This is a genomic window from Micromonospora sp. SL4-19 (assembly GCF_047921475.1).
GTDB lineage: Bacteria > Actinomycetota > Actinomycetes > Mycobacteriales > Micromonosporaceae > Micromonospora.
In genome coordinates this window covers 1-56,492 of the sequence record NZ_JBLROB010000026.1, presented here as the reverse complement: position 1 = coordinate 56,492, position 56,492 = coordinate 1, and the positions used below count along the sequence as shown (strand labels likewise).

The window sequence follows — 56,492 nt, the reverse complement described above, 5'->3', positions numbered from 1 at the left end:
GGCCTCGCCCGTGCCCTGGTCGCCAACGTCACGGGCGGCGGCACCGAGCAGGGCGGCTCCACGCTGACCATGCAGTACGTCCGCAACGTGCTCAAGACCGACCCCACCCGCACCGCCGAGGAGCGGCAGGCCGCCACCGACCAGACCATGGGGCGCAAGATCCAGGAGATCCGGTACGCGAACGCCCTGGAGAAGACCCTCAGCAAGGACGAGATCCTCAACCGCTACCTCAACATCGCGTACTTCGGCTCCGGGGCGTACGGCGTCGCCGCGGCCAGCCAGCGCTACTTCGGCAAAGCACCCGCCGACCTGACCCTGGCCGAGGCGGCCCTGCTCGCCGGCCTGGTCCAGTCGCCCGACGCGTACAGCCCGATCGGCGGGGACAAGGACAAGGCGCTCCAGCGCCGGGCGTACGTGCTCGACTCGATGGTCGAGACCGGCGCGATCACCGCGCAGCAGGCCGCCGCGGCCAAGGCGGAACCGCTCACCCTGCACGCGACCGCCCAGCCCAACGGCTGCACCGCGGTCACCCAGGGGCACGACGACTGGGGCTTCTTCTGCGACTACCTGCGGCAGTGGTGGCTGGCCCAGCCGGCCTTCGGCAACACCGTCAAGGAGCGTGAGCAGGCGCTGCGCCGGGGCGGCTACACGGTGGTCACCTCGCTGGACCCGAAGATCCAGGAGACCGCGCAGAAGCAGACCACCGCGATCTACGGCTACAGCAACAAGCGCGCCCTGCCGATCGCCGCGGTCGAGCCGGGCACCGGCCGGGTGCTCGCCATGGCGGTCAACCGGCACTACAGCCTGGCCGACAACCCGGCCGGGCAGGCCAACCGCCCGAACACCGTCAACCCGCTGATCTCCGGCGGGGCCAGCGTGCACGGCTACCAGGCCGGGTCGACGTTCAAGATGTTCACCATGCTCGCCGCGCTGGAGTCCGGCAGGCCACTGTCCACCGGCTTCGACGCCCCGGCCAAGCTGTCGACCCGCTACGCCTCGGACGCCGAGGGCAACTGCGGCGGCAAGTGGTGCCCGGCCAACGCCAACCCGCAGTGGATGGACGGCTACCGGATGATGTGGGACGGCTTCGGCCGCTCCGTGAACACCTACTTCGTCTGGCTGGCCGAGCAGGTCGGCCCGGAGAAGGCGGTGGAGATGGCGCAGCGGCTCGGCATCACCTTCCGGGCCGACTCCGACGCCGCCTTCGCCACGGACAACGCGGAGAACTGGGGCGCGTTCACCCTGGGCGTGGCGGCCACCACCCCGCTCGACCTGGCCAACGCGTACGCGACCGTGGCGGCCGAGGGGACGTACTGCACTCCGCTGCCGGTGGTCTCGGTGACCGCCGCCAACGGCGAGAAGGTCAACGTCGGCCAGCCGTCCTGCAAGAAGGTCCTTGACCCCGACGTGGCCCGGGCCGCGACCGACGCGGCCCGCTGCCCGGTCGGCCAGCAGTCGGCGTACGGGCAGTGCAACGGCGGCACAGCCACCTCGGTTGACCGGATCGTCGGCCGGCCGGTCGCCGGCAAGACCGGTAGCTCCGAGCAGAACGCCACCGAGACCTTCGTCGGGTTCACCCCGCAGGTGGCCGTCGCCGGCATCGCGGCCAACCCCGACGACTCGACCGACCTGGTCGGCTCGGCGGTGCAGGCCAGGGTGATCGACGCCGTCGCCCGGGTGATCAAGACGGCGGTGGACGGCAAGCCGGTGCAGGGCTTCACCGCGCCGAGTCCTGAGCTGGCCGGCGATCCGCAGCGCCCGCAGCCGCAGCAGACCCCGGACTGGCAGCAGCAGCAGCAACAACAGCAGCAGGACCAGGGCCTCCCGCCGAACCTCATGCGCTGGCTCCAGGGCCGCGGGCGCGGCTGACCGTCGCGACCCCGACCGGGCCCCCGCCGTCCTTCCTGGTGACGGCGGGGGCTTCAGTCCGACGGTTTCCGGCTGCCGTGGGCGCCGGGTGGGTCAGCGCGGGCCGACCCGGAACATGCCGGTCATCTCGTCGTGGACGGCGTAGCCGAAGCGGCGGTAGAGGCTGACCGACTGCCCGGCCGCGAACAGCCCGACGAAGGTACGGGACGAGGCCCGGCCGGCGATCCACTCCTCCAGCCGGCCGAGGATCGCCGCGCCCACCCCGCGCCGCTGCCGCTCGGGCACCACGGCGAGGTCCTGGAGGTAGTAGTAGATCGCGCCGTCGCCGACCAGCCGGCCGATGCCGATCACCCGGTCGCCCTCGACCGCCACCACCGCGTGCAGTGAGGCGGCCAGCGAGGCCGGGATCGCCGCCGGGTCGTACGCCTCGGTCCAGCCGACGGCGGTGGTGACGTCGACGAACTCCTCGACCGTGGGCAACCGGTCCACCAGGCGGTACTCCATGATCCGGAATCTATCCGGGCGTGCCCGTGGTCGGTGGAGAGAATTCCGCTCCCGGTGTCGGATCCCGTCCGGCGGCTCCGACCCACCGGTGAGCGCGCCCGCCGGGGCGCCACGAGCAGGAGGACACCATGCGCAAGCTCGTCTACTGGGTGCACCAGTCCGTCGACGGCTTCATCGAGGGGCCGAACGGTGAGTTCGACTGGCCGGCCATGGGGCCGGAGTTGTCCGCGTACTCCTTCGAGCTGGCCGACCGGGCCGACACCTTCCTCTACGGCCGCAAGGTCTGGGGCCTCATGTCCTACTACTGGCCCCGCGCCGAGGAGCTGTCCCAGCACCCGCACGACCTGAAGTTCGCCCCCGTCTGGCGGCGTACCTCGAAGGTCGTCATCTCGCGCAGCCTGGAGAGCGCCGAGTACGGCGCCCGGGTGATCGGCCGCGACCTGGCCGCCGAGGTCGCCGAGCTGAAGGCCCAGCCCGGCAAGGAGCTGCTGCTCACCGGGGGCTCGGGGGCGGCCGCGGCGCTCACCGACCTGGGCCTGATCGACGAGTACCAGGTGGTCGTGCACCCGGTGGTGCTGGGCGGTGGCACGCCGGTCTTCCCCGGCAAGGACCGACTCGACCTGCGCCTGGTGGAGACGCGGGGATTCGACGGCCGCTCGGTGCTGCTGCGCTACACGCGGGCGTGAGGTGGGTGGGGCGGCCCGGAGCGGGGGCCGCCGCCCACCACTCGGCGTGGCCGGGGCCATCGCCGGCCCGCCCGGTGCCCGGAACAGCGGAGCTGGCCAGGCAGAATCGTCGGGTGCCCGTCCACGAGATCACCGACCCCGACGACGACCGGATCGCCGACTACCGCGCGCTGACCGACGTCGAGCTGCGGACCCGCTGGGAACCTCCGCACGGCCTGTTCATCGCCGAGGGGGAGTTGGTGCTGCGGCGGGCACTGCGGGCCGGCTACCCGGCCCGGTCCTACCTGGTCGACGCCAAGCGGGTGGACCAGCTCGCCGACCTCGACACGGGTGACGCGCCGGTCTACGCGGCCACCCAGGAGGTGCTCCAGCGGGCCACCGGCTTCCACGTGCACCGGGGTGTGCTCGCCTCGTTCCGCCGCAAGCCACTGCCCTCCGCCGCCGAGGTGCTCGCCGACTCCCGCCGGGTGGTGATCCTGGAGGACGTCAACAACCACACCAACCTTGGCGCGGTTTTCCGGGGGGCCGCCGCGCTCGGCATCGACGCGGTGCTGCTGTCGCCGTCGTGCGCCGACCCGCTCTATCGACGCAGCGTGCGGGTCAGCATGGGGGAGGTGTTCGCGGTGCCGTACGCCAAGCTCGAGCGCTGGCCTGCGGGTTTGGACCAGGTGCGGGAAGCGGGCTTCACCGTGCTCGCCATGACGCCGGCTCCGGACGCCGTACCGATCCAGCGGTTGGCTCCGGCGCAGCGCGAGCGGGCGGCGTTGCTGCTGGGAGCCGAGGGCCCCGGCCTCACCGCGGCGGCCCAGTCCGCCAGCGACGTACGGGTGGTCATCCCGATGCGGCGCGGAGTGGACTCGTTGAACGTCGCCGCCGCTGCGGCGGTGGCGTTCTGGGAACTGGGTCGCGACGATCCGCCGTTCGGCAGCGGATAGCCGCCCGCACGTGTGTGGCCTGCTGACGCCCGTCCCGTCGAGCGTTCGGCTTGCATGACCATGCGCTCTGGTGAATAATCTTCCTCGTGTCCAAGGTTCTCACCTCCCTGCCCATCGGCGAACGTGTCGGCATCGCCTTCTCCGGCGGCCTCGACACCTCGGTCGCGGTCGCGTGGATGCGCGACAAGGGCGCCGTTCCCTGCGCCTACACCGCCGACATCGGCCAGTACGACGAGCCCGACATCGTCTCGGTGCCCGGTCGCGCGCTCAGCTACGGCGCCGAGGTCGCCCGCCTGGTCGACTGCCGCGCCGCCCTGGTCGAGGAGGGCCTGGCGGCGTTGACCTGCGGGGCGTTTCACATCCGCTCGGGCGGGCGGGCGTACTTCAACACCACCCCGCTGGGCCGGGCCGTGACCGGGACCCTGCTGGTGCGGGCGATGATCTCGGACGACGTCCAGATCTGGGGCGACGGCTCGACCTTCAAGGGCAACGACATCGAGCGGTTCTACCGGTACGGCCTGCTGGCCAACCCGCAGCTGCGCATCTACAAGCCGTGGCTCGACACCGACTTCGTCACCGAACTGGGCGGGCGTAAGGAGATGTCGGAGTGGCTGCTCGAACGCGGCCTGCCCTACCGGGACAGCACCGAGAAGGCATACTCCACCGACGCCAACATCTGGGGCGCCACGCACGAGGCGAAGACCCTCGAGCACCTCGACACCGGCATCGAGACGGTCAACCCGATCATGGGAGTCCGGTTCTGGGATCTGTCGGTGGAGATCCCGACCGAGGATGTCACGATCGGCTTCGACCAGGGCCGCCCGGTGACGATCAACGGCAAGGAGTTCGGCAGCCCCGTCGATCTGGTGCTGGAGGCCAACGCCATCGGCGGCCGGCACGGCCTGGGAATGTCGGACCAGATCGAGAACCGGATCATCGAGGCCAAGAGCCGGGGCATCTACGAGGCGCCCGGCATGGCGCTGCTGCATGCCGCGTACGAACGGCTGGTCAACGCCATCCACAACGAGGACACCCTGGCGAACTACCACAACGAGGGCCGCCGCCTCGGCCGGCTGATGTACGAGGGGCGCTGGCTGGACCCGCAGGCGCTGATGCTGCGCGAGTCGTTGCAGCGCTGGGTCGGCACGGCGGTCACGGGCGAGGTGACGCTGCGGCTGCGCCGGGGCGAGGACTACTCGATCCTGGACACCACCGGCCCGGCGTTCAGCTACCACCCCGACAAGCTGTCGATGGAGCGTACCGAGGACTCGGCGTTCGGCCCGTCGGACCGGATCGGCCAGCTCACCATGCGCAACCTGGACATCGCCGACTCGCGGGCGAAGCTGGAGCAGTACGCCACCCTTGGCATGGTCGGCGGCGCGACCCCCCAGCGGATGGTCGGCGCCGCACAGGCCGCCTCGACCGGGCTGATCGGTGCGATGCCACAGGGCGGCGCGGAAGCCATCGCCTCCCGGGGCGTCTCCTCCGGCGACGACGAGGCACTCGACCGCGCCGCGATGGAGTTCGGCGTCGACTGAGCGACGCCTCGGGAAGGGAGCCGCCGCCACCCGCGGTGGCAATGCTGGGAACTCGGCCGCGACGACCCGCTCTGATTCCGCCGGCAGGTTCTTCTAGATCGGCGGTGACGCACGGTAGCGTGTCGCCCGTGTTCCCTACCGTCCGTGAGGTGCTCGCCCTGGTGCCGGTACGCCACGGCGCCCCGCGCCTGGTGGCCGGTGACGCGGGCCTGGACCGGCCGGTCCGGTGGGTGCACGTGGCCGAGGTGCCGGACATCGCCACCCTCCTCGGCGGCGGCGAGCTGGTGCTCACCACCGGCATCGGACTGCCCGCCGACGACGCCGGGCTGCGCGCGTTCGTCGGCGAACTGGCCGACGTGGGGGTCTCCGGGCTGGTGGTCGAGCTGGGCCGCCGCTACATCAGTGGAGTGCCGCGGGTGATGGCGGCCGTCGCCGAACGGCGTGGGCTGCCCCTGGTCGAGTTGCGCCGGGCCACCCCCTTCGTGCGGATCACCGAGGCGGTGCACGCGCTGATCGTGGACGCCCAGCTCACCGAGCTGCGCGCCACCGAGGAGATCCACCAGCGGTTCACCGAGCTGTCCGTGGAGGGCGCCGGCGCCGCCGAGGTGGTGCGGCAGGCCGCCGAGCTGTCCGGGTGCCCCGTGGTGCTGGAGAACCTCTCCCGACAGGTGCTCGCCTACGACCCGGCGGGGCAGAGCGCCGAGCTGCTGCTCGACGGCTGGGAGCAGCACTCGCGGCGGATCCGTCCCGCCGGACGCACCGCGTACGACCCGGACAGCGGGTGGCTGGTGACCACCGTCGGCGCGCGCGGCCAGGACTGGGGGCGGTTGCTGCTGCGCTGGCCTGCCGGCGGAGAGCTGACCACCGGGCGGGCGCCGGCGGTCGACGACGTCGACTTCGACCCGGAGATTGCCCCCGCTGACGTCGCCCCCGCTGATTCGACGGCCGACGGCGACCGGGACGACCAGACGGCCTCCGGTCGGGCCGCCGGGGCGCACGCCACCGGCGTGGGCACCCTGCCCAGCCGGCTCACGATCCTGATCGAACGGGCTGCCTCCACCCTCGCCCTCGGCCGGCTGATCCGACGCGACGCCGAGGGGCTGGAACGCCAGATCCACCGCACCCTGCTCACCGCCCTGCTCGACCACTCCCGTCCGGTGGACGAGGTGGCGCTGCGGGCGAAGGCGCTCGGCGTGCCGCTGGACCGCCGGCACCTGGTCGGCGTGGTGGTCCGCTACCGGGCCGACGACCCGGCCGGGGAGAGCGCGGCCCCGGGCGTCGACGCCGGGCCGGAGGCCGGTCCGGCCCGGCTGCGCGACCTCGCCGAGGCGGTCGGCCAGGCGCTGCGGGAGGCCAAGCTCACCGGCCTGACCAGCGCCGTCGACGACCATGCCGTGGGGGCGCTGCTCGCGCTCGCCGATCCGGCCGCCGAGGAGAAGGCGCTCGCCGCGTTCGCCGCGGCGCTGCGTCGGGTACGCCTCGATGCCGCCCCGGCCCGCCCGCCGGCCCCTCGGTCCGCCTCCCGCCCGGTCGACGCGGCCACCCGTCCCGTCGTCGTCGCGCCGCGAGTTCCCGACGGCTCGACCCGTTCGGCCCTCTCCGGCGCGTCCAGGGCACCCGGCCCGGCGGCGGTGATCATCGCCGCCGGATCGGGGGTGGGCAGCCTGCGGGAGGCGGGCCGGTCGCTGGTCGAGGCGCGGCAGATCGCCGAGGCGGCCCGCCGGGATCGCCGGGACCTGGCGATCTTCCGGCTGCCGCACGTCGGGTTGGCCGGGCTGCTGCACCTGCTGCGGGACGAACCGCGGTTGCAGATCTTCGTCGAGCGGGAGCTCGGCGCGCTGCTGGCGTACGACGCCCGGCACCCCCGCGAGCAGTTGCTCGACACCCTGCGGGCGTATCTGGAGAACGGCCGGAACAAGTCCGCGGCGGCCGTCGCCGCGCACCTGTCCCGGCCGGCGTTCTACGAGCGGCTGGCCCGCATCGGCCGGATCCTCGACGTCGACCTCGACTCGGTGCAGGCCTGCCTCTCCCTGCACGTCGCCCTGCTGGCCCTCGACGCCGTCCGCACCCCCTGACCACGCCGCCCGGGCCCGCGGTGCGGCTCAGGTGAGGGCAGTGAGAGCCTTCGCGTAGGCGGGCGGGACGAAGTTCGGGCCGCCCGGGGTGAAGACGTCGGAGGTCGCGGCCGCCGACCAGGCGGTGTCCGGCAGGGCGTCCACCAGGGCGCGGACCACCGGGGCGTCGCGCCACTGCGGCTGCTGGGCGAGCAGGCTCAGCGCCACCACCGACTCCTCCACCTCGCCGACGCACTCGAACGGCTTGTGCCCGTCCACGCCGAGCAGCTCGCGATAGCCGGCGATCTGCGTGGTGTCGGCGAGCAGGTCGCCGCCGAAGATGCGGGTGATCCGCTCCCGGGACATGAACGGCGCCATGGCCAGGAAGACGAACCGGCACTTCGGGCAGTCCCGGCACCAGCGCTCGCTCGCGTCGCGCAGCTTGAACGCGGCGTTGCAGCTGGTCACCACCGCGTCGTACCGGTCGATCTCGGCGAAGAGCCGGGCGATGTGCAGCTCGGACAGCGACCGCAGCAACGAGAAGTACGGCTCGGTGAGCCCGGCGTGCTCCGCCAGGGCCGCCCGCAGCAGGCCCTCCGCCTCGACGCCCTTGGACCACTGGTGGTTGATCTCGTGCCCGTTCCAGACCAGGTTCGGGTCGGACGCCGAGCGCTCGTTGGACATCACCACCGGCCCGAGCCCGTGCAGCACGGCGGTCGCGACGGCGATCAGCGAGTTGATCGCGGTGACCGGGATGTGCCCGTTGAGCGCGCCGGCCGCGTTGAGGTCGAACAGCACCGGGTCGATCCGCCGCCGGGCGGCGAGGGGCACCAGGTCGGACGCCTCGTTGACCGAGACGATGACGTGGTTGGGGTTGACCGAGAAGGGCACCGGGTCGAAACCGGCCCGACGCAGCGCCTCCAGGCTGACGATGGAGTCCTTGCCCCCGCCGACGGCGGACAGCGGCCGGCGGTCCGAGTCGTCGTACACCCGGGGTGGGGCGACCTCGCCGGCCGGCACCTCCGGGCGCAGCTCCAGCACGTGCGGCAGCTGGTTGCGGTACGCGTACTCGGCGAGGCCCTTGGTGTAGACGGCGGTGACCAGCTCGACGGCGGCCGCGCCCAGCGGTGTCGGCAGCACCAGCCGGCGCGGTGCGGCGGCCTTGTAGTAGCTGACCCCCGCGACGACGTGCAGCAGCTCGAGGACCCGGGTAAGGGTGGCCGCGGTCTCGTCCGACACGGGCTGCGCCGGCAGGGGAAGGGTGATCGCCTCGGTGAACCGCTGCTCGCCGTCCGGGCCGGTCAGGGCGTAGTCGAACAACACCTCGCCGGTGGCGAAGTCGATCGAGTAGGACGGGAAGGTGAAGGCGTCCATCCGCCGGAGCTGCTCGTTGGGCACACGCCATAATAGGCCCTGGTTCGTCCGGCCGTGTCCGGCGTGCCGGACCGTGCGTCGACCGCCGTCGCCCACTCTGAGGAGAGCCTGTGCGCCTGTCTGATCTGCGCGGACGTCACGTCGCCGTGTGGGGGGCCGGCCGGGAGGGTCGGGCCGCGGTGATCGCGATCGCCGCGCACGGCCCGGCCGGTCTGGTCGCCGTGGACGACAGTGCCAACTTCCTCAGCCTGCCGTGGGAGGGGGCGGTCGCCGCTGCCGCGCCGCTGGTGACCGGCGAGGAGGGGTTCGCCCGGCTGGCCGCGGCCGAGGTGGTGGTCCGCTCGCCGGGGGTGCCGAGCACCCACCCCTGGATGGTCGAGCTGCGCCGGCGGGCCGTCCCGGTCACCCAGGGCAGCGCGCTCTGGATGGCCGACCACGCGGACCGGACGGTCGGGGTCACCGGCAGCAAGGGCAAGAGCACCACGTCGAGCCTGATCAGTCACCTGCTCGCCGCGATGGACCGGCCCAACGTCTTCGGCGGCAACATCGGCGTGCCGTTGCTCGACCTGCCCGAGGCCGAGCTGTACGTGCTGGAACTGTCCAGCTACCAGTGCGCCGACCTGACCGACTCGCCCCGGGTGGCCGTGGTCACCGCGCTCTTCCCCGAGCACCTCGACGCGCACGGCGGCGAGCGGGAGTACTACCGGGACAAGCTCAACCTGATCGCGCACGGCCCGCACACGGTGGTGGTCAACGGCGCCGATCCGCGGCTCGCCCTGGAACTGGGGGACCGGGCCGCGGTGCGGGCCGGCCTGCCGGACGCCACCCACGTCGCCTCCGGCCCGGACGGCACCCGCTGGTTCCACCTGCGGGACACCCCGCTGTTCCCGCGTGAGGTGCTGCCGCTGGTGGGCCGGCACAACGAGAGCAACCTGTGCGTCGCGCTCGCCGTGCTGGACGCGCTCGGCGTCGACGTGGTCGGCCGCAAGGACAGCCTCGCCGTGGCGGTCGCCGGGTTCCAGGGGCTCGCCCACCGGCTCACCGAGATCTCCGACCCGTCGGGGGTCACCTTCGTCGACGACACCCTGGCCACCAGCCCGTACGCGGCCATGCACGCGATCGACGCGTACGAGGGACGGCCGCTGACGGTGATCGTCGGGGGGACCGACCGGGGCCTGGACTACGCCCCGCTGCGCGACCACCTGGCCGATCGGGAGATCACCGTGATCGGCATCCCGGACAGCGGCCCCCGGATCGTCGAGGCGCTCGCCGGGCTGCCGGCGGTGCGGACCGAGGTCGCCGAGGATCTGGTCGCCGCGGTGGGACTGTCCCGCAAGCTCACCCCGGCCGGCGGGGTGGTGCTGCTCTCCCCGGCGGCCCCGAGCTACGGCCGGTTCCGCAACTTCGAGCACCGCTCGGAGGTCTTCGCGCAGGCGGTCGTCGACACCGCCCGCTGAGGTCCCGGCCGTCCACGGTCGCCTCGGCCCCGGGGTGGCCCCCGGCTCAGGCTTGCGGGGCGAGCCCGCGACGAGGCGATCAGGTCGGCTGACGGGACCGGAGGGTGACCGCCTGGAGGAGGGCGTCCCGGCACGCCTGGACGGCGGGGTGCCGGCTGCGGCTGCGGCGTACGACGGTGAAGACGCGGCGGGTGCGCTGGCTGCGGGGGAGTTGCCGCAGTGTGACGGTTGTGGGCTGTCCGCTCCAGACGAGGTCGGGCAGGAAAGCGGCGGCGTGCCCCTGCTCGACGAGGCGAAGGTGGAGCAGGAGGTCGGTGGTTTCGAAGCGTACGTCGGGTTCGAAACCGGCGGTGCGGCACAGGGTCATCGCCCAGTGTCGCGCGGCGGTGCCTTCGGGTTCCATCACCCACGGGTGGTCGGCGAGGGAGCGCAGCGCTGCCATGGGGCCGTGCGTGTCCGGGGCGCCGGCTGTTGTGGGCAGTGCGAGGTGCAGGGGGTCGTCGAGCAGGTCTGCCTGTTCGAGTTCGGCTGGCCGCAGGTTGGGGTTGCCGGGGTATTCCTCGGCCAGGACCAGGTCGAAGTCGCGGGCGTGCAGGGCGGGCAGGGCCTTTTCGGGTTCCATCTGCGTGACGTGTACGCGTAGCTGCGGGTGTTGGTCGCGCAGCAGGCCGAGTGCGGCCGGGACCAGGGCCAGGGCGGCGGTCTGGAACGAGGCGATGCGCAGTGTGCCGGTCAGATCGGCCAGGGAGGCGGCGATGTCCGTCTCCGCGCGCTCCAGGCGTTCGAGAACCGCTTCGGTGTGGGCGACGAGGATCTCGGCCTGCTCGGTCAGCCGCACCCGCCGGCCGACCGGTTCCAGCAGCCGGACGCCGACCTCCGCTTCCAACTGCGAGAGCTGCTGAGAGACGGAGGAAGGGGCGTAGGACAGGGCGCTGGCGACCGCAGCCAGTGTGCCGCGGTGCTTGAGCTCGCGCAGCAGGCGCAGTCGGTGCAGATCGAACAAGGCGGTCGCTCTCCTCGCCGTCGCGCCGCAACCTCTAATGGTCGGTTTTCCCGACGAGTATAGGTCGGAAACATCCGCTGGACCGATCATAGGAGGCCGTCGCACCCTGGAGCCGTGACCGAGAACGTCTCCTCTCCCGGGCTGATGCCATGGTTTGCGCCGCCCGGCGCCCGTGCCTGGAGGTGCCCGTCCGCACCCGCCGAGGTGCGGGCCTTCCACGCCGCCTTGCCCGACTACGCGCCCACCCCGCTGACCGAACTCCCGCCGCTGGCCGCGGAGCTGGGGGTCGGCCGGGTCTTCGTCAAGGACGAGTCGTGCCGCCTGGGGCTGCCCGCGTTCAAGGCGCTGGGATCGTCCTGGGCGGTACACCGCGTACTCTCCGAGCGGGCTGTGAGCGGCGACGAACCGGTCACCCTGGTGACTGCCACCGATGGCAACCACGGCCGGGCGGTGGCCCGCATGGCGCGCCTGCTCGGGCACCACGCTCACGCGTTCGTTCCGCAAGGTGTGCATCCCCAGGCCGTGGCGGCCATTGTCGCCGAGCAGGCCGAGGTGACCGAGGTCGCCGGGCCGTACGACGAGGCCGTACGTCTGGCGGCGGAGGCTGCTGCCGCGCCGGACGCGGTCCTGGTCCAGGACACCGCCTGGCCGGGCTACGAGCGGATCCCGGGTTGGATCGTCGAGGGCTACGCCACCCTCTGCGCGGAGATCGACGAGCAGTTGGCCGTTGAGGGGATCGTCGAGGGGCCGGACCTCGTCTCGGTGCCGGTGGGCGTGGGGTCGCTGGTCCAGGCCGTCATCACCCACTACCGCAGCCGCCCGTCCGGGCGGGCCCCGGCGCTGTTGTCGGTGGAGGCGCAGGCCGCGGCCTGCGTCCTGGCAAGCCTCACCGCTGGTGAACCGATGAGCGTCACCACGACCGACACCATCATGGCCGGGCTGAACTGCGGCACCCCGTCCAGCATCGCCTGGCCCTTCCTGCACAGCGGGCTGGACGCCGCTGTCGCCATCCCCGACGCCGACAGCGCCCGCGCGGCCGTCGACCTCGCCGCGCTCGGTGTCGACGCGGGTCCCTGCGGGGCCGCAGCGCTCGCCGGCCTTCGTGCGGTGCTCACCGGCCGGGACGCCGGACGACGCCGAACGGCACTGGGACTCGACCCGACCTCGGTGGTCGTGCTGTTGAGCACCGAGGGCCCGGACGCCAACCCGCACGCCACGACTCCACCGTCACGACAAGCGCCTGGAGGCCGACCATGACGAGCCCCGACAAGATCACCGTCAACGGCGAACGCCTGTGGCAGTCCCTGATGGACCTCGCCGAGATCGGCGCGTACGACGACGAGCGCACCGGCCTGCGCGGCGTCAACCGCCTCGCCCTCACCGACGCCGACGCGGCCGGCCGCCGCCAGGTCATCGCATGGATGGAACAGGCCGGCCTGACCGTCCGCATCGACCGGATGGGCAACATCTACGGCCGCCGCGCGGGCGCGGACCCCACCGCCGCCCCCGTCCTGACCGGCTCACACATCGACAGCGTCGCCACCGCCGGTGCCTTCGACGGCTGCCTCGGGGTGCTGGGCGGCCTCGAAGTCGTCCGCACCCTCAACGAACGCGGCATCACCACCCGCCGCCCCATCGAGGTCGGCATCTTCACCGAGGAGGAGGGCGTCCGCTTCGGCACCGACATGCTCGGCAGCGCCGTCGCCGCCGGCCGCCTGACCCTGGAGTACGCCCACGCCCGCACGGACCGCGACGGCCTCACCCTCGGCGGTGAACTCGCCCGCACCGGCTTCGACGGCCCCGTCGAGGTACGCCTCGACGCGCCGCACGCCTACGTCGAATGCCACATCGAACAAGGCCCCGTCCTCGCCGAGAACGACGTCGAGATCGGCGTCGTCACTGGGGTTCAGGGCATCTCCTGGCAGGAGATCACCATCCACGGGCGCGCCGCCCACGCCGGCACCACCCCCACCCACCTGCGCGCCGACGCCGGGCTCGCCGCTGCCCAGATCATCGTCCACCTGCGGTCCCTGGTCGACTCCGGCGACTACGGCGACCTGCGGGCCACTGTCGGCCACCTCATCGTCCACCCGGACCTGACCAACATCGTCCCGGCCCGCGCCGGGATGACCGTCGACCTGCGCAACCCCGACGACGCCCAGATGGCCCGCGCCGAAGCGGCGCTGGCCGCGTTCCTGCGCGACGTGGAGGGCAGCCAGCCGGGCCTGTCGCTGACCACCCGGCGGATGGCCAGAACCGCCTACGTCCCCTTCGACGACGGGGTGCAGAAGGTCATCGCGCAGGCCGCCGACGACCACGGCCTGGAGCACATCTCCCTGCTCTCCGGTGCCGGGCACGATGCCCAGGAAATCGCCGCGCTCTGCCCCACCGCCATGATCTTCGTCCGCGGCGAGTACGACGGCATCAGCCACAACCCCCGCGAGTACTCCACCCCCGAGGCCTGCGCCCACGGCGTCGACGTCCTGGCCACCACGCTCCTGCGCCTCGCCAACCAAGACTGACCACCGCCACCTGAGGACCAGGGAGGTTCCCATGCTCTCCGAGATTCCCCCGGCTCCAGCGGCCCCCGGCGCCCTGGACCCGATCGATGATCCCCGCCACCTGCTGGCCCGGCTGATCGCCATCGATTCCGTCAATCCGGACCTCGTTCCCGGTGGGGCCGGCGAGACCGCCATCGCCGACTTCTGCGGCGAGTGGCTGGCCGCCCGCGGCTTCGACGTGCACCGACTGGAAGAGCGCCCCGGCCGGCCGTCGATCGTCGCGATCGCCCGCGGCACCGGCGGCGGCCGGTCCCTCATGCTCAACGGCCACCTGGACACGGTCAGCATCGCCGACTACGACGGCGACCCGCTCGACCCGCAGATCCGCGACGGCAAGATGTTCGGCCGTGGCGCCTTCGACATGAAAGGCGGTATCGCGGCCATGATGGTCGCCGCCGCCCGCGCCGCCCGCAGCCCGCTGCGCGGCGATGTCATCCTCGCCTGCGTCGCCGACGAAGAACACGGCAGCTTCGGCACCGACGAAGTGCTGGAGTCCTTCACCGCCGACGCCGCAATCGTCACCGAGCCGAGCCAGCTCGAAGTCACCCTCGCCCACAAGGGCTTCGCCTGGTTCGACGTGGAGATCGAGGGCCGTGCCGCCCACGGTTCGCGGCCCGAACTCGGCATCGACGCCATCACCAGAGCCGGGCACTTCCTGGTCGCGTTGGAGGACCTGGGCCAGCGCCTCACGCGGGGGCCGGCGCACCCTCTGCTGGGCACCGGCACCGTCCACGCCTCCGTCATCCACGGCGGCCAGGAGCCCTCCACCTACCCGGCGCACTGCCGCATCACCCTTGAGCGCCGCACCGTCCCCGGCGAGAGCCCCGACAGCGTCGAGCGGGAACTGACCGCGGTGCTCGACCGGTTGGCCGCCACGGTCCCCGACTTCCGCTACCGGCTGACCCGCGGCCTGCACCGCGAGCCCTTCGAGGCCGATCCGGAGGCACCCGTCGTCCGCACCCTGACCCACCACGCGGAAAAGGCCCTCGGGCACCCGCCCGTGGTACGCGCCGAGCCCTTCTGGACCGACTGCGCCCTCCTGGACCGCGCCGGCATCCCCTGCCTGCTCTTCGGCGTCAGCGGCGCCGGTGCCCACGCAGCCACCGAGTACGTCGACCTCGTGTCGCTGGACCGCCTCACCGACATCCTCACCAGCACCATCGCGGACTTCTGTTCCTGAGCCGCTACCCACCGGCCCGCCGGGGCGGGTCTTACGGTCGGCTTCAGGTCCTGCCACCGGGCCACTCCCGGCGGTGCTTGCCTCAGCCGCGAGGGGCGGCGGGGGTCACGTCGGGACCATCCGGCACCGGGGGACACCGCACCAGCCGAAGATCGGGGATCCTGACGTGGAGGAGCGGGAGAGGACGGGGCTGTGAAGGTGGTATTGGCGGGTGGATCAGGTGCCCTGGGTCGGCGTATCGCGGCCGACCTGACCACCCGGGGCGACGAGGTGGTGGTGCTGACCCGGTCCGTGCGACCGGGTAGGCCGTACCGGCAGGTGTGCTGGGATGGCGCCACGGTGGATTCGTGGGCGGCTGAGTTGGCGGGCGCCGCAGTGGTGAACCTCGCCGGTGAGCTTGTCGACCGCCGGCCGACGACGGCCAACATCGAACTGCTGACCCGTTCCCGCGTCCAGCCCACTCGCGCCCTGGCCCGGGCGGCAGCGGGTCTGGATGAGCCGCCGACGGTCTGGGTCCAGGCGAGCACGCTGGCGATCTACGGGGACGGCGGCGATGCGGTCCTGGACGAGAGCGCTCCGGCGGCAGACGGCCCGGCGCAGATGGCCGGCGTCGCCCGTGCCTGGGAGCAGGCCGCGGCAGAGCAGCCGACCGGGCGGCAGGTCGTCCTCCGTACCGGTGTCGTCCTTGATCGTGGCACTCCCGCCCTGGACCGGCTGGCCGGTCTGACCCGCTGGGGTTTGGGCGGGCGAGTCGGCTCTGGGCGGCAGTGGGTGAGCTGGCTGCACATCGACGATCTGCTCGCCATCGTGCGTCGAGCCCTCGACGACGTGACCATGGTCGGCGTGGTGCATGCCACCAGCCCACACCCGGTTCGCAACGCTGAGCTGATGGCGGCCCTGCGCCAGGTGCTGCACCGTCCCCCACGCCGCCGACGCCGGTTCCGCTCGTGCGTCTGGGCGCGGTGCTGCTGCGTACCGATGCGGCGCTCGCCCTCACCGGCCGCCGCTGCGTCCCGTCGCGGCTGCTCGACGCGGGGTTCGCCTTCGCATATCCCCATCTGGTCCCGGCGCTGCGGAACCTGCTCGTCAACCGGCCGTAGCCGGCGCTGCTGTTCCTCGCGGTCCTGCGCGTCCAGGTCCTTGGTCGCCAGATTCTCGACGTCTGTCAGGGGGGTGCTCAAGAGGGTGCGAGCGCGGCGTGCAGGGCCCGCATCGACCGGATCGCCGACCGGATCTCCTGGAGGTAGCGGCCCGGGGTCAGCGTGGGTTCCGGCAGCCCGGCCAGCGCGGTGAGCGCGGGGTCGACCCCGACCGTGTCGATCCCGCAGCCGTAGGGCACCGCGAGGGTGCGCAGCGCGTCGCAGTGCTGGAACGGCACGTAGATCGGCGCGGTCACCATCAGCACCGGGTCGCCGGTACGCAGCCGGACGTGCTCGGCCCAGAACCGCTGGGTGTCGGCGGTGTGCGCCCGGCGCCGGTCCGGCTCGCTGGACGGGGCGGCGAGGACGCGTACCGGGGGCAGGCCGGCCGGACGGTAGGTGCGCGACGACCACGCCCGGTGCGGGTGGTCCGCGCCCTGGCCGGTCTCCTCGCTCGGTGTGGTCACCCCGAACGCGGCCCGTACGCCGGCGTCGAGGGCGTCCACCTCGGTCGTGCAGCCGTGCGCCCCGGCGTCGGTGAGCATCCGCGACTCGACCGGGGAGAGCTCCCGGCAGCTGCCCAGCACCGCCACTTCGCCGGAGATCCCGGCGACGGTGCGCAACAGGTGCGCCGCGTACGCGGTGCGCCGCAGGCAGGCGTGTGCCAGCCCGCCGAGCACCAGCAGGTGCGCGTACCGGGGCAGGGCCGGCGGGACGGGCCGGACCAGGCCCAGCGCCGCCGCCGCGTCGAGCACCAGCCGGACCGTGGCCGGGGCGAGCGCCGGCTCCCGGGCGTCGGGGCGTTCCCGCCCGGCGCGGAAGTCCCAGTGCCGGGCGGAGAAGTCGTCCAGTGCGGCCAGCACCGCCGGCAGGTCCCCGGCCGGCCAGTCACCGCCGAACAGCCCGACGAGGGCGCGCAGGGGCGGCGAGTCCACCCAGGCCTGGACCCCCGCCGCGATCTCCCCGTCGGTCGTCCCCGCCGCGCCGGCCGGCAACGCCACCTCCGTCGTCCGCACCCGGCGGATGCTACCGCCAGTCGATACGCGGACACCGGCCGTTGTGGATCGTGGCTACCCTGGTGGCACAACGGGACAGGGGGTCGCCATGTCAGGTGACGTGGTGCGTCGAGGCTCCAAGGGCCGGGCCGGCTCCGCGGGCGGCCTGGTCCGGCTGATCGCGCACACCGATCCGGTCGCGCTGATCGGCATCGCGCTCTCGATTTTCCTGTCCGTCACGCTGGACCTGACCAACGCGGCGACCGGGGTCGAGTCGCTGCTGGCCGGGTTGATGGGCATCACCATCTCGCTGGTGGTGGACTCGCTGGCCCGGGCCGAGCGCCGCTTCCACCTGCGGACGCTGCTGGACGGGCCGCCCTGGCTGGTGCGCACCACCCCGCAACTCGCCGGGGCGGTCCGCGAGGCGGCCGAGCGGCACGCCGGCACCCGGGTGGCCGCCGAAGCGCAGCGCCGCTACGAGGAGTTCCGCCTGGAGGCCGAGCAGCTCGCCGCCGGCCGGATCATCCGGCGCGGCGACGATGACGACGATCTGGTCGGCGCCACCCGGGACTGCACCCGCCAGCTGATCGGGCTGACCAACGTGATGCCCCGGGTCAGCGGGGAGCTGAGCTGGTGGCGGGGGGACGTCGGCCGGCGCTACTGGGAGGCGAACCTGGCCGCGCTGGCGCGCGGCATCCGGATCACCCGGATCTTTCTCTACGCGACGCTCACCGACGAACTGTCCGAACTGGTGCAGACGCAGCGCCGGGCGGGCGTTCGGGTTGGTCTGCTGCCGCTCGGCGCGGTCAGCCCGCACCTGCATGTCAACCTGGCAGTCTGGGACGGTTCGAGCTGCTGGGAGGCGAGGATGACCGCACACGGCGAGATCAGCGAGAACCAGTTCTCGGTCAACCGGTCGGACGTGGAGCGGCTCACCCGGATCTTCCGGCTCTGCGAAGACGTCGCCACCTTCCAGGACTGAGGGCGGACCATGACGTGGAGTGCGGTGCTGCTGGTGACCGTCGTGGTCTGGGCGGTCAGCGTGATCCGCTCGGTCCGGGTGCGGGCGTTCGTCTACAGCCTGCCGCTGCCGATGACCCTCGCCCTGGTCACCACCGGCCATCGGGTGGACGGCGCGCAACTGCTCGGGGTGGTTGGCCTCAACCTCTTCTTCGTCGCCGTCGCGGTCACCCACCGGCGGCTGCGCTGGCCGATCCTCCTCGCTGACGCGGCCGGGATCGCCGCGTACGTGGCGCTGAGCGCGGGTGTGTTGGCGGTTCCGGCGCCGTTCGAGGTGTCGCTGGTCGCCACCGTGGCGCTCTGGGCGGCGACCATGGCCGTGCTGGCCCTGCGGGCCCGCGCCGCCGCCCGCCGGGCGCCCGCCCCGGCCGGGCCACCCGGTTCGGACGGGGAGCCGGCGCCGGCCGCCGACGCGCGGCGGGACGGACTGGCCGCTCCCGTGAAACTGGTGGTGATCTTCGTCGGTGCGGTGCTGACCGGGCTGCTCGGCGAGTTGCTGCGCGGCATGGTGGTGACCTTCCCGTACTCCGGGGTGCTGGTCGCCGTGGAGGCGCGCCGCCAGTTGGCCGACTTCAGCCGGCACTTCGCCCGTAACAGCCTGGCTCTGGTCGGGTTCCTCACCGCCTACCACTACCTTCAGGACGCCTCGCCGGTCGTCGCGCTGGCCGCCGCGTGGGCCGCCTTCGCGCTGGTCTCCGCCGCGCTGCACCTCCCGCGCAGGCGGCCCGCCCAGCCGGCGGGCGACCCGGCGGCCCGCCCGGCCGCGCCGCTGCGGCCTCCGGCGGAGCGTCCCGGATCCGGTCCGGGGCCGGCCGATCAGCCGGACGGGCACCCGGTGCGGCGGCACGGGTCGGCGGGCCGTTCACGTCGCCCCCTCGCGGGCCCGGAGCGGACCACCGCCACATAGGCGCCGGCTCCGGCACCGGTGGCCGGACGGGGCGGGGCCGGTGCGCCGGGTGCGAACACGCCGGGCACCCGGCTGCGACGGTGCGCGGGCGTCAGGCCGCCGCGACCAGCTCCGCGATCCGGGCCAGCGGCTCGGCGTACGCGGGCCAGTCCAGGCCGTCCACGCTCGGCTCCGCCCGGCGGCGTACGCCGTCCACCGCGCCGGCGTGATCGACGATCGCGGTCAGCACGTCGTACGACCACTCGGGGCGGAGCAGGTCGCGCAGGGCGGTCACCTCGGGGCGCAGCAGCGCCAGCGCGCCGACCAGCGCGGCGGCCGCCCAGTTGGAGGTGCCGCCGACCAGCAACGCCTCGCAGCCGACCTCGCAGCGGATCCGCTCGCCCCGGTCGACCACCCGGGCCAGCAGCTCGGCCGGCAGTCGGCCCATGCCCAGCTCGTTGCCGCCGTCGCCGATGCCGATCCGGAAGGCGGGGCCGGCGGTGAAGAGCCGGTCGAGTGGGGCGGTGTGCGCGCCGATGTCCTCGCCGCGCATGTTGCGGGGCCGGCCGTCGGTGGCGGGGCCGACCCGCTCGCAGGCGATCACGTGTGACAGCCGGGCGTACCGGGGCAGGACCTTGGCGGCCCACTGGTCGTATCCGGTCAGGGGCGCCACGTCGAGCGGGACGTCCGGTGCGCCGGCGGCTATCGCGGCCGAGACCACCGGCGCGCAGGGCGCGTCGGTGACCAGCCGGACCTGGCCGCCGAGCGCGCGCAGCGCGGCGGCGAGCTGCACCGCGCCGATCGGGCCGTCGGTTTCCGCGGCGGGCGGCTCGGCGGCAGGGATGAAGAACCCGGTGAGCACGGCGGCGTCGGGCGTGGGGCGGCCGGCGAGTGAGCGGGCGGCGGTGAGCAGGCTGCCCGCCACCGGCACGGCGAGCGCCTCGCTGCCCCGGCCCGTCTCCTGCGCCGCGACCCGGGCCAGTTCGGCGACCATCTCCTCGACCCGCATACGTTCCTCCCCGAAAGGCGGTGACCGGCCCAGGGTAGGCGCGCCGGTCCAGCGGGACGGGGATGCGGATCGAGCGGTGGACCACGCCGCCTGACCGCGGAAAGGGCTGGTGGCGAGCGGTGTTCCGCGCTGGAGATCGCATTGGACGGTTGACGGGGTGTCAGGCGACGGCGGGCGCTGCGCTACACAGTGACAGTTGTCCCGGTCATCGTGCGGTGAGAGCGTGCGAGGACCAACCGCCGCTGAAGGGTGCGACGATGACCTCCGACGACCTGCTGGCCCGGCACCGGGCCGTGCTCCCGTCCTGGATGCCGCTCTACTACGCCGAACCGATCGAGCTGGTCTCCGGCTCCGGCCGTCGGGTGACCGATGCGCAGGGGCGCAGCTACCTGGACTTCTTCGGCGGCGTGCTGACCAACATGATCGGCTACGACATCCCGGAGATCCGGGAGGCGGTCGAGCGGCAGCTGCGGACCGGGATCGTGCACAGCTCCACCCTCTATCTGATCCGGCAGCAGGTGGAGCTGGCCGAGAAGATCGCCCGGGTCTCCGGCATCCCCGACGCCCGGGTCTTCTTCACCAACTCGGGCACCGAGGCCAACGAGGCGGCGTTGCTGGTCGCCACCAACCACCGCCGCTCGCACCAGATCCTGGCGGTGCGCAACAGCTACCACGGGCGGTCGTACGCGGCGATGGGCGTCACCGGCAACCGGAGTTGGTCGGCCAGCGCGCTCAACCCGCTGCAGGTGGCCTGGCTGCACTCCGGTGAGCGGCTGCGCGGCCTGCTGGCCCGGCTCGACGAGGACGACCGGATCGACGCCGCGGTGGAGGACCTGCGTGAGGTGCTCGCCACCCAGACCGCCGGCGACGTGGCCTGCCTGATCGCCGAGCCGATCCAGGGCGTCGGCGGGTTCGTGCACGGCCCGGACGGGCTCTTCGCGGCCTGGAAGAAGGTGCTCGACGAGCACGGCATCCTGTTGATCAGCGACGAGGTGCAGACCGGCTGGGGGCGGACCGGCGAACACTTCTGGGGCTACCAGGCGCACGGCGTCACCCCGGACCTGCTCACCTTCGCCAAGGGCATCGGCAACGGCTTCGCCCTGGCCGGCGTCGTCGGCCGGGCCGACGTGCTCGAGGCGGTGCCCGCGATCAGCTTCTCCACCTTCGGCGGCAACCCGATCTCGACCGCCGCCGGCAGCGCGGTCCTGGACTACGTGCTCGACCACGACCTGCAGGCCAACGCCGAGCGGGTCGGCGCGATCCTCGGCGACGGCCTGCGCGCCGCGGTGGCCGACCTCGACTGCGTCGCCGAGGTGCGGGGCAAGGGCCTCATGCTGGGGGTCGAGTTCGTCCGCCCGGGCACCATCGAGCCGGACCCGGCGGTGACCGCCCGGGTCTTCGAGGCGTGCCGGGCCGGTGGCCTGCTGGTCGGCAAGGGGGGCCTGTACGGCAACGTGGTGCGAATGGGCCCGCCGCTGACGCTGACCGAGGACGAGGCCCGCGAGGGCCTGGCCATCCTGGTCGACGCGATCCGCGCCTGCGCGGCGGCGGAGGTGGCCGCGTGAACATCATCGGGCACTTCATCGACGGCAAGCGGGTAAGCGGCGACTCCGAACGGCGGGGCGACGTCTTCGACCCGGCCACCGGGCGGCGTACCGGATTGGTGGCGCTGGCCTCCGCCGCGGACGTGGCGGGCGCGGTGGAGGCCGCCGAGCGGGCCGCGCGGGCCTGGCGGGACGCCTCGCTGGCCAAGCGGACGGCCGTGCTGTTCGCCTTCCGTGAGCTGGTCAACGCCCGGCGCGACCGGCTCGCCGAGGCGATCACCGCCGAGCACGGCAAGGTGCTCGCGGACGCCGCCGGCGAGGTGCAGCGCGGCCTCGAGGTCATCGAGTACGCCTGCGGCATCCCGTCGGCACTGCGCGGTGGGTTCAGCGAGAACGTCTCCACCGAGGTCGACTCGTACAGCCTGCGGCAGCCGCTGGGCGTGGTGGCGGTGATCTCGCCGTTCAACTTCCCGGTGATGGTGCCGCTCTGGTTCATCCCGGTCGCCGTCGCCTGCGGCAACGCGGTGGTGCTCAAGCCCAGCGAGAAGGACCCGAGCGCGGCGCTGCTGCTGGCCGAATGGTTCACCGAGGCGGGCCTGCCGGACGGCGTGCTCAACGTGGTCAACGGCGACAAGGAGGCGGTCGACGCCCTGCTCGACCACCCCGGCGTGAAGGCGGTCTCGTTCGTCGGCTCCACCCCGGTCGCTCGGTACGTGCACCAGCGCGGGTCGATGGCCGGCAAGCGGGTGCAGGCGTTGGGCGGAGCGAAGAACCACATGGTGGTGCTCCCCGACGCCGACCTGGACCTGGCCGCCGACGCGGCGGTCAACGCCGGCTTCGGTTCGGCAGGGGAGCGGTGCATGGCGATCTCCGCGCTGGTCGCGGTGGAGCCGGTCGCCGACGCCCTGGTCGCGAAGATCGTCGAGCGGATGGCCCGGCTGCGTACCGGGGACGGCCGGCGGGGTTGCGACATGGGCCCGCTGGTCACCGCAGCGCACGCGGAGCGGGTCCGCTCCTACGTCGAGTCGGGGATCGCGGCGGGTGCGTCGCCGGTGGTGGACGGGCGGGACGTCGCCCCGGACGGGGACACCGAAGGGTTCTGGCTCGGCCCGACCCTCTTCGACCACGTCACCCCGGAGATGTCGATCTACACCGACGAGATCTTCGGCCCGGTGCTCAGCGTGGTCCGGGTCGGCTCGTACGACGAGGCGGTCGAGCTGGTCAACGCGAACCCGTACGGCAACGGCACGGCGATCTTCACCAACGACGGCGGGGCCGCCCGGCGGTACCAGCACGAGGTGGAGGTCGGCATGATCGGCGTGAACGTGCCGATCCCGGTGCCGATGGCGTACTACTCGTTCGGCGGGTGGAAGGCGTCGCTCTTCGGCGACCTGCACGCGCACGGCGCCGACGGGGTCGCCTTCTACACCCGGGGCAAGGTGGTCACGAGCCGCTGGCTCGACCCGCGTCACGGTGGGGTGAACCTCGGCTTCCCCACCCAGACCTGAGCAGCCGCAGCAGCGCCGCCCCGGCCAGGTACGCCGCCAGCGCCGGGGCGGGCAGCCCCAGCGGCTCCGCCGCGCTCTTCGGGGTCAGGCTGTTCCACAGCAGGCCGAGGACCGGGCCCGCGTAGCCGATCGCCACCAGTGCGGTCCGGACCGGGCCACCGGTGCTCGCCGCAGCGTGCCGGCGGGTGCGGGCCTCGATCGGGCCGAACACGCCGACCAGCGCGGCCAGCACCACGGCCAGGGCGAGCAGCCAGGGGATCCGCCAGGCCCACCAGGCCGCCGAGCCGACCCGCGGGGTGGGCAGCACGCCCAGGGTGTCCAGCAGTCCGACCAGCAGGACGGCGGCGGTCAGGTGCCAGAGGAAGACGGTCAGCACCACGGCGTTCACCGCGATCACCGCCTGCCAGGGGCCGCTGCGGCGCAGCCACCGTCGGGCGGGATTCTGCAGCAGCAGGATCAGCCCGAGCTGCGCGGTGGCCGCCGCGAGCAGCGCCACGCTGGGCGGGGCGGTGTTGTTCAGGCGCTCGCCCGGCACGTTCAGCATCGCCACCGGATACGGCCCGACGCGGGTCAACAGCACCAGGGCGACCAGCCCCACGAGCAGCAGCACCGCCCCGGCGCGCCGCGAGGTGGGCAGCCGCCGCCGGCGCAGGCCGGGACGGTCGGCGCTGCCCCGACCCGGCTCTGCCGGGCTCGGGGCGCGGGCGTCGTACCAGGCGAAACCGAGCTGGTGGACGGCCAGCCAGCCGAAGAGGTAGTTCCCGGTGGCCAGGCCGGCCGGGCCGAGGATTCGGCCCACGTCGCCGAGCGCCACCAGCCCGAGCAGCACCAGCGGTACGACCAGCCCGACGCGGCGGTGCAGCGCGTACATGGCGGGGGCCAGCGGGACCATCACCAGGTAGGCGACGAGGAACCAGAGCGGGATGGTGGCGAACCAGACCACCGTGCGGATCTCGGTGGCGTCGATGCCGCGCAGGCGGGCCACCGCCGCACCGATCGCCAGGATCACCAGCAGGGCGGTGGTCGGACGGATCAGCCGGCTGCTGCGGTCTATCAGCCAACCGGTGGCGTCCCCGCCCCGGGATCGCCAGGCGGTCAGGGAGGCGGCGTTGGCGTATCCACCGACCAGGAAGAAGACCGGCATCACCTGGGCCACCCAGGTGATCGGCCAGGCCCAGGGGAGGTCGCCCAGCGCGGAGTGCCCGTTGGGCCGGCCGGACTGGTCGTGCCCGATCACGGTGATGGCCCAGTGGCCGATGACGACCATGGTGATGGCGAGCGCCCGGAGCATGTCGGCGTAGCGCTCGCGGCTGGGCGGTGTGCGCTCGGCGAGCTGCCGCAGGCGGCGCATGGACCCAGGCTATGCCAGCCGATGCCGGTCTGCGGTGATAACGGTTCGGCTGTCGGGTCTTGTGGTCCGGGCCAGGCTGTCGTAGAAATTCTTCAGCAATATTGCGTTAATTGAAGACAAGCGACACCCAACGTCCCGTGCCTCGACGCTGCGGCCGCCGACCCCCATCCCCCGGCCGGCCGCCCCGTACCCGACCCGAGGAGAAGTCATGAACAGGCGTGAGATCCTGCGGCGCACCGCCGCCGTCGGCCTGCTGGCCACCCCCGCCGCCGGTCTGCTGGCCGGCTGCGCCACCTCCGGCGGCGACGACGACAAGAAGGACGCCGGCTACAAGGGCACCAAGAGCGAGCAGAACCCGCTGGGCGTCAAGGAGGACGCGCCGCTCGATGTGGTGATCTTCAACGGCGGGTTCGGTGAGGAGTACGCCAAGGCCCACGAGGCCATGTACAAGGAGAAGTACCCGAAGGCCAAGATCAACCACTCGGCGACCCAGGAGATCGGCAAGACCCTGCAGCCGCGCTTCGTGGACGGCAGCCCGCCTGACGTGGTGAACAACTCCGGCAAGGACCAGATCGACTTCAACGGCCTGGTCAGCCAGAACGCCATCGCCGACCTGGCCGAGCTGCTCGACGCCCCGAGCCTCGACATCCCGGGCAAGACGGTGCGCGACACGCTGCTGCCCGGCACTGTCGAGGTCGGCTCGTACGACGGGAAGTTCCTTGTCGTCAACTACACGTACACCGCGTACGGCATCTGGTACTCCACCAAGCTCTTCGCCGATCGGGGTTGGCAGTACGGCAAGACCTGGGACGACCACATCGCGCTCTGCAAGCAGATCAAGGCTGCCGGCATCGCCCCCTGGACCTACCCCGGCGTGCACCCCCGCTACATGAGCTGGCCGGTGATCTCCACTGCGATCAAGTTCGGCGGCCCGTCGGTCGGCGTGGCGATCGACAACCTGGAGCCGAACGCCTGGAAGTCCGACGCGATGAAGGCGGCCGCCGACGCGTGGTACCAGATCGTCAAGGACAAGTACATCCTGGACGGCTCGGCGGGCCTGGACCACATTCAGTCGCAGACGGCCTGGAGCCAGGGCAAGGCCGCCTTCGTCTCCTGCGGCTCCTGGCTGGAGAACGAGCAGGCGAAGGTCACCCCGGCCGGCTTCAACATGACCGTCGTGCCCACGCCCAGCCTGGGCGCCGGCGACAAGCTGCCGTTCGAGGCGATCCGGGGCACCGCGGGCGAGCCGTTCATCGTCCCGGCCAAGGCCAAGAACCTCGCCGGCGGCCTGGAGTACCTGCGGGTGATGCTCTCCAAGAAGGGCGCCCAGGACTTCACCAAGAAGGTCTCCAGCCTGCCCGTGGTCGCCGGCGCCACCGAGGGCGTCGAGCTGCCGTTCGGCCTGGCCACCGTGTCGAAGGCGCTGGACGCGTCCGGCTCCAACGGCTTCAACTGGGTCTACAACAGCTACTACCGAAAGTTGGAGCGGGAGCTCGTCGACGCCGCGTGCGGCGAGTTCTTCAGCGGGCGGATCAGCCCGGCCGAGTTCCTCGACCAGTGCCAGAAGGGCGCCGACTCGATCGCCCAGGACAGCTCGATCAAGAAGTACAAGCGGGCCGCGTAGCCAGCTGGTGGGGGCGGGCGTCGGCCCGCCCCCACCTTCCTGGCCCGTTGGAGGAGGATCCCCCTCGTGCGACATGGCAAGTACCCGCTGATCATCGCGTTCCTGATGCCGCCGCTGGCGCTCTACGTTCTGTTCGTGATCTCGCCGTACCTGCAGGCGTTCCAGATCTCGACGACGAGTTGGCTGGGTTACTCGGCCAAGGCAGACCCGGTCGGTCTGGCCAACTTCCGCGCCATGCTGCACGACGACCGGGTGTGGAACGCGATCGGCAACAACGCCGTCCTGCTCGCCGTGGTGCCGGTGCTGACCATCGGTCTCGGCCTGTTCTTCGCCACCATGCTGTCGATGGGCGGTCGTAGCGACCGGGCCGGGGTGTCCGGGGTCCGCGGCAGCGCCTTCTACCGGCTGGTCTACTTCTTCCCGCAGGTGCTCTCGGTGGTGATCATCGCGCTGCTCTGGAAGGAGATCTACCACCCGAACAACGGCCTGCTCAACGGCACGCTGCGCGCCCTCGGCCTGCCCGCGCCGACCTGGCTGGGCGATCCGCGCACCGCCTTCTGGTGCGTGCTGGCGGTGATGGTGTGGAGCAACGTCGGCTTCTACGTGGTGCTCTTCGGCGCGGCGATGTCCGCCATCCCGCGGGACATCTACGAAGCGGTACTGCTCGACGGCGCGTCCCGTTGGGTCACGCTGCGCCGGATCACGGTGCCGCTGCTCTGGGACACCGTGCAGGTCGCCTGGATCTACCTGGCCATCGCGGCTCTGGACGGCTTCATCCTCGTCCAGCAGATGACGAACGGCGGACCCAACTTCTCCTCCGACGTGGTGGGGCTGCGGATGTACGAGACCGCGTTCAGCGATAACAAGTTCGGGTACGCCACGGCGATCGGCGTGGTGATGTTCTTCCTGACCCTCACGGTGGCGGTGCTGGCGCTGCGGGCCGCCCGACGCGAGAGGATCGAGTACTCGTGACCACCCTGGACAGGCCCGCCGCGACGGGTGCAGAACCGGGCCCGACCCGCCGCGATCCGGCGCCGGTCCGGCGCGAGCTGGGCGTGGTGAACGTCGCGTCGCACGCATTCCTGCTGGTCTGGGGCGCGCTGACCGTGCTGCCGCTGCTCTGGATGTTCCTCAGCTCGTTCAAGAGCGACGGCGAGATCCTCTCCGACCCGTGGGGGCTGCCCGGCGCGCTGCGCCTGGAGAACTGGGCCCGGGCCTGGACCGAGGCGCACATCGGCCGGTACTTCCTCAACAGCGCCATCGTGGTGGCCGGCTCGCTCACGCTGACGATGCTGCTCGGCGCGACCGCGGCGTACGTCTTCGCGCGCTACGAGTTCCGGGGCCGGCAGATCGCCTACTACCTGTTCGTCGGCGGCATGATGTTCCCGGTCTTCCTCGCCCTCGTGCCGCTCTTTTTCGTCGTCCGCAGCGTCGGCCTGCTCGGCACCTGGCCCGGCCTCATCCTGGTGTACGCGGCGTACTCGTTGCCGTTCACGGTGTTCTTTCTGACCGCGTTCTTCCGCACCCTGCCGACCACGGTCGCCGAGGCCGCCCTGATCGACGGGTGTGGTCACTTCCGGCTCTTCTTCCGGGTGATGCTGCCGATGGCGCGTCCGGGACTGATCAGTGTGGCGATCTTCAACTTCCTGAGCCACTGGAACCAGTTCCTCCTGCCGGCGGTGCTCCTGAAGGGCGACGACTCGAAGTACGTCCTGGCCCAGGGCCTCACCACGCTCGCGGTCAGCCAGGGCTACAAGGGCGACTTCAGCGGCCTGTTCGCCGGCCTGACCATCGCCACGCTGCCGGTGCTGGTGGTCTACGCGGTGTTCCAGCGGCAGGTCCAGGCCGGCCTCACCGCCGGCCAGCTCAAGTGAGGTGGTGGTTGCCGCCGGCAACGGGGCAGCGCGGCGGGTGACGGCTCCTCTAGGGTGGGCCGGCACATTCACTTGATCGACAGGAAGCCACATGTTCTTTCTCATCTACGACCTCCTGCTGCTGCTCGGCGGTATCGCGATGGTCGTCACCGGTCTGGCGATCCGCGAGCAGGGCAAACTCGCCCGGGTCCTGAACGTCGTGGTCGGCCTGGCCTTCTTCTGCTACGGCTTCTACCTGATGTTCCTCTTCGAGGGCGGCGAGTACCGGATCTTCATCTACGTCTTCGTTCTGCCTGTCCTGCTGATCGTCCGGGCGGTCAAGGCGCGCAAGCAGGCCCGGGAGGAGGCCGCGGCGCAGCAGGTCGCCGGGCCGGCGTACCCGGACCAGGGCCAGTACGGCCAGGCTCCGCAGCCGGGCTACCCGGCTCAGCCCGGCCAGGCTCCGCAGCCCGGCTACCCGGCTCAGCCCGGCTACCCGGTTCAGCCGGGCCAGCCGGCCCCGCAGGGGCAGCCGGGTCACCCGACCGCCTGACGAGGCGCACGAGCCCAGGGGCCGGTCGGCGCAGGTCGGCCGGCCCTTCGCCGGTTTGACTGGTAGGAAATCTCCTACCTATTGTGGCGGCATGACCGTGACCCACGTGCAACTGCTGTCCGTACCCGTCAGTGACCAGGACCGGGCCCGTGACTTCTATGTCGACGTCCTCGATTTCGACCTGGTGTGGGACAACCCGATGGGACCCGGCGGGCGTTGGGTCCAGGTCGCCCCGAAGGGCGCGGCGACCGCGCTGACCCTGGTCACCTGGTTCCCGACCATGCCGCCCGGCTCGCTCAAGGGCCTGGTGCTGGAGACCGACGACCTCGACGGCGACGTGGCCCGGCTGCGCGAGCGGGGCGTGGTCTTCGCCGACGGCGGCATCCAGGTGGCGCCCTGGGGCCGGTACGCCACCTTCGACGACCCGGACGGCAACGGCATCGTGCTCCAGGCCACCCGTGTCTGACGGTGACGTCTTCGCGGCGCTGGCCAACCCCACCCGACGGGAGCTGCTCCGACTGCTGCTGGAGCGGGGCGAGCAGCCGGTGCACCAGCTCGCGGATCACTTCGACATGCGCCGGCCCAGCCTGTCCGAGCACCTGAGGGTGCTCAAGGACGCCGGGCTGGTGACCGAACAGCCGATCGGCCGGCAGCGGTTCTACGCGCTTCGGCCCGAGCCGTTGCGCCAGGTTGCCGACTGGCTCGGCCCGTACGAGCGGTTCTGGCGGGCCCGCCTGGCCGACCTGCGCGAGGTGCTGGACGGGTTGCCCGATGAGTGAGCCGACGACCGTCGCCGTGGACCAGTTCCTGGCCCACCCGCCGGCCAAGGTCTGGCGGGCGCTGACCGATTCTGATCTGCTGGCCCGCTGGCTGATACCGAACGACTTCCGCCCCGTTCCGGGGCACCGGTTCACCTTCCGCACCACCTCGCGCCCCGGGCAGGGGTTCGACGGCGTGGTCCACTGCGAGGTGCTGGAGCTGGACGAGCCGCACCGGTTGCGCTGGGCCTGGCGGGGTGGCCGCCTGGACACCGTGGTCACCTGGACCCTGGTGCCCGAGGGCCGGGGCACCCGGCTCTTCCTGGAGCACTCCGGCTTCGACCCGGAGGATCCGGCGCAGCGCCGGACCTTCACCCTGCTCGACGGCGGCTGGCGGACGCACGTCTGGCGCCGCCTCGAACAGTCCCTGGCCGCCCTTCCCTGACCTCCGTGCTTTCCACCCGCCGGGCCTCCGCCCGGCCGGGGTAGTGTGGCTCTTTCGCACGCTACGAACTTGATGACGTGAACGATTCAGGCCGGGGCGAGGCGGGGCAGGGCGCGGCGAGGCGGGGCGAGGCGTGGCGCGGCGGGCGCGGCGGCGTGGCGCCGGCCGGCGGCTGGTGGCCGGTGGCCGGTATGAATCGTCTGCGTCATCAAGTTCGTATGCGCCGTGACGCCATCTGGAGGACCCGGGCGGCGATGGGTCCTCGAGGCGCGGTGGAGACGACGTAGTCAACGAGCCAGGCGGTCCGCTGGGTGGGGACCTGGCCGTCGAGCCGTTGGTGACGCGAGCTTCAAATGGGGCTCCGGTTATCGTCCGTCGGCGCGGGGCGCGGGGCGCGGGGCGCGGGGCGCGGGGCGCGGGGCGTCAGGTTGCGGCCGGGACCAGGAGGGCGTGCAGGGCCGCCGCGTCCGTCACCCCGGGCAGGTCCCGGGCGGCGAGCCAGGCCGCTGCGGCGGCCCCGTCCCCGGCGGTACACAGCGGCGCATCCGGCCATCGCCGGGCCAGCTCGGCGCGGACCGCGTCGGCGAGGGGCGTGTTCCCGGTGAGTAGCCCGCCGCCGAGCACGATCGGGTCGGCCATCCCGGTCGGCCGGATCCGGGAGACGCTTTCGGCGAGCAGCGTGGCGGCCTCCCGGATGAGCGCCTGGGCGGTCGGTTCGCCCTCCCGGGCCGCGGTCACCACGAGCGGCGCGAGACGGGCCAGCTCGACCGGCGGTCGCTGGGTCACCGCCTGCACTACCGTCTCGGCCGTCGCCCGTGGGCGGGCGGCCACCTCGGGCGAGCCGGTCAGCTCGGCGAGCACCCGTTGGCCCAACTCACCCGGCGGGTCGGCGCGGTCCAGGTCGGACAGCAGCCGGCGGACCGCCTCTCGGCCCAGCCAGAACCCGGAGCCGGCGTCGCCGAGCAGCCAGCCGTGCCCGTCGGCGGTGCGGTCCAGCCGCAGGTCGCGTACCTCGGCGGCGATCGCGCCGGTGCCGGCGATGAGCACCGTGCCGTCCGGCGCCGCGGTGCCCGAGGCGTAGGCGACCAGGGCGTCGCCGTGAACCGCGTACGGGCAGCGCAGGCCGGCGTCGGACCAGGCCCGGTCGAAGGCGGCCCGCCCCTGCGGGTCGGCGAGGAGCCGGCCGGCCCCGGCGAGCCCGATGGTGCCGGCGCGTACCCGGGTGGGGTCGATGTCGGCGAGGGCGGCGCGCAGCGCGGCCAGCAGTTCGGTGGCGGCCCGTTCGGCACCGTGGCTGGTCGGGTTGCCGCCGCCGGCCCGGCCGGTGCCGAGCCGTACGCCGTCGAGGCTGAAGGCGGCGGCGCGGGTGGACGTACCCCCGACGTCGAGGCCGACCACGACGGTGTCGGACATCCGGTGGGCCTCCCCTGTGGTCGGGCGTCGTGGCCTTTCATGCTGGTCGGCCTCGGGCTCCGAAGCAAGATCCACAGGGCGGCGTCCGACTGTGCGCCAGGTAACAGTTTGAAAACTTCGCCCACGGCCTTGACACGGAGGGGCCTTCAGTAAGAACTTTTACCACTAACAGTTAACACTCTTTTCCGAAAGGCGTCCCATGGTTGATCACGAGGTGGCCACCCCCGCGGGGACCGCGGTGGTCGACGCCGACGCGGTCGACCGGCGGGGTGCGGTGGCGGTCCCCACCGACGGCGTGCTGGCCAGGGTCAGGGCCGGTGCGGGGGAGCTGACGGGGGCGTTGCGCCGGGTCGCCGAGCACGTGCTCAGCGATCCGGAGGCGGCGGCCCGGGCCACCATCGTGGAGCTGGCCGAGCGCAGCGGCACCTCACCGGCGACCATCACCCGGTTCTGCCGGGCGATGGGCTTCGAGGGCTACGCCGACCTGCGGCTCGGCATCGCCGCGGAGACCGGACGGGCGCGCTCGGCGGGGTGGACCGTCGACATCGGTCGGGAGATCCAACCCGGCGACCCGCTGTCCCGGGTTCTCGACCAGATCATGGCCGCCGACACGCGGGCCATGCACGACACCGCCGCGCTGCTCGACCTCGCCGAGGTGGAGAAGGCGGCGGTGGCCATCGCCGGCGCGAGCCGGGTGAACATCTTCGGCGCCAGCGGCAGTGCCCTGGTCGGCGAGGAGATGCAGTTCAGCCTGCACCGCATCGGGGTGGCCGCCTGGGCCTGGAGCGACGTGCACGAGGGACTGGCCAGCGCCGCGCTGCTCGGTGTCGGCGACGTCGCGCTCGGCATCTCGCACACCGGGCAGACCCGGGAGACCATCGAGCTGCTCGCCGAGGCGGGCAGCCGGGGGGCCACCACGATCGCGCTGACCGGCTTTCCCCGCTCGCCGCTGGCCGAGCTGGCCGACATCGTGCTGGTCACCGCCAGTCAGGCCACCACCTTCCGGCCCGACGCGCTCTCCGCCCGGCACCCGCAGCTCGTCGTGCTCGACCTGCTCTACATCGCGGTGGCGCAGCGCACCCACGACCGCGCCCACGCGGCCTTCCGGCGTACCGCCCAGGCCGTCGACGGGCACAAGGCCGCGAAGGGGGCCCTCTCATGATCAGCGCCCGGCAGTACGCCGACGCCGTCCGGCCGGTGCTCGACCGGCTGGTCGACACGCAGGCCGACGCGGTCGACCGGGCGGCCGACCTGATCGCCGCCGCGCTGCGCGCCGGCGGCGTGCTCCAGGCCTTCGGCGCCGGTCACTCCGAGGCGTTCGCCGCCGAGCTGGTGGCCCGCGCCGGCGGGCTGGTGCCGACCAACCGACTCTCGCTGCACGACCTCGTGCTGCACGGCGACGCGCCCCGCGACGTGCTCGCCGACCCCAAGCTGGAACGCGACCCGGCGGTGGCACCCCAGCTCTACGCCCTCGCGGCGCCGCAGCCAGCGGACGTGTTCGTGGTCGCCTCCCAGTCCGGCATCAACGGCTCGGTGGTCGAGCTGGCGGCGCTGGTGCGGGAGCATGGCCACCCGCTGATCGCGGTCACCTCGGTCGAGCACACCGCCCGGGTCGCCCCCCGGCACCCGTCCGGGCACCGGCTCGCCGACCTCGCCGACGTCGTGCTGGACAACGGCGCGCCGTACGGCGACGCACTGCTGCCGCTCGAGGGCGGCGGCGCGGTCTGTGCGGTCTCGTCGGTCACCGCGGCGCTGCTGGCGCAGCTGCTGACCGCCGAGGTCGTACGACGGTTCCACCAGGCCGGGGAGGTACCCCCTATCTACCTCTCCGCCAACGTCCCCGGTGGGGACGAGCACAACCTCGCCCTCGAGTCGCGGTACGCCGGGCGCCTCCGGCGGACCGCCTGACCCGACACCACCAAGGAGAGACGAAGATGTCGGTTACTCCCGAGAATCTCGGCGACCTCAGCCGCCGGACCCTGCTGCGACGGGCCGCCGCAGCCGGCCTGCTCGCCACCCCGGCCATGGGCCTGCTCAGCGCCTGCGCCGGCAGCGAGCCGAACAAGTCCGACGACAAGGGCGGCACGAAGAGCAAGGACAACCCGTTCGGCGTGAAGGACGGCAGCGCCGTCAAGGTGGTCATCTTCAACGGCGGCCTCGGTGACCAGTGGGCGAAGGAAGACAAGGTCATCTTCAACGCCAAGCACGCGAACGTCACGGTCAACATGAGCTCGACTCAGAAGATCAAGACCGAAGAGCAGCCGAAGATGGCCACGCAGCCGAGCGACCTGGTCATGAACTCGGGTGCGGACAGCATGGACCGCAGCACGCTGATCAACGAGGGCGCGATCGAACCGCTCGACGACCTGCTCGCCGCCCCCGCGTGGGACGGCGAGGGCACGGTCGCCGACTCGCTGCTGCCGGGCACGGTCAACGACGGCACCCAGAACGGCAAGTTCTACGTCGTGAACGTGGCGTTCACGGTGTGGGGAAACTGGTACAACGGCGCCCTGTTCAAGAAGGAGGGCTGGCAGGCGCCGACGACCTGGGAGGAGTTCTTCACCCTCGCGCCGCAGATCAAGGCGAAGGGCATGGCGCCGTACGTCTACGACGCGGTCCACGGCTACTACCCGCGTTGGGGGCTCATGGCGAGCATCTGGAAGTCCGCGGGCAAGCAGGCGATCGTCGACATCGACAACCTCAAGGACAACGCCTGGAAGGCCGACGGCGTCCTGGCCGCGCTGGAGCCGTGGGAGAAGCTCGTCAAGGACAAGCTGATCCTGCCCGGCAAGCTCGACCACACCCAGTCGCAGCAGGCCTGGCTGGACGGCAAGGCGGCCTTCATCCAGGTCGGCACCTGGCTGAAGAACGAGATGCAGGCCACCATCCCGCCGGGGTTCGAGCTGACGCTCTCGGACTACTGGTCCAACTCCGGGGACAAGGCGGCCAAGGACGTGTTCGCGGCTTCCGGCGAGGGCTTCGTCGTCCCGAGCAAGGCCCCCAACAAGGAGGGCGCGAAGGAGCTTCTGCGGGCGATCCTGTCGAAGGCGGGCTCGGCCAAGTTCGCCGAGCTGACCAAGTCACTGGCCTCCACGAAGGGCTCCGGTGACAACGTGCAGGACTCGGCGCTGTCCAGTGCGAACACCCTCATGAAGAACGGCGGCAGCGACCTCATCTCGTTCAAGTTCCCGGACTTCTACGCCGACCTGGACAAGGAGAGCGGGAACCTGGCCGAGGAGCTGATGGCGGGCCGGCTCACCGCGCAGCAGTTTGTCGACAAGATGCAGGCGGCTGCGGACAAGGTCGCCAAGGACTCGTCGATCAAGAAGCAGACCCGTACCTCCTGACCGGATCGGAAGTGTGAGTCGAATGCGGCACGGTGTCGCGCGTTTCGTCACGGGCTTCCTGGCTCTGCCTGTCGCGCTGTACCTCTTCTACGTGGTATGGCCCTTCCTGCAGGCGGCCGGGTATTCGCTGACGGACTGGGGAGGCTACTCCGACAAGCAGAGTTTCGTCGGGCTGGACAATTACGTCCGGTTGTTCTCCGACGAGCTGATCAGGAAGGCGTTCTGGCACAACGTCTTCTTCCTGGTCACCGTGCCGCTGTTCACCATCGCGCTGGCCCTGTTCCTCGCGTTCCTGCTCAATGTGGGCGGACGCGGGGACAGGGCCGGCATCCGCGGGGTGTTCGGCTCCGGGTTCTACAAGATCGTCTTCTTCTTCCCACAGGTGCTGTCGCTGGTGCTCATCGCCGTCATGTGGCAGCGGATCTACCGGACCGACGAGCAGGGCCTGATCAACGGCCTGCTCATCAAGATCGGGCTGGTCGACGCGGACAACCCGATCGCGTTCACCGCCGACCCGGAGCCCTTCCTCGGCGTGCCGGCGGTGCTGTGGTGGCTGCTGCTCATCGCCGTGTGGAGTGGGGTCGGCTTCTACATGGTGCTCTTCTCCGCGGCCATGCAGTCGATCCCGAGGGACATCTACGAGGCGGCGCTCCTGGACGGCGCCAGCCGATTCCACACCTTCTTCCGGGTCACCCTGCCGCTGCTGCGGGACACGGTCTCGGTGGCCTGGGTCTACCTGGGCTTCATCGCGCTGGACATGTACGCCCTGGTCTTCGTCATGACCCCCGATCAGGGCGGTCCCAACCACACCAGCGAAATCTTCGCCTCGGTGCTCAACTTCACCGCGTTCCAGAGGGGCCAGTACGGCTACGCCTGCGCGATGGGTGTCGCGCTGGCCATCTTCACGATCCTGCTCGCCGCGCTGCAGCTGAGGATCACCCGTCGTGAGCGTATCGAGTTCTGAAGGAGGCGCGACGATGAGCACGGCGACGCACGGTCTCAGCCCGGCCGACCAGGCCACCCCGTCCCGCCAGTCGCCCGGCCGGCGGGCCGGGGCCCGCCGGGTCGGGCTGGGGGCCCAGGTCTTCAACGGCTTCTCCCACCTGTTCCTGGTGGTCTGGGCCCTGATGGTGATCTACCCGCTGGTGTGGGTGGTGATGTCGGCGTTCAAGGACGACTCGGAGGTCATCCGAAAGCCGCTCTCGCTGATCCCGGCCAAGCTGCACTGGGACAACTTCGCCCGGGCGTGGACCGAGGGGCACCTCGGGTCGTTCTTTATCAACACGGTGCTGGTGCTGGCCGGCAGCGTCACCCTGACCATGCTGCTCGGCTCGATGGCGGCGTACGTGCTGGCGCGCTACGAGTTCCCCGGCAACCGGCTGATCTACTACATGTTCCTCTCCGGCCTGACCCTGCCGGTCTACCTGGCCGCGGTGCCGTTGTTCAAGGGCGTCTACAACATGGGAGTCACCTTCCCACTCCTCGGCCCGAACAAGTACCTCATGCTGATCCTGGTCTACGTCGCCTGGTCGCTGGCGTTCACCGTCTTCTTCATGCACTCGTTCTTCCGTACGCTGCCCCAATCGATCGCCGAGGCGGCGATGGTCGACGGGGCCTCGCACAGCCGGGCCTTCTTCAGCGTCATGCTGCCGATGGCCAAGCCGGGCCTGATCAGCATCGGCATCTTCAACGTGCTCGGCCAGTGGAACCAGTGGTACCTGCCGACCCTGCTCATGCAGTCGCTGAGCGGCGAGCCGAAGCGTCAGGTGATCTCCCAGGGGCTGATCGAGCTGTCGGTGAACCAGGGCTACAAGTCCGACTGGTCCGGCCTCTTCGCCGGCGTCACCATGGCGATGCTGCCGGTGCTGATCGTGTACATCGTCTTCCAACGCCAGGTCCAGTCCGGCCTCACCGCCGGCGTCAGCAAGTAACCACCCGGCACCCGGAGCGCGCAGAATCACGGAAAGAGTGGCCATTCCACGCGGAATGGCCACTCTTTCGCTGCAAGAGGACCCTCGGGTCGCGCGGGCGCGGCGAGTGTCGGAGGGGCGAGGCAGAATCACGCCCGTGCTGGTGGCGGTGGTATCGGACGAACGGGGCGGGGGAGTACTGCAACCCCTCGACCCCGTCGGCCGGCCCAGCGGTCCGGCCGAACCGGTGGCCGACCTGGCCGCCGCGGTGGCCGCCCGGGAGGCCGCAGAGGCTCCTCGCTGGGTCTGGGCCACCGGTGCCACCGTCTACCCGGCGCTGCTGCGCGCCGGCGTCCGGCTGGACCGCTGCCACGACGTCGAGCTCACCGAGGCGCTGTTGCTCGGGCACGACGGCCGGTGGGGCGAGCCCCGCTCGCTCGCCGCGGCCTGGGCCCGGCTGACCGGCGCATCGGTGCCGCCCGACCCGGCGCCCCGCCCGCCGGAGCCGCCCGGCCACGGCCAGGGCGCGCTCTTCGACGCGCCGTCCGGCCCACCCGGTCCGGGCATCGAGGCGTTGACCCGGGTGTACGCCGACCAGCTCGACCGGATCGCGGCGACCGCGCATCCCGGCCGGTTCCGGCTGCTGGTCGCCGCCGAGTCGGCCGGTGCGCTGATCGCCGCCGAGATGGGGGCGTCCGGCCTGCCGTGGCGGGCCGACGTGCACGACGCGATCCTCGCCGACCTGCTCGGCGAGGCGTCGCCGGTCGGCGGGCCGCCACGGCGGCTGGCCGAGTTGGCTGCCCGGATCGCCGAGGCGTTCGGCGTACGTCAGCTGCACGCCGACTCCCCGGCGGAGCTGCTGAAGGCGTTCGCCCGGGCCGGCGTCGAGCTGCCGAACACCCGGGCCTGGGTGCTGCGCGGGGTGGAGCATCCTGCGGTGCCGCTGGTCCTGGAATACAAGGAGCTCTACCGGATCTGGACGGCGCACGGCTGGTCGTGGCGGGACGCCTGGGTCTTCGGCGGCCGGTTCCACCCCGAGTACGTGCCCGGCGGGGTGGTGTCCGGCCGGTGGGCCACCCGGGGCGGCGGGGCGCTGCAGATCCCGAAGGTGATCCGGCGTGCGGTGGTGGCCGATCCCGGCTGGACGTTCGTGGTGGCCGACGCGGGGCAGCTCGAACCGCGGGTGCTCGCCGCGGTCTCCGGGGACGACCGGCTGGCCGCCGCCGGTGGCGCCGGCGACCTCTACGCCGCCCTGGCCCGGGACGCCTTCGCCGGTGACCGGGCCCGCGCCAAGGTGGCCCTGCTCGGCGCCATGTACGGGCAGACCGGCGGCGCGGCGCTGCCCGCTCTCGCGGTGCTCAAACGCAACTACCCGACCGCGTTCGGGTACGTCGAGGCCGCCGCCCGCACGGGGGAGGCGGGTGGCCTGGTGCGCTCGTGGCTGGGGCGTACCTGCCCGCCGGGTTCGGTGGGCTTCGGTGACGGAGAGGAGGCGGACCCGGACGCCGGGGCGGACCCGCAGGGGCCCCGGGCCCGGGCCGCCCGGTCCCGTGGCCGGTTCACCCGCAACTTCGTCATCCAGGCCACCGCCGCCGAGTGGGCATCCACACTGCTGGCCACGCTCCGCACGGCCCTCGCGGGCACCGGGGCCGACCTGGTCTTCTTTCAGCACGACGAGGTGATCGTGCACTGCCCGCAGGAGCGGGCCGACGTCGTCGCGTCGGCGGTCACGGCCGCGGGCGACCGAGCCACCCGGCTGCTCTTCGGTGACACTCCGGTGCGTTTCCCGCTCGACCTGTCCATCGTCAACTGTTACGCCGACGCCGCATAGCCGCGCAATTTTCCGTTTTGCCCCGCTACCCGCTCGCGCGGGCGCTCGTTGGTCCGTTGTGCGTACGACGGGATGGACCGAGCGCGGCCGCGCCGCTCCGTCCCCCTGGTCGAGGGGGCACTGCTGAACCGGATCGCAGGAATGATCATCGCCGCTGGTGGGGGCCGTCGGATCGGCGGACCCGAGGCGTTGCTGCACCAGGGGGAGAAACCCCTGGTGAACCGGATGATCGACACAATGGGTGAGGCCGGCTGCGAGCAGATCGTGGTCGTGCTGGGCGCGGCGGCCGACCAGGTCCGCGAGACGACGGACCTGACCGGGGCCACCGTGGTGGTCAACCGGGCGTGGGGGACCGGGGTGGGCTCCTCCATCCGGGCCGGCCTGGCCGCGCTGACCGACGAGGGGATCGAGGCGGTGGTCGTGGTGCCGGTCGACATGCCCGGGCTCACCGCCGCCGCGGTCCGGCGGGTGGTCGCCCTGCCGTACCCGGACGTGCTCGTCTGCGCCACCTACGACGGGCTGCGCGGCTACCCGATGCTCTTCGGCCGCCGGCACTGGTCCGGCATAGCCACCCTGGCCAGCGCCGATGTGGGCGCCCGGCCGTACCTGCTGGCGCACAAGGACCAGATCGTCGACATCTCCTGCGACTCGGTGGCCGACGGCAACCGGATCGACAGCCCCGAGCTGATGGCGCTCTACGGCCTCTCCATCCCCGAACAGCGCGTCGGCGTCTGACCGCTGGCCACCGCGGCGCACCCTTCTGATCGGAGAAACGCTGGCGGGCCGGGGCGCCACGTGTCCCCGGCCCGCCGGTCGTCGGCCCAGCCGCTTCTACCGACAGGGTTGGAAGACAGTGTCGTCCAGGTTCAGCGCGAACCGGACGCCGTTGAAGTTTGCGCCGTTGTCGGCAGCGCAGAACGACGAGGTGGTGAGCTTGTACTCGGCCTGGAAGACCGGCTTGCCCGCGGCGATGTACTGGTCGAGGCCGAAGGAGCCGTTCTGCGCCGTGGTGCATTCCTTGTACTGGTTGCACTGCTCGTTGAGCGCGCCGTCGAAGTACGGCAGTAGGGCCGGGATCTGCTCGTTGTCGTTCTTCTGCAGGACGCTCAGGCCTCGGGCGTGCGAGTCGTTGGCCAGTACGGCGTTGTAATAGAGCTGGTCGGCCGCGGTGAGCGCAAAGCCTGTCTTGTTGAGGTAACCGTCCACGTTGTCCAGCTCAACCATGTCGAAGCCCTTCTGCTTACACATGTCGAGCCGGGCGTCCATGATGGACCGCAGAGCGCTGTTGGCGCTTTGGATCTCCCGGATGTCGAGCCACTTCTCGCCGGGCCACCCGTTGGTACGCCCGAGGACCGCCGCCGGGAACTGCGCGGCGTCCGGCCGCCAGTTCTCCCAGGAGCCCGCGGAGAGGTAGCAGACGGCCTTGATCCCGGCGGCGTGCAGCGAGGCCACGTCGGCCGCACTGTTGTTGAAGCCGTCGACGTCGTACATGGACACCGGCCGGTAGGGCGGCTTCGGGACGGCGGAGAGCACCCAGTTCCAGCTCGTTCGCAGGGGTGGATGCCAGCACCCGACGCAGGGGACGGGGGCCGGTGGCGCGGGCGCAGCCGAGGCGGGCGCGGTGTTCAGGACGGCAAGCGCCGCGGTCGCGATCAGGGACGCGGCGGCGAGAGCCAGGGAGATGCGAAGACGTGTCATGACTGACCTCCGCTGAGGGTGCGAGGCTGTTGAGTACTCGACCCCGGCCCCACGGCCGGGCCCGTGGCCGGCGACGGGATCGAACGCCCCGCCACCGGCCAGCACTCGCGTTCGAGCGATTAGACCAAGCCGTACTCGCAGACGTCGATAACCCACGCACAAGTGCACATCTTTCGATGCGCGTTTTGGGCACCCGAGCGTGAAGTCCCTGATCAACGCGAATCGGAGGCGGCGACCGTGACGGTCGCTCCGGTGGCGGAGATGGCGGCCAGCGCGGCCGGGTCGGCGCTGGCGTCGGTGATGAACTCATCGATGTCTTGCAGCGCACAGATGCGGGCGAGGTGGACGCGGCCGACCTTGGAGCCGTCTGCGACGACGATGACGCGCTGCGCCTGGCGGATCATCGTGGCGTTCGTGTTCGCCTCGATGTCGTCGTGCGTCGTCAGGCCGGCACGTGCGGAGATTCCGTCCACCCCCACGATCGCCACCTCGATGTTGAGCCCGGCGAGGGTGCGGTCGGCGATCGGGCCGACCAGCTCATAGGACTGCGTACGTGATACGCCACCGGTCATGACGAGCTTCAGCCGAGGACGCAGCGCCAATTCGGCCGCGATGTTGAGCGCGTTGGTGACGACCGCCAGATCGAAGCGGTCGGCGAGCAGGCGCGCCACCGCGTGGGTGGTGGTGCCGCCGGTCAATCCAACCGTGAGCGGCCCGTGCGGCAGCCGGGAGACGGCCGTCCGCGCGATCGCCAGCTTCTCTTCCCGGTGCTGACCGACGCGGTAGCGGACCGGCAGCTCGTAGCTGACCTCGGCCGCGATGGCACCGCCGTGCGTACGGTTGAGGAGCTTCTGGTCCTCCAGCGTCTGCAGGTCACGGCGGATGGTCGCGACCGAGACGGCGAACTCCTTCGCCAGCGCCCGAGCATCGACGGAGCCGTCGCTCGAGATGCGGTCCAGGATCGTCGACACCCGGTCGGCGCGACGCAACGTGCTGCGAGCCATGCGAGCTCCCTGCCAAGTCATGAACACAAACGCGCAATCAAGCTAGTTCATTTACGCTCGTTTGACCAAGAAGAGCTTGCCAGGCCGCTCGTGTAGGCAGAAAATCCGCAGATGGCTGTGATCACCTTCCTCGGCGCAGGCAGCGTCGTGTTCACGCGTGAGTTGCTCGCCGACATCCTCTCCTTCGCCGAACTGCGGGACGTGACGCTGTCGCTGCACGACATCGACCCCGGGCGGCTGGCCACTGCCGAGGCGATCGCCCGGCGTACCGCGGAGCAACTCGGGGCGAGCCCGAAGATCCGCACCAGCCTCGATCGACGTACCTCGCTCGGCGGCGCGACCTACGTGATCAACGCGATCCAGGTCGGCATGTACGCCGCGACCGTCCACGACTTCGAGATACCGGCGAGGTACGGGCTGCGCCAGACGATCGGCGACACCCTCGGCGTCGGCGGCATCTTCCGCGCTCTGCGCACGTTTCCGGTGCTCAAGGGCATCGCGGAGGACATGCGCGAGATCTGCCCGGACGCCTGGCTGCTCAACTACACCAACCCGATGGCGATGAACATCGGCTACCTCGCGGCGGTGGCGCCCGAGCTCAAGGCGGTCGGCCTCTGCCACTCCGTCTACTGGACCGTGCGCGGATTGTGCGAGGTCATCGGCGTTCCCTTCGACGCCGTGAGCTACCGTGCCGCCGGCCTCAACCACCAGGCCTGGCTGATGCACTGGACCAGGGACGGTGAAGACCTCTACCCCCTCCTCGACGCTGCCATCGCCAAGGATCCCGAGCTGCGCCGGCGCGTACGCGTCGACATGTACCGGTCGCTCGGCTACTACCCCACCGAGACGAGCGAGCACTCCTCCGAGTACGTGCCGTGGTACCTGCACCACGACGAGGAGGTCGCCCGGCTGCGCATCCCCGTCGGCGACTACCTGCGGATCAGCCGCGAGAACGTCGAGGAGTACGAGCGCGTACGGGACGGCCTCAAGGCGGGCGAGCCGCTGCCGATCGACCGCGACGCCACCGAGTACGCGCCGCAGGTGATACACAGCATCGAGACCGGGACGATGCGGCGTATCCACGCGAACGTCCGCAACACCGGACTGGTCACGAACCTGCCGCGGGACTACGCCGTCGAGGTCCCGTGCGTCGTCGATGAGCAGGGCGTACGACCGGAGTATGTCGGGGACCTGCCGATCCAGTGCGCCGCGCTGAACCGGAGCTTCGCCTCGGTCGGCGAGCTCACCGTCAAGGCCGCCGTCACCGGCGACCCCCGTCTGGTACGCCTCGCCGCGCAGGTGGATCCGAACGCCGCCGCGACCCTGACGGTGGACGCGATCTGGGCACTCTGCGACGAACTGACCGCCGCGCACGGGGAGCTGATCGCCGATGAGCTGCGCGTACCGGTGCGCCGCTAGGCGGGGAAAGTGCTACGCGGTGAAACGCGCAAGCAAAACTGTTCATTTGGACGTTCGTCATTGATTACCGAGCAGAAACGAGCATACCCTCCCGCCATGAACGTGACCGGGTCCGAGATCGACAGCCAGCCCGCCGTCTGGCGGCGGGCGCTCAGCGACGACAGTCTGATCGAGGCAGCCGGCGACATGCTTGCCGCTCCCGGCGAGCGCGTCCTCGCCATCGGCTGTGGCACGTCGTGGTTCGTCGCCGAGGCCTACGCGGCCCTGCGCGAGGGGGCGGGCTTCGGCGAGACGGACGCGGTCTGCGCCTCCGAGGTGACCGGTACGCGCGGCTACGACCGCGTCGTGGCCTTCAGCCGGTCAGGTACGACGACGGAGGTGCTCGACGCGCTCGGCAAGCTGCCGCAGTCCCTGCGCAAAACGGCGGTCGTCGCCGTGGCGGGCACTCCCGTCGCCCAGCGCAGCGACGACGTGCTCGTCCTCGACTTCGCCGACGAGCGCAGTGTGGTGCAGACCCGCTTTCCGACAACCGTGCTCGCCGTTGTGCGCACTGCCCTGGGGGAGAAATGGGCGATCGACGCGGATGCCGCGCTCGCTGCCGACCTGCCCGCCCCGCCGGCCGATGTTGACCATGTCGTTTTCCTCGGCACGGGCTGGACGATCGGCCTCGCGCACGAGGCGGCGCTGAAGGTGCGCGAGGCCGCGCAGGCATGGTCGGAGTCGTACCCGGCGATGGACTTCCGGCACGGCCCGATGGCCGTCGCCGGTCCGCGCAGCCTGGTGTGGGTCTTCGGGGCCATGCCGGAGGGCATGACGGAGACCGTGGCCGCGACCGGAGCGCGGCTGCACCATGACGGCCTTGATCCGCTCGCGGGGCTCGTCCTCGCGCAGCGGTTCGCGACCGCGCTGGCCGCACACCGGGGCCTCAACCCGGACGAGCCGCGGCTGCTCACGCGTTCGGTGATCCTGGCACGCACCTGATCTCGCATCCATCCCGTGAGGTACGCCATGAAGAGCTTCTGGAACGCCCGGCACCGCGCTCTCGGCGGCGCCGTTCTCGCCCTCGGCCTGCTGGCCGGCTGCACCAGCGCGATACCGATCGACAACACGAAGGACGCGGCGGCGGGCTACGACCCGAACACCGACGTCACCATCACCTGGTGGACCGGCCAGTCGAAGGACGCCGAGACGCTGGCCGAGAAGCTTGCGGCCGAGTTCCACGCCTCGCACCCTCACATCACGGTGAACACGTCCGCCGGCGCTTCCACCACGGATGAGCTGCTGACGAAGCTGTCCGCCGGGTTTGCGAGCGGCACCTACCCCGACATCTCGTACGCCTACGGCAGCTGGGCCGGGCAGCTCGCCGCGAGCGGGCGTACGCAGAACCTGACGCAGTGGGTCGCCGATCCGCAGATCGCCTGGGACGAGATCCCCGAAGCGGCGCGCACGACGGCCACAGTCGACGGAAAGGTCATCGGCGTGCCAGCGCTCGTCGACAACCTGGCGCTCATCTACAACAAGACGCTCTTCGACGCCGCGCACCTGGCGTACCCGACCGACCAGTGGAGCTGGGACGACTTCCGGGCCGCCGCGAAGAAGCTGACTGACACGTCGAAGAACCTCTACGGGACGGCGTACTCGGTGTCGGGCGGCGAGGACACGACGTGGCACCTGTGGCCCCTGCTCTGGCAACACGGCGGCAAGATCGTCGACGGGGACAAACCGGCCTTCAACTCCGACGCCGGGGTCGCCGCCCTGGAGACGCTGCGCCAGATCGCGGTCGACGACAAGTCGATGTACCTCGACCAGACCGACGAGAAGTACCGCCAGCTCTTCAACGCCAACCGTATCGGGATGATGATCTCCGGCCCGTGGGAGCTCTACGACCTCACCGACGCGAAGGTCAACTACGGGGTGGCGTACCTGCCGGGGTTCAACGGGGACCACCAGACGATCTCCGGCCCCGACGTGTGGGTCACGTTCGACCACTCCGACCCCAACCGGGCCGGCGCCGCGCGTGCCTTCCTGCAGTGGCTGACCAGCAAGGACACCGACATCCGCTGGAACCTCCCCAACGGTAACCTGCCGCTGCGCTCGTCTGAGGCGGGCACCAAGGAGTTCCAGGACTACTGCGCGCAGTACCCCGGAGCCCAGAAGTTCTTCGACAACCTCGCCAACGCCAAGCAGGCCCGCCCGACGATCGAGGCGTACCCGGAGGTGTCGGGCTACGTCGGCCAGGCGATCTCGTCGGTCCTGCAGGGCGCGTCGAAACCCAAGGAGGCCCTCGACAAGGCGGCTCAGCAGTCCGTCGTCGCGCTGCGCGGCTGAGGCACCGATGACGACCTTCGCACTCTCGAGGGGCCGCGCCACCACGGTGACGCCCCGCAAGCCGAGGCGGACACGCAGGGCGCTCACCGGCTGGGCCTTCGTCGGCCCGGCCGCCATTCCCATCCTCGGTCTGTCGATCTTCCCGGCGGTATGGGCGTTCCTGATCTCGCGGACGAAGTGGAACGGGATCGCGCCGGCGAAGCCGGTCGGCTGGGGTAACTACCAGACGATGGTGCAAGACCCGCAGGCCGCCGCGGCGGTCGGGCACACGCTGTGGCTGACCGCGCTGTTCGTGCCGTCCTCGATCCTGCTCGGCATGCTCATCGCGATCGCGCTCAACCAGAAGATCAGATTCGTTGCCTTCTATCGGACCTGCATCTTCATCCCCTACGTCGCGTCGGCCGCGGCCACCGGCATCCTCGCCAGCTTCGTCTTCAACCCGCAGTTCGGCGCGGCGAACGACGTCCTGCGCCGGTTGCACCTGCCCGCCCAGCAGTTCCTGGAGAGCCCGTCGCAGGCTCTCGTCGTCATCTGCGTCATCGCGCTCTGGGGCGAGATCGGCTTCACGGCAGTCATCTACCTCGCGGCGTTGCAGGACGTCCCGGTCGCCCTGATGGAGGCGGCCACCGTGGACGGCGCCGGGAGGTGGCGGGTCTTCTGGCACGTCGTCCTGCCCCAGCTGCGGCCGGTGACCGTCTTCGTGGCGGTGTGGCAGACGATCACAGCGGTCCAGCTTTTCGACCTCGTCTACACGACGACCCGCGGCGGGCCGCTGCAATCCACCGAGACAGTCGTCTACTACATCTACAAGCTGGCGTTCCAGACGCAGCGCTTCGGCTACGGCTCCGCGATCGCGTACGGGCTGTTCGCCGTCACGATACTGCTGACGCTCGGCATCTTCTGGTACTCGCGGCGCTCCAGGATGGAGGCGTTCTGATGGCCGCTCCCGCCTACCAGGCGACTGCTCCCGCCCACCAGGCGCCGCCGGCCCTGCCTCGGCGCTCCCGCCGACGGCTGCTGCCGTTCAGCCCATGGCACCTGCTGCTCATGCCGCTGGCGCTGCTGTTCGTGCTGCCGCTGGTACAGATGATCCTCACGTCGTTCATGTCCGACAAGGAGATCAACCGCTTCCCGCCGAAGCTCATCCCGACGTCGCTGCACCTCGACGGCTACACCGACCTGTTCACGCAGTCGCACATCCTGCGCTGGCTGCTCAACACGATCCTGGTGGCGTTCATCGCGATCGTCGCGCACCTCGTGCTCTGTTCGCTCGCCGGGTACGGCTTCGCGCGCCTGTCCTTCCCCGGCAAGAACGTGGGCTTCATCCTCATGGTCGCGACCGTCATGATCCCCACGCAGCTGCTCATGATTCCGACGTACCTCATGTTCGCCAGGCTCGGCTTCGTCGATACGCTCGCGGCCGCGTTCGTGCCCTGGCTCGCGGCGGCTTTCGGCGTCTTCCTCATGCGCCAGTTCTTCCTGTCGCTCCCCGCGGAGCTGGAGGAAGCCGCCGCCATCGACGGCGCCTCCACCGTGCAGATCTTCTTCCGCATCGTGCTCCCGCTCGCCCGGCCCGCGCTCGCCGCGCTCGCGCTCCTCACCCTGCTGTCGTCCTGGAACGACCTCATCTGGCCACTCGTCGCCATCAGCGACGATCGCTGGTACACCCTCCAGGTAGGGCTCACGATGTTCCAGGGCACCAGGCGAACGCAGTGGTCGCTGTTGATGGCGGGCAACGTCGTCGCGACGCTCCCACTCATCATCGCCTTCATCGCCGCCCAGAAGCGCTTCGTCGCCACCATGACCTTCACCGGGCTCAAGGGATGAACGACCTGCTCGTCGTGGGCGACGCCAACCCCGACCTCGTGCTGCGCGGCGACGTCGCGCCACGCTGGGGTCAGGCCGAGCAACTGCTCGACGCCGCGGAACTCGTTCTCGGCGGGTCCGCCGCCATCACCGCCGCCGGTGCCGCACATTTGAGCGTACGGGTGAAGCTGCTGGCGGCTGTCGGCGACGATCTCTACGGTGCGTTCGTGCGGGAGGCGCTCACCGCACGTGGGGTGGACGTCCGCGGCCTCCGTGTCGTCGCCGAGCCGACCGGTCTCTCGGTGATCCTCTCCGCGCACGACCGAGCCATCTTCACGCTGCCCGGCGCCATCGGTGCGCTCAGCGCGTCCGACGTGGACCTGGCCGGTATCCGCCACCTGCACGTGTCCTCGTACTTCCTCCAGCCGCGCCTCGCCGCCGAGCTGCCCGATCTCTTTGCCCGGGCTCGGTCGCTCGGCATCACGACGTCGCTGGACACCAACTGGGACCCCGCCGGGCGGTGGGACGGCGTACGCGATGTCCTCGCGTACACGGATGTCTTCCTGCCCAACGAGGTGGAGTTGGCGGCGATCACGGGCATCGAGGACCCGCGGGCGGCGGCCGCAGCTTTGGGGACCACGGTTGTGCTGAAGGCGGGCGCGGCGGGTGCGCGGGCGTGGTGGCCGGGCGGTTCGTGCAGCGCGTCGGGGCTGGCCGTCGAGGTCGTGGACACGACCGGGGCGGGCGACAGCTTCAACGCCGGATTCCTCGCTGGTTTCCTGGCGGGACAACCGATCGAGCGCTGCGTCGCGATGGCGGCCGCAGCCGGCTCGCTGTCCACCCGAGCCGAGGGCGGAACAGCCGCCCAGCCGACCCTCGCTTCCCTCCTGGCCATAGTTGACCATGAACTTCCGGCGGGAGCACTTCCGGCGGTCTCGCCGCTAGCCCCTGTCGGCGGGGACGGGGGGCCCGCATGATCCTGACTGTCACCCTCAACGCCGCGCTCGACGTCACCTACCAGGTGCCGGCCCTGCGCCCCGGGCACGCCCACCGCGTCGGCCAGGTCATCACCCGCGCCGGAGGCAAAGGCATCAACGTCGCTCGGGTCCTGCACACCCTCGGCGAACACGTCATCGTCTGCGGCCTGGCCGGCGGCACCACCGGCGCGGAGCTCACTGCCCTGCTCGCCGCGGAAGCCATCAGCACCGACCTCACCCCGATCACCGGGCAGTCCCGGCGCACCGTCGTCGTGCAGGACAACCAGCAGGCAACCGGGCTGTGGGAGCCCGGCCCCACGGTTCTGCCCACCGAGTGGGCCACCTTCCTCGATGGCTTCCGCACCCGGGCCCGGCAGGCCACCGTCGTGGTGCTGTCCGGCAGCCTGCCCCCCGGACTGCCCGACGACAGCTACCGGCAACTCACCGTCATCGCCAAGGACGCCGGCGCCCGGGTGCTGCTCGACGCCGACGGTCACGCGTTGCGCCACGGCCTGACCGCCGAACCCGACCTGATCAAACCGAACGCCACTGAGCTCGCCGAGGTCACCGGGCTGCCCACCGCAACCCACGCCCAGGCGCTGCACGCGGCGCAGGTACTGCGGGCCGGCCGCCGCACCGCAGTCGTCGCCTCGTTGGGCCCGGCCGGGCTGGCCGTGCACACCGACGATGGCGCCTACACCGCAGTCCAGCCCGGACCCGTGGACGGAAACCCCACCGGCGCCGGTGACGCCGTCGTCGCCGCCCTCGCCGCGGGATTCGCCCACGAACGCCCGTGGCCGGAGATGCTCACCGACGCCGTTGCCCTCTCCGCTGCCGCGGTGGCCGCCCCGGCCGCAGGAGAGTTCTGCGCCAGCACCGCCGTCCGCCTACGCACAGCCGTCACCGTCACCCGAGCCGACATCACCGCCACCGGCGACCCGCATCGAGGAGAACCGGATCATGCCGCTGATACCCACCGGTGAGATCGTCGCGGCCGCCGCTACCCGCCGCCACGCGGTGGCCGCGTTCAACGTCATCACCCTCGAACACGCCGAAGCGATCGTCACCGGCGCCGAAAATGCCGGCCAGGCCGTCATCCTGCAGATCAGCCAGAACGCCGTGGCATTCCATCACGGCAAGCTCGGCCCCGTCACCGCTGCCGTGGCAGCCGTCGCCGCCAGCGCGGCGGTCCCCGTCGGCCTGCACCTCGACCACGTCACGAGCGAAGCGCTGCTGCACCGGGCGCCCGCGCACGGCTACACCTCCGTCATGTACGACGCCTCGGACAAACCCCACACCGCCAACGTCGCCGCCACGCTCGTGGCCGCCCGCTTCGCCCACGAACACGGCATGTGGATCGAAGCCGAGCTCGGCACCGTCGCCGGCAAAGATGGCGCACCTCCACTGCCCGCACACGCACCCGGTGCCCGCACCGACCCCGACGAGGCGGCCGCCTACGTCGCGGCCACCGGCGTCGACGCCCTCGCCGTCGCTGTCGGCTCCAGCCACGCGATGACCGACCGCACCGCCATCCTCGACCACCAACTCATCACCGCACTGCACCACGCCGTCAGCGTGCCGCTGGTGCTACACGGCTCCTCCGGCGTTCCCGACCAGCAACTCCGCCAGGCCGTCGCCGCCGGCATGGTCAAAGTCAACATCGGCACAGCCCTGAACATCTCCTACACCCAGGCGATACGCGACTTCCTGGCCGGCGACGCCAGCCGGGTCCAGCCCACCGTCGATCCGCGCACGTACCTCACCCGCGCCCGCGACGCGGTTGCCAGCACCGTCGCCCACTTCGCGGCCCTGTTGGCAAGCCCGCATCACACCGCCCCGATGATCGGAACACCATCGGCAACGGCATCGACAATCGCGCCACAAAACGGACCTGTGCCGGCCTGATCACTGCCCGGCATTTGGTGGACCTATGCGCCCAAAATGGGCATATATATGCACGAGCGTAGGTACCATCCCGGCTATGACCGAGCCGAGCCGGACCGGCGCCGCCAGCTCAGGTACGCACAAACCATCACGTTCGGGAGTCGACCCGAAATGGTGGACCCTCACGGCGGTCTGCGTGGGCACGTTCATGCTGTTGATCGACCTGACCATCGTGAACGTCGCGCTGCCGGACATCCAGGCGTCGCTGGCCGCGTCCTTCTCCGACGTGCAGTGGGTCGTCGACGCCTACGCGCTGACACTGGCCGCACTTCTGCTGACGGCGGGATCGCTGGCGGACCTGTACGGCCGCCGCCGCCTCTACCTGATCGGCCTGGTCCTCTTCACCGCCGCGTCGGCGCTGTGCGGACTCGCCCAGTCCCCGCTCATGCTCGAGCTGTCTCGCGGCCTGCAAGGCATCGGTGGGGCCATCATGTTCTCCGTCTCGCTGGCCCTGCTGGCCAACGCGTTCCATGGTGCGCAGCGCGGCACGGCCTTCGGCGTCTGGGGCGCCCTGGCCGGGCTCGCCGCAGCCGTCGGCCCCATCATCGGCGGCGCGTTGGTCTCGGGCCTGTCCTGGCGGTGGATCTTCTTCGTCAACGTGCCCGTCGGTGCCGTCGCCCTGGTCCTGACACTGATGAAGGTGGTCGAGTCGCGCGACGAACAGGCCCGGCGCCCGGACTGGCCGGGCTTCGTGCTCTTCTCCGCAGCACTGGCCTGCTTGATCTACGCGCTCATCGAAGCCGGACGCAGCAGCTTCACGGCGACACCGGTGGTCGCCTGCTTCGCCGCGGCCGCGGTGCTGCTCATCGCCTTCTTGGTGGTCGAGGTACGCAGCACGCACCCGATGTTCGATCTACGGTTGTTCCGCGTGCCCACGTTCGTCGGCGGCGACATCGCCGCGTTCGGCCTCTCCTTCAGCATCTTCGCCATGCTGCTCTACGTGGTCCTCTACCTGCAGAACGTACTCGGCTACAGCGCGCTGCAGACCGGCGTGCGGCTGCTCGTCCTCTCCATCGGCGTCCTGGTCGCCAGCGCCGCAGCGGGACGGCTGAGCGCCAAGGTGCCGCTGCGCGCCCTCATCGGCTCAGGTTTGGTCCTGGTCGGCATCGGGTTGCTGCTCATGCGGGGCCTGACCGCAGCCTCGTCGTGGACACACCTGATTCCGGGTTTGATCGTGGCCGGCGTCGGCGTCGGATTCGTCAACCCACCGCTGGCCTCTACCGCCGTCGGGGTCGTGCAGCCACGGCGATCCGGGATGGCATCGGGCATCAACCTGACCTTCCGGCAGGTTGGTCTCGCTACCGGCGTGGCGCTGTTGGGCACCCTGTTCGCCAACCGGCTGACCTCTGTGGTGCGAACCCAGACGGCCGGGACTCCGTTCGCCGCGCACAGCGCCGAGATCTCGACGGCACTGCGCAGCGGCAGCGTGAACCGGCTTTTCGCGACCACCCCGCCGCAGCAGCACGGCCTACTCGCCGAGATCGCCCGCGGTAGTTTCGCCAGCGCCCTGGACCAAATTTTGTTGGTCGCGGCGATCGTCACCTTGATCGGCGGAGCCCTGTCCTTCGTCCTGATCCGCTCGAAGGACTTCGTCTCATCCCCTCAGGGATGAGCAGGACCAGCGCCGCGGTGCTGGTGAGGACACAGGGGCCGTCGCGTTGATCTGGTACGGAAGGTCGATGCCCCGGAGGGCGAACTCGTGGTGCGTCGGGCCGGGCAACTGCTCTGGCAGTGCCTCGGATAACCTCCGGGCCGGGCGGCCGGGTCGCCACCCGCAACGGGGAGGTGAGCGCCATGGTCAACGCTGTCGCCCGCCATCTGGCGGGGATGGCCGCCGCCTGGCTGGTGGTTGTCGCCGAGGCGGTCGTGGGCTATCTCGGCCTGCTGGCGTTCGCGCTGGCCACCGAGTCCGATCCGGGCGGTCCGCTGGCCGGGCCGGTGCTCGTGCTGGTCGCGGCGATGTACGGCGTGGCCCTGCAGCCGCTGCTCTTTCTGCCGGCCGTGGCGGTGGCCGAAGCCACCGGCCGGCAGCGAGGGGCCGGCAGGGTGCTGGCGCTGGCTGCTGCCATCGCGGGCGTGCTGGCCGCCGGGTACGCCGTCGCGGCGGCCGTCGCCACCGACGTCTCCGCCGGTCACCTTCCCCTCGTCGCCGGCATCGCCGTGCTCCTCGTGCTGCCGCCGGTCCTCGTGTACGCGCTCACCGCGCGCGGCGTCGGGTGGATGGCCCGACGGCTGACCCGGCGCTGGGACGCCGCCGCTGCCCAGATCCGAGCCGAACAGGGCTGACCAGGCCCGGCGAATCCGGTCGGCCGCTTCAGGCTGCGGCCAGGCCGAACAGCGCGGCGGCGTTGTTCCAGCAGACGGCCCGCAGCCAGTCGTCGCCCAGATCGAGGGCGGCCAGCCCGGTGAGTTGCTCGGCGTACGGGTACGGGATGTTCGGGAAGTCGCTGCCGAGCAGCACCTTGCCGGCCAGCCCCAGCTCGCGCAGCCGGGGCAGCTGCGTCGCCGGGAACGGGACGAACCGGTCGAAGAACGGGGTGAACGCCATCGTGGTGTCCAGCGTGACCCGCTCGTAGGCGGCGGCCAGGTCGAGGAACGCGGCGTAGTCCGGGGCGCCCAGGTGCGCCACGACCGCGGTCAGCCGGGAGTGTCGGGCGAGCAGCGCGGCGAACGGCTCCGGCCCGGTGTGCGCGGTGCCGACCGGGGCGTGTCCGACGTGCACCACCACCGGCACGCCGGCCTCGGCCAGCAGGCCCCACACGCCCTCGAGCGCCGGGTCCGTGGGTGGGAAGCCGCCCACCTGCACGTGCACCTTGAACACCCGCGCGCCGGCCGCGAGCGCCTCCGCCACGTACCGCCCGGCCGTCGGCTCTGGGAAGAAGGTGGCCGAGGGCAGGCATCCCGGGGTACGCGCCGCGAAGTCCAGCGTCCACCGGTTCAACGATTCCGCCATCCCGGGCCGGTGCGGGTACGCCAGCGCGGTGAAAGCCCGGACCCCCAGCCGGCGCAGGTGTGCCACCCGCTGCGCGTCATCCCAGCGGTAGCGGATCGGCCACTCGGTGCCGACGAGCGGACCGGCGGCGTCGAAGTACGCCCACACCCTGCGGAGCAGCCGCGGCGGCAGGAAATGGGTGTGCACGTCGGCGAGCCCGGGCAGCCCCAGCCGTTGCCAGAACCGGCGCACCGCCCCGTCCTCGGCCGGCGGTGCCCCGTCGGCCGGCGGATCGGGAGAGTTGGTCACCCCTCAATGTTGAACCGCTGCAGCACCGACGGCGCGACCAGCCCCACCGCGGCGAGCACCGCGAGGATGGTCATCGCGGTCCGCAGCACGACGGTCTCGGCCTTGCTCCCGGTACGCAGCGCGATGCTGTTGGGCAGGCCGATCATCGTCCACATCCGCCGCTTGATCGGGATCGGCCAGAGGATGGGCACCCCGGCCCGGGTGATCATGTCGCCGAGGATGTGCACGAAGCAGCCCACTCCGACGGCGGTGCCGATGAGGGGATAGCCCCGGTCGCCGGGGAGGTTGGCGAAGGTGAACCAGGCGGCGGCCGCCGACACGAGGGTGACGATCACCCAGCCTGCGCGTTCGGCCCACTCGTCGAACAGGCCACGCAGCGCCAGCCCGATCATGAAGAAGAGGATGCCGACCACCGCCCACTTGCCGTAGTGGGCGCAGAGCGCGGTGGTGCCCCAGCCGACCAGCACGGTGAACGGGATGGTGTGGGTCAGCGTCCGGTGCCCGTTGTTGCGGCGCGGATCCTTGCTGAGTTTGGTGGCGTAGTAGACGCCCAGCGAGACCTTTTCCATCACCTCGGCGAGGAAGAGGCTGAACACGCCGAAGGTGCGCGCCACCGTCGCCCCGCCCTGGTTGCGGGTCACCTTGCCCGAGAGGTCGAGGTCGGGGAAGAGCGCCCCGCCCGCGCAGACCGCGGTGCCGACCGCCAGCGCCAGCGGCGTCTGGTGGTAGTCGGCGAACTGGTCCAGCGCCCAGGCGCCGGTCAGCCACACCGCCGCGCCGGACAGCGCGTGGGACGGTCCCATCATCTCGAGTCGCCCTCTCCAGAGATCTTGATCGACAAAACTACGCCACTGTAGTCAAGCGGTCGGGTCGAGGGGCATCGCCCGGACGGTCCACTGGGGAGGGCCGTGGTTATCGGCGGATGAGATGCGTGGCGTCAGCCGGCCGAGTGGGTGGAGCGGTCGGGCCGGAAGCTGCGCCGGATGACCGCCAGTTGCGGGGCGGCGGCGGTCCAGTCGGCGTCCGAGGTGGTCCAGCCGAGCGTCCACCCGTCGCCGTCGCCGGGCAGCACCCGCAGGGCGTGCAGGCGTTCCCCGTACGGGGCGGTCCAGCGGCACTCCCATTCGGCGCCGCCGCCGGTCGCGGTGAGCCGCACGTGCTCGTAGCCGGGCAGCCGGCCGGCGTTGACCAGGTACTGCTCGGATGCGCGCAGCTGTGCCGTTGGGGCCGAGCTGCCGCCGAGGTAGGGCTCGATGCCGAGGGTCCGCCGGGTGGCGGGGTCCTGGAAGCAGGTCGTGTTTCCCGATCGCAGGTACCGCCAGCCGGCCGGCACGGCGATTCGGAAGCCGTCGCCATCGCCGTACCAGATCCAGCCGGCCGGCAGGGTGGCCGTCCGGTCCGCGGGCGGCGGGCCCGGGGTCACCGGCTCGCCGACCACGTGCGGTCGGATACACGGGAACGGCGGTGGCGGCACTCCGTGCCCGCCCGCCGGCGGGTCGGGCCGGGCCGGTTCGTGCTCCCAGGGCTTGCCGGGCGGTGGTTCGCCGGATGGCTCACCGAGCGGTCGCCCGGCCGGCGTGCCGGTGACCGCCAGCGCGGTGCCGACCCCGGCCGCCACGGCCAGCACGACCGCCGCCGCAGCAAGTCCCCAGCGCCGCAACGCCGCCCGACGGCGGTGATGTGGGTGGTCGTCGGGCGGCGGCACATCTCGGCCACCCGCCGCGGCGGCTTCGCCCGGCGCGGTGGAACTACCCGGCCCGGTGGAATCGCCCGGTCCGCTGGAGCCGCTCGCCCCGGTGGAATCGCCTGGCCTGGTAGAACTGCTCGGCCCGGTGCGATCACCCGGTTCGGCGTAGTCGCCCGATCCGGCGGAGTCGCCCGGCTCAGGGATGCCGCCTGAGCCGGTGGATCCGTCGCGGCCGGCGGGACCAGCCGGGCCATGGTCGGCGACCGGGGAGGAACCGGCGGCGACGGTGAGCAACCGGGCGGCCTCCTCGTGGCGTAGTCGGTGGCGGGGGTCGCGGTGGAGGAGGCCGGCCAGCGCCGGTTCGAGCGGGCCGGCGTGGGGCGCGGGGTCCGGAGGCTGGCTGGCCAGCGCGGTGAGAGTGGCCATCGCGGTGCTCCGGGCATACGGCGAGCGGCCCTCCACCGCCGTGTGCAGCGTGGCACCCAGCGACCAGAGGTCCGCCTCGACGCTGGACACCCCCTCGGCGGCGCGCTCCGGCGACACGTACTGCGGGGAGCCGAGAACCAGCCCGGGCCGGGTCATCGTCCCGTCGCCGCCGTCGAAGACGGCCAGCCCGAAGTCGGTGAGCAGGACCCGCCCGTCCCGGGCCAGCAGCACGTTCGCGGGTTTGACGTCGCGGTGCAGCACCCCGGCGTCGTGCGCGGCGCGCAGCGCGGCCAGCACGGCCAGCCCGATCCCGGCGGCGCGCCGGGGGTCGAGGGGGCCGTCGGTTTCCACGATGTCCTGCAACGACCGGGACGGGACGTATTCCATGACCAGCCATGGGTCGTCGTCGACCCGGACCACGTCGTAGACGTGGACCACGTTGGGATGGTTGAGCCGGGCGGCGGTCCGTGCCTCGCGCAGCGTCCGGGCATGCAGCTCGTCCCGTTCGTGCTCGGCGAGCCAGGGTGGCGCCGCCACCTGCTTCACCGCCACCTCGCGGTCCAGCCTCTCGTCCCGGGCCCGCCAGACCCGGCCCATGCCGCCGCTTCCGGCCAGTTCGAGCAGGCGGTACCGGCCGGCGATCACTACCTGCACCCCTCACCTCACCGCTGGCAAGCGTCCACAATAGCCAACTGATCGGATAGGGTCGATCGCCTGTCGGGGCGGTGCGGTTCAGCTCGCGGCCCCGGTCAGCAGATTTCCGTCGGGGATGACGATGGCGGATCGGGCGCCGACCAGCTGCGCGGCGGCCTGCTGGGCCTGGAGGGTGCCGTTCTCCCGGCGAGCGGCGGTGTAGCTGTCGGCGGTCCGGGCGGCGATGGTGGCCCAGGCGTACCGCTCGGCGACCATGGTGCGGGCGCGGCGGGCCACCCGGCGGGCGAACACCTCGTCGTCGAGCAGTTGGTCGACCGCGCCGGCCAGGGCGTCCGGGTCGCTGTGCGGGAAGGTCACCCCGGTGACGCCGGGCTCGACGATCTCGGCCAGCCCGCCGGTGTGTGCCACCGCGAGTGGCGCCCCGGCGGAGGCCGCCTCCAGGGCGATCATGCCGAACGGCTCGTAGAGGCTGGGGATGACGGTCGCGTCGGTGGCGGCGAGCACCGCCGGGAGCTGGGTGGCGTTCATGAAGCCGGCGAACCGGACGGTGTCGGCGAGGTGCAGCAGCCGTGCCTGCTCGACCAGCTCCTCCCGGTACGGGCCGTCCCCGGCGATCACCACCCGCAGCCCCGGGTGCCGGTCCCGCAGGTACGGCACGGCGTGCACCAGGTGCTGGACGCCCTTCTCGTAGACCAGCCGGCCGGCGAAGGTGACCAGGGGGCCGTTCCCGGCGAAGCGGGCGCGGGCGGCGGTCACCGCGGCCACCGTCGCCCGCCAGCGCTGTGGTTCGACCCCGTTGGGGACCACGTCGATCCGGCCGGCCGGTACGTCGAACAGGTGGGTGACCTGGTCGCGCATGTAGCCGGAGCAGGTGATCACCCGCCCGGATTCGGTGGCCAGCCAGTGCTCGACGCCGTGGATGGTGCGGTTCATCTCCTCGGGGAGCCAGCCCTGGTGGCGG

Annotated in this window: 51 protein-coding genes and 1 pseudogene (1 of these 52 running past the window's edge); 39 read left to right on the top strand and 13 right to left on the bottom strand. The window is 71.7% G+C overall.

Features of this window, described 5'->3' with window-relative positions:
* On the top strand, window positions 1-1,869 hold the 3' portion of the coding sequence (locus tag ACNAVT_RS24645) for a transglycosylase domain-containing protein (protein WP_416299533.1). The gene continues 345 nt to the left of window position 1, outside the view; only the last 1,869 of its 2,214 coding nucleotides appear in the window; its start codon lies off the left edge, out of view; the stop codon is at window positions 1,867-1,869.
* A 93-nt stretch (window positions 1,870-1,962) separates the two neighbouring features.
* Here ACNAVT_RS24645 and ACNAVT_RS24640 read toward each other — a convergent pair whose 3' ends face one another.
* A complete protein-coding gene (locus ACNAVT_RS24640) occupies window positions 1,963-2,373 on the bottom strand; it encodes a GNAT family N-acetyltransferase (protein WP_416299532.1) in 411 nt (136 codons plus the stop codon).
* Window positions 2,374-2,501: 128 nt separating this feature from the next.
* Between ACNAVT_RS24640 and ACNAVT_RS24635 the strand changes: the two genes are divergently transcribed.
* The 4 genes from ACNAVT_RS24635 to ACNAVT_RS24620 all read left to right on the top strand — a co-directional run bounded on the left by ACNAVT_RS24635 (window position 2,502) and on the right by ACNAVT_RS24620 (window position 7,607).
* Window positions 2,502-3,059, top strand: coding sequence for a dihydrofolate reductase family protein (locus ACNAVT_RS24635; RefSeq protein WP_416299531.1), 558 nt, complete (start codon window positions 2,502-2,504; stop codon window positions 3,057-3,059).
* A gap of 113 nt (window positions 3,060-3,172) precedes the next feature.
* A complete protein-coding gene (locus ACNAVT_RS24630) occupies window positions 3,173-3,994 on the top strand; it encodes a TrmH family RNA methyltransferase (RefSeq protein ID WP_416299530.1) in 822 nt (273 codons plus the stop codon).
* 86 nt (window positions 3,995-4,080) lie between these two features.
* Window positions 4,081-5,532, top strand: a complete 1,452-nt coding sequence (argG, locus tag ACNAVT_RS24625; RefSeq protein ID WP_416299529.1) for an argininosuccinate synthase — start codon at window positions 4,081-4,083, stop codon at window positions 5,530-5,532.
* Between the two features lie 44 nt (window positions 5,533-5,576).
* Window positions 5,577-7,607, top strand: a complete 2,031-nt coding sequence (locus ACNAVT_RS24620; protein ID WP_416299572.1) for a PucR family transcriptional regulator — start codon at window positions 5,577-5,579, stop codon at window positions 7,605-7,607.
* A 27-nt stretch (window positions 7,608-7,634) separates the two neighbouring features.
* On the opposite strand, the gene ACNAVT_RS24615 is transcribed toward ACNAVT_RS24620, so the two are convergent.
* A complete protein-coding gene (locus ACNAVT_RS24615) occupies window positions 7,635-8,984 on the bottom strand; it encodes a hypothetical protein (RefSeq protein ID WP_416299528.1) in 1,350 nt (449 codons plus the stop codon).
* Between the two features lie 86 nt (window positions 8,985-9,070).
* On the opposite strand from ACNAVT_RS24615, the gene murD reads away from it, so the two are divergent.
* Complete coding sequence (gene murD / locus ACNAVT_RS24610) at window positions 9,071-10,417, top strand: UDP-N-acetylmuramoyl-L-alanine--D-glutamate ligase (RefSeq protein ID WP_416299527.1); 1,347 nt, start codon at window positions 9,071-9,073, stop codon at window positions 10,415-10,417.
* A 79-nt stretch (window positions 10,418-10,496) separates the two neighbouring features.
* Here the strand turns inward: murD and ACNAVT_RS24605 are convergent, their stop codons facing one another.
* Entirely contained in the window at window positions 10,497-11,420 is a 924-nt protein-coding gene (locus ACNAVT_RS24605; RefSeq protein WP_416299526.1) for a LysR family transcriptional regulator, read from the bottom strand.
* 114 nt (window positions 11,421-11,534) lie between these two features.
* Here ACNAVT_RS24605 and ACNAVT_RS24600 point away from each other — a divergent pair, with 114 nt between their 5' ends.
* From ACNAVT_RS24600 to ACNAVT_RS24580, 5 genes and pseudogenes are all read left to right on the top strand, one after another.
* Window positions 11,535-12,677 (top strand): diaminopropionate ammonia-lyase, encoded by a 1,143-nt coding sequence (locus ACNAVT_RS24600; protein WP_416299525.1) that lies wholly within the window; start codon window positions 11,535-11,537, stop codon window positions 12,675-12,677.
* Window positions 12,674-13,942 (top strand): Zn-dependent hydrolase, encoded by a 1,269-nt coding sequence (locus ACNAVT_RS24595; protein WP_416299524.1) that lies wholly within the window; start codon window positions 12,674-12,676, stop codon window positions 13,940-13,942. Before ACNAVT_RS24600 ends, ACNAVT_RS24595 begins: the two co-directional genes overlap by 4 nt.
* Before the next feature lie 31 nt (window positions 13,943-13,973).
* A complete protein-coding gene (locus ACNAVT_RS24590) occupies window positions 13,974-15,161 on the top strand; it encodes an ArgE/DapE family deacylase (protein ID WP_416299523.1) in 1,188 nt (395 codons plus the stop codon).
* 192 nt (window positions 15,162-15,353) lie between these two features.
* Window positions 15,354-15,722: pseudogene (locus ACNAVT_RS24585) on the top strand (NAD-dependent epimerase/dehydratase family protein); the annotation flags it as partial.
* A 386-nt stretch (window positions 15,723-16,108) separates the two neighbouring features.
* Window positions 16,109-16,261, top strand: a complete 153-nt coding sequence (locus tag ACNAVT_RS24580; RefSeq protein WP_416299522.1) for a DUF1731 domain-containing protein — start codon at window positions 16,109-16,111, stop codon at window positions 16,259-16,261.
* A gap of 77 nt (window positions 16,262-16,338) precedes the next feature.
* Here ACNAVT_RS24580 and ACNAVT_RS24575 read toward each other — a convergent pair whose 3' ends face one another.
* Window positions 16,339-17,316, bottom strand: coding sequence for a hypothetical protein (locus ACNAVT_RS24575; protein WP_416299521.1), 978 nt, complete (start codon window positions 17,314-17,316; stop codon window positions 16,339-16,341).
* A gap of 88 nt (window positions 17,317-17,404) precedes the next feature.
* Between ACNAVT_RS24575 and ACNAVT_RS24570 the strand changes: the two genes are divergently transcribed.
* Together ACNAVT_RS24570 and ACNAVT_RS24565 are read left to right on the top strand one after the other, a co-directional pair.
* Window positions 17,405-18,277 carry a hypothetical protein gene (locus tag ACNAVT_RS24570; RefSeq protein ID WP_416299520.1) on the top strand — a complete coding sequence of 291 codons (873 nt, stop codon included), beginning with the start codon at window positions 17,405-17,407 and terminating at the stop codon, window positions 18,275-18,277.
* 9 nt (window positions 18,278-18,286) lie between these two features.
* Entirely contained in the window at window positions 18,287-19,222 is a 936-nt protein-coding gene (locus ACNAVT_RS24565) for a hypothetical protein (RefSeq protein WP_416299519.1), read from the top strand.
* Window positions 19,223-19,313: 91 nt separating this feature from the next.
* Here ACNAVT_RS24565 and ACNAVT_RS24560 read toward each other — a convergent pair whose 3' ends face one another.
* Window positions 19,314-20,210, bottom strand: a complete 897-nt coding sequence (locus ACNAVT_RS24560; RefSeq protein WP_416299518.1) for a glutamate cyclase domain-containing protein — start codon at window positions 20,208-20,210, stop codon at window positions 19,314-19,316.
* Between the two features lie 257 nt (window positions 20,211-20,467).
* Between ACNAVT_RS24560 and ACNAVT_RS24555 the strand changes: the two genes are divergently transcribed.
* Together ACNAVT_RS24555 and ACNAVT_RS24550 are read left to right on the top strand one after the other, a co-directional pair.
* Complete coding sequence (locus ACNAVT_RS24555) at window positions 20,468-21,775, top strand: aspartate aminotransferase family protein (protein WP_416299517.1); 1,308 nt, start codon at window positions 20,468-20,470, stop codon at window positions 21,773-21,775.
* Entirely contained in the window at window positions 21,772-23,262 is a 1,491-nt protein-coding gene (locus ACNAVT_RS24550) for a CoA-acylating methylmalonate-semialdehyde dehydrogenase (RefSeq protein WP_416299516.1), read from the top strand. Before ACNAVT_RS24555 ends, ACNAVT_RS24550 begins: the two co-directional genes overlap by 4 nt.
* On the opposite strand, the gene ACNAVT_RS24545 is transcribed toward ACNAVT_RS24550, so the two are convergent.
* Complete coding sequence (locus ACNAVT_RS24545; RefSeq protein ID WP_416299515.1) at window positions 23,198-24,613, bottom strand: acyltransferase family protein; 1,416 nt, start codon at window positions 24,611-24,613, stop codon at window positions 23,198-23,200. The genes ACNAVT_RS24550 and ACNAVT_RS24545 overlap by 65 nt on opposite strands.
* A 208-nt stretch (window positions 24,614-24,821) precedes the next feature.
* Here ACNAVT_RS24545 and ngcE (ACNAVT_RS24540) point away from each other — a divergent pair, with 208 nt between their 5' ends.
* The 7 genes from ngcE (ACNAVT_RS24540) to ACNAVT_RS24510 all read left to right on the top strand — a co-directional run bounded on the left by ngcE (ACNAVT_RS24540) (window position 24,822) and on the right by ACNAVT_RS24510 (window position 29,846).
* On the top strand, window positions 24,822-26,237 hold the full coding sequence (gene ngcE, locus ACNAVT_RS24540; protein WP_416299514.1) for an N-acetylglucosamine/diacetylchitobiose ABC transporter substrate-binding protein: 1,416 nt from the start codon (window positions 24,822-24,824) through the stop codon (window positions 26,235-26,237).
* 66 nt (window positions 26,238-26,303) lie between these two features.
* Window positions 26,304-27,209, top strand: coding sequence for a carbohydrate ABC transporter permease (locus ACNAVT_RS24535; RefSeq protein WP_416299513.1), 906 nt, complete (start codon window positions 26,304-26,306; stop codon window positions 27,207-27,209).
* A complete protein-coding gene (locus tag ACNAVT_RS24530; RefSeq protein ID WP_416299512.1) occupies window positions 27,206-28,111 on the top strand; it encodes a carbohydrate ABC transporter permease in 906 nt (301 codons plus the stop codon). Before ACNAVT_RS24535 ends, ACNAVT_RS24530 begins: the two co-directional genes overlap by 4 nt.
* A gap of 91 nt (window positions 28,112-28,202) precedes the next feature.
* Window positions 28,203-28,643, top strand: coding sequence for a hypothetical protein (locus ACNAVT_RS24525; RefSeq protein ID WP_416299511.1), 441 nt, complete (start codon window positions 28,203-28,205; stop codon window positions 28,641-28,643).
* A gap of 91 nt (window positions 28,644-28,734) precedes the next feature.
* A complete protein-coding gene (locus ACNAVT_RS24520) occupies window positions 28,735-29,109 on the top strand; it encodes a VOC family protein (protein WP_416299510.1) in 375 nt (124 codons plus the stop codon).
* The gene (locus ACNAVT_RS24515) at window positions 29,102-29,422 is read left to right on the top strand and encodes an ArsR/SmtB family transcription factor (RefSeq protein WP_416299509.1); all 321 of its coding nucleotides are present in this window, start codon (window positions 29,102-29,104) and stop codon (window positions 29,420-29,422) included. The genes ACNAVT_RS24520 and ACNAVT_RS24515 overlap by 8 nt, the downstream gene beginning before the upstream one ends.
* Window positions 29,415-29,846: an SRPBCC family protein gene (locus ACNAVT_RS24510; RefSeq protein WP_416299508.1), complete on the top strand. Its 432-nt coding sequence runs from the start codon at window positions 29,415-29,417 to the stop codon at window positions 29,844-29,846. Before ACNAVT_RS24515 ends, ACNAVT_RS24510 begins: the two co-directional genes overlap by 8 nt.
* Window positions 29,847-30,269: 423 nt before the next feature.
* Here the strand turns inward: ACNAVT_RS24510 and ACNAVT_RS24505 are convergent, their stop codons facing one another.
* A complete protein-coding gene (locus ACNAVT_RS24505) occupies window positions 30,270-31,259 on the bottom strand; it encodes an N-acetylglucosamine kinase (RefSeq protein WP_416299507.1) in 990 nt (329 codons plus the stop codon).
* Between the two features lie 199 nt (window positions 31,260-31,458).
* Here ACNAVT_RS24505 and ACNAVT_RS24500 point away from each other — a divergent pair, with 199 nt between their 5' ends.
* The 7 genes from ACNAVT_RS24500 (at window position 31,459) to ACNAVT_RS24470 (ending at window position 39,082) form a co-directional block, all read left to right on the top strand.
* Window positions 31,459-32,421: a MurR/RpiR family transcriptional regulator gene (locus ACNAVT_RS24500; RefSeq protein WP_416299506.1), complete on the top strand. Its 963-nt coding sequence runs from the start codon at window positions 31,459-31,461 to the stop codon at window positions 32,419-32,421.
* Window positions 32,418-33,167, top strand: coding sequence for a sugar isomerase domain-containing protein (locus tag ACNAVT_RS24495; protein ID WP_416299505.1), 750 nt, complete (start codon window positions 32,418-32,420; stop codon window positions 33,165-33,167). Before ACNAVT_RS24500 ends, ACNAVT_RS24495 begins: the two co-directional genes overlap by 4 nt.
* A gap of 26 nt (window positions 33,168-33,193) precedes the next feature.
* Window positions 33,194-34,606, top strand: a complete 1,413-nt coding sequence (ngcE, locus tag ACNAVT_RS24490; RefSeq protein WP_416299504.1) for an N-acetylglucosamine/diacetylchitobiose ABC transporter substrate-binding protein — start codon at window positions 33,194-33,196, stop codon at window positions 34,604-34,606.
* 22 nt (window positions 34,607-34,628) lie between these two features.
* Window positions 34,629-35,570: a carbohydrate ABC transporter permease gene (locus ACNAVT_RS24485; RefSeq protein WP_416299503.1), complete on the top strand. Its 942-nt coding sequence runs from the start codon at window positions 34,629-34,631 to the stop codon at window positions 35,568-35,570.
* A 13-nt stretch (window positions 35,571-35,583) separates the two neighbouring features.
* Window positions 35,584-36,537: a carbohydrate ABC transporter permease gene (locus ACNAVT_RS24480; protein WP_416299502.1), complete on the top strand. Its 954-nt coding sequence runs from the start codon at window positions 35,584-35,586 to the stop codon at window positions 36,535-36,537.
* A gap of 136 nt (window positions 36,538-36,673) precedes the next feature.
* Window positions 36,674-38,347 (top strand): bifunctional 3'-5' exonuclease/DNA polymerase, encoded by a 1,674-nt coding sequence (locus tag ACNAVT_RS24475; protein WP_416299501.1) that lies wholly within the window; start codon window positions 36,674-36,676, stop codon window positions 38,345-38,347.
* A 141-nt stretch (window positions 38,348-38,488) separates the two neighbouring features.
* Complete coding sequence (locus ACNAVT_RS24470; RefSeq protein ID WP_416299570.1) at window positions 38,489-39,082, top strand: nucleotidyltransferase family protein; 594 nt, start codon at window positions 38,489-38,491, stop codon at window positions 39,080-39,082.
* 96 nt (window positions 39,083-39,178) lie between these two features.
* Here ACNAVT_RS24470 and ACNAVT_RS24465 read toward each other — a convergent pair whose 3' ends face one another.
* Window positions 39,179-40,045, bottom strand: a complete 867-nt coding sequence (locus ACNAVT_RS24465) for an endo alpha-1,4 polygalactosaminidase (RefSeq protein ID WP_416299500.1) — start codon at window positions 40,043-40,045, stop codon at window positions 39,179-39,181.
* Between the two features lie 212 nt (window positions 40,046-40,257).
* The gene (locus tag ACNAVT_RS24460) at window positions 40,258-41,049 is read right to left on the bottom strand and encodes a DeoR/GlpR family DNA-binding transcription regulator (RefSeq protein ID WP_416299499.1); all 792 of its coding nucleotides are present in this window, start codon (window positions 41,047-41,049) and stop codon (window positions 40,258-40,260) included.
* A 111-nt stretch (window positions 41,050-41,160) separates the two neighbouring features.
* Here ACNAVT_RS24460 and ACNAVT_RS24455 point away from each other — a divergent pair, with 111 nt between their 5' ends.
* From ACNAVT_RS24455 to ACNAVT_RS24410, 10 genes are all read left to right on the top strand, one after another.
* Window positions 41,161-42,468 carry an alpha-glucosidase/alpha-galactosidase gene (locus ACNAVT_RS24455; RefSeq protein WP_416299498.1) on the top strand — a complete coding sequence of 436 codons (1,308 nt, stop codon included), beginning with the start codon at window positions 41,161-41,163 and terminating at the stop codon, window positions 42,466-42,468.
* A gap of 96 nt (window positions 42,469-42,564) precedes the next feature.
* Entirely contained in the window at window positions 42,565-43,449 is an 885-nt protein-coding gene (locus ACNAVT_RS24450) for an SIS domain-containing protein (RefSeq protein WP_416299497.1), read from the top strand.
* Window positions 43,450-43,464: 15 nt separating this feature from the next.
* Window positions 43,465-44,796: an ABC transporter substrate-binding protein gene (locus ACNAVT_RS24445; RefSeq protein ID WP_416299496.1), complete on the top strand. Its 1,332-nt coding sequence runs from the start codon at window positions 43,465-43,467 to the stop codon at window positions 44,794-44,796.
* Window positions 44,797-44,803: 7 nt separating this feature from the next.
* The gene (locus ACNAVT_RS24440; RefSeq protein WP_416299495.1) at window positions 44,804-45,733 is read left to right on the top strand and encodes a carbohydrate ABC transporter permease; all 930 of its coding nucleotides are present in this window, start codon (window positions 44,804-44,806) and stop codon (window positions 45,731-45,733) included.
* 110 nt (window positions 45,734-45,843) lie between these two features.
* Window positions 45,844-46,623, top strand: a complete 780-nt coding sequence (locus tag ACNAVT_RS24435) for a carbohydrate ABC transporter permease (RefSeq protein WP_416299494.1) — start codon at window positions 45,844-45,846, stop codon at window positions 46,621-46,623.
* A complete protein-coding gene (locus ACNAVT_RS24430) occupies window positions 46,620-47,579 on the top strand; it encodes a carbohydrate kinase family protein (RefSeq protein ID WP_416299493.1) in 960 nt (319 codons plus the stop codon). The genes ACNAVT_RS24435 and ACNAVT_RS24430 overlap by 4 nt, the downstream gene beginning before the upstream one ends.
* The gene (locus tag ACNAVT_RS24425; RefSeq protein WP_416299492.1) at window positions 47,576-48,562 is read left to right on the top strand and encodes a 1-phosphofructokinase family hexose kinase; all 987 of its coding nucleotides are present in this window, start codon (window positions 47,576-47,578) and stop codon (window positions 48,560-48,562) included. Before ACNAVT_RS24430 ends, ACNAVT_RS24425 begins: the two co-directional genes overlap by 4 nt.
* 34 nt (window positions 48,563-48,596) lie before the next feature.
* Window positions 48,597-49,484: a class II fructose-bisphosphate aldolase gene (locus ACNAVT_RS24420; RefSeq protein ID WP_416299491.1), complete on the top strand. Its 888-nt coding sequence runs from the start codon at window positions 48,597-48,599 to the stop codon at window positions 49,482-49,484.
* A 76-nt stretch (window positions 49,485-49,560) separates the two neighbouring features.
* Window positions 49,561-51,135 (top strand): DHA2 family efflux MFS transporter permease subunit, encoded by a 1,575-nt coding sequence (locus ACNAVT_RS24415; protein WP_416299490.1) that lies wholly within the window; start codon window positions 49,561-49,563, stop codon window positions 51,133-51,135.
* 182 nt (window positions 51,136-51,317) lie between these two features.
* Window positions 51,318-51,809: a hypothetical protein gene (locus ACNAVT_RS24410; protein WP_416299489.1), complete on the top strand. Its 492-nt coding sequence runs from the start codon at window positions 51,318-51,320 to the stop codon at window positions 51,807-51,809.
* 28 nt (window positions 51,810-51,837) lie between these two features.
* On the opposite strand, the gene ACNAVT_RS24405 is transcribed toward ACNAVT_RS24410, so the two are convergent.
* From ACNAVT_RS24405 to ACNAVT_RS24390, 4 genes are all read right to left on the bottom strand, one after another.
* A complete protein-coding gene (locus ACNAVT_RS24405; protein WP_416299568.1) occupies window positions 51,838-52,707 on the bottom strand; it encodes an amidohydrolase family protein in 870 nt (289 codons plus the stop codon).
* A gap of 53 nt (window positions 52,708-52,760) precedes the next feature.
* The gene (locus tag ACNAVT_RS24400) at window positions 52,761-53,570 is read right to left on the bottom strand and encodes a metal-dependent hydrolase (protein ID WP_416299488.1); all 810 of its coding nucleotides are present in this window, start codon (window positions 53,568-53,570) and stop codon (window positions 52,761-52,763) included.
* A 131-nt stretch (window positions 53,571-53,701) separates the two neighbouring features.
* Window positions 53,702-55,531, bottom strand: a complete 1,830-nt coding sequence (locus ACNAVT_RS24395) for a protein kinase domain-containing protein (RefSeq protein WP_416299487.1) — start codon at window positions 55,529-55,531, stop codon at window positions 53,702-53,704.
* Between the two features lie 78 nt (window positions 55,532-55,609).
* Window positions 55,610-56,492 (bottom strand): glycosyltransferase family 4 protein (locus tag ACNAVT_RS24390; protein ID WP_416299486.1); only part of this gene is annotated, 883 nt, incomplete at its 5' end.

Excerpts from the sequence above, each read along its gene's own strand:
- ACNAVT_RS24640 (WP_416299532.1), bottom strand. The coding sequence starts at position 2,373 with ATGGAGTACCGCCTGGTGGACCGGTTGCCCACGGTCGAGGAGTTCGTC.
- ACNAVT_RS24635 (WP_416299531.1), top strand. The coding sequence starts at position 2,502 with ATGCGCAAGCTCGTCTACTGGGTGCACCAGTCCGTCGACGGCTTCATC.
- ACNAVT_RS24595 (WP_416299524.1), top strand. The coding sequence starts at position 12,674 with ATGACGAGCCCCGACAAGATCACCGTCAACGGCGAACGCCTGTGGCAG.
- ACNAVT_RS24590 (WP_416299523.1), top strand. The coding sequence starts at position 13,974 with ATGCTCTCCGAGATTCCCCCGGCTCCAGCGGCCCCCGGCGCCCTGGAC.
- ACNAVT_RS24570 (WP_416299520.1), top strand. The coding sequence starts at position 17,405 with ATGTCAGGTGACGTGGTGCGTCGAGGCTCCAAGGGCCGGGCCGGCTCC.
- ACNAVT_RS24565 (WP_416299519.1), top strand. The coding sequence starts at position 18,287 with ATGACGTGGAGTGCGGTGCTGCTGGTGACCGTCGTGGTCTGGGCGGTC.
- ACNAVT_RS24560 (WP_416299518.1), bottom strand. The coding sequence starts at position 20,210 with ATGCGGGTCGAGGAGATGGTCGCCGAACTGGCCCGGGTCGCGGCGCAG.
- ACNAVT_RS24555 (WP_416299517.1), top strand. The coding sequence starts at position 20,468 with ATGACCTCCGACGACCTGCTGGCCCGGCACCGGGCCGTGCTCCCGTCC.
- ACNAVT_RS24545 (WP_416299515.1), bottom strand. The coding sequence starts at position 24,613 with ATGCGCCGCCTGCGGCAGCTCGCCGAGCGCACACCGCCCAGCCGCGAG.
- ngcE (WP_416299514.1), top strand. The coding sequence starts at position 24,822 with ATGAACAGGCGTGAGATCCTGCGGCGCACCGCCGCCGTCGGCCTGCTG.
- ACNAVT_RS24525 (WP_416299511.1), top strand. The coding sequence starts at position 28,203 with ATGTTCTTTCTCATCTACGACCTCCTGCTGCTGCTCGGCGGTATCGCG.
- ACNAVT_RS24520 (WP_416299510.1), top strand. The coding sequence starts at position 28,735 with ATGACCGTGACCCACGTGCAACTGCTGTCCGTACCCGTCAGTGACCAG.
- ACNAVT_RS24510 (WP_416299508.1), top strand. The coding sequence starts at position 29,415 with ATGAGTGAGCCGACGACCGTCGCCGTGGACCAGTTCCTGGCCCACCCG.
- ACNAVT_RS24505 (WP_416299507.1), bottom strand. The coding sequence starts at position 31,259 with ATGTCCGACACCGTCGTGGTCGGCCTCGACGTCGGGGGTACGTCCACC.
- ACNAVT_RS24500 (WP_416299506.1), top strand. The coding sequence starts at position 31,459 with ATGGTTGATCACGAGGTGGCCACCCCCGCGGGGACCGCGGTGGTCGAC.
- ACNAVT_RS24495 (WP_416299505.1), top strand. The coding sequence starts at position 32,418 with ATGATCAGCGCCCGGCAGTACGCCGACGCCGTCCGGCCGGTGCTCGAC.
- ngcE (WP_416299504.1), top strand. The coding sequence starts at position 33,194 with ATGTCGGTTACTCCCGAGAATCTCGGCGACCTCAGCCGCCGGACCCTG.
- ACNAVT_RS24485 (WP_416299503.1), top strand. The coding sequence starts at position 34,629 with ATGCGGCACGGTGTCGCGCGTTTCGTCACGGGCTTCCTGGCTCTGCCT.
- ACNAVT_RS24480 (WP_416299502.1), top strand. The coding sequence starts at position 35,584 with ATGAGCACGGCGACGCACGGTCTCAGCCCGGCCGACCAGGCCACCCCG.
- ACNAVT_RS24470 (WP_416299570.1), top strand. The coding sequence starts at position 38,489 with ATGATCATCGCCGCTGGTGGGGGCCGTCGGATCGGCGGACCCGAGGCG.
- ACNAVT_RS24465 (WP_416299500.1), bottom strand. The coding sequence starts at position 40,045 with ATGACACGTCTTCGCATCTCCCTGGCTCTCGCCGCCGCGTCCCTGATC.
- ACNAVT_RS24460 (WP_416299499.1), bottom strand. The coding sequence starts at position 41,049 with ATGGCTCGCAGCACGTTGCGTCGCGCCGACCGGGTGTCGACGATCCTG.
- ACNAVT_RS24455 (WP_416299498.1), top strand. The coding sequence starts at position 41,161 with ATGGCTGTGATCACCTTCCTCGGCGCAGGCAGCGTCGTGTTCACGCGT.
- ACNAVT_RS24450 (WP_416299497.1), top strand. The coding sequence starts at position 42,565 with ATGAACGTGACCGGGTCCGAGATCGACAGCCAGCCCGCCGTCTGGCGG.
- ACNAVT_RS24440 (WP_416299495.1), top strand. The coding sequence starts at position 44,804 with ATGACGACCTTCGCACTCTCGAGGGGCCGCGCCACCACGGTGACGCCC.
- ACNAVT_RS24435 (WP_416299494.1), top strand. The coding sequence starts at position 45,844 with ATGCCGCTGGCGCTGCTGTTCGTGCTGCCGCTGGTACAGATGATCCTC.
- ACNAVT_RS24430 (WP_416299493.1), top strand. The coding sequence starts at position 46,620 with ATGAACGACCTGCTCGTCGTGGGCGACGCCAACCCCGACCTCGTGCTG.
- ACNAVT_RS24425 (WP_416299492.1), top strand. The coding sequence starts at position 47,576 with ATGATCCTGACTGTCACCCTCAACGCCGCGCTCGACGTCACCTACCAG.
- ACNAVT_RS24415 (WP_416299490.1), top strand. The coding sequence starts at position 49,561 with ATGACCGAGCCGAGCCGGACCGGCGCCGCCAGCTCAGGTACGCACAAA.
- ACNAVT_RS24410 (WP_416299489.1), top strand. The coding sequence starts at position 51,318 with ATGGTCAACGCTGTCGCCCGCCATCTGGCGGGGATGGCCGCCGCCTGG.
- ACNAVT_RS24400 (WP_416299488.1), bottom strand. The coding sequence starts at position 53,570 with ATGATGGGACCGTCCCACGCGCTGTCCGGCGCGGCGGTGTGGCTGACC.